Consider the following 57,671-nt stretch of genomic DNA (forward strand, 5'->3'; position numbering starts at 1 on the left):
GTTTATGCTTTGTTTGGACAGGGTTTTATGTAATGTAATGATGAATGACACCGAACATTCTCACCGCTGAAACGTAATCCAAGTTGGACACGGCTCAAAAGGAAATGCCTTTAAAATCTCTAGAGCATATTTGCTGGTTGTATCAAATTCACCTATTAGAGCTTCATATCCATTTGTATTTGCATATGTAATTTGTTTGGAAATCAGTATCTGAAGCAATGACAGTTGCTCCAGTTGATCAACGCCGCACCAGCCTAATTCTAAGTCTTTGTCATTCTCTGCTTCATGTAAAAATGAATAAGCAACAATGGATTGATCAGAAGCATTACATAGAAGAAAACTCCCTTCTAAAATCGCATCAGCAAATAGTTGCTGCCACTGTTTTAATGACAAATCTGCAACTGGATTTGCAAGATGTGTTTCTTCATAATTACGCCTAACAAGTGCTAAAAGTTGCTCCATCTGAAATTGGTTATTCACTATGTCCTTTAATGTTCTTAATTCGTATTCGCTTTTATGTACAGGGAAAGGAGGGAAATTCTGATGTACATACAATTTAGGCATATATGTTTTACGAATGATTTTCAAATCAAATTGTTCATACAGCTCCATTAGCTTTCTAGACGTTTCCCACAACGATGTTTGTAAAGGAAGTTCTAACACTTCATTTTGTAAAACATATTGCATTAATTGTTGCTCCACATTTTGCGAAACGAAAGGCATACTGAATAATCGAAAATAGTAGCAATACGGATGCATTTTACTTTTAAAAGAAACAAATAGGCCAACTAGGCTCTCCACATCATATGCCACATAAGCAAATTCATATTTTTGTTGCTCTATAATATGGAAAATTGACTGCTCTTCATAGCTATATTTCATCAATTCTTCTATTTCCTTTAAGTGATTCCCTATGTATTTTTTTATGAAAATACCCATATCTCTACCCACTTCCATATTTATTTAAAAGCTATGTTAACTATTAATGTGGATCAATATGAAAAAGTTTAGGCCGTCACTGTATACTGACTTCGTTTTTGAACAGAATGTCTTCTGTTTCCTTGGTTTCTGCAAACCACCTTAAAACCTGATTGTGATGATTTATTATTTGTTGGGCAGATAATTCTGATGTATTCCAAGTGCTATGAGCGTCAGTTACTAAAGTAATTGCAAAACCTAAACTAAATGCTTTCCTACATGTTGTATCTACACATACTTCGCTTTGAATGCCTGTAAGCACAAGATGTTCGATATTTTGATGCTTTAGTTCCGCATATAAATTGGTATTATGAAATGAATCTGGTGTTGTCTTCTGAATAATAATATCTGTTGGAGCAGGAGTGACTTCAGGACGAATCTCCCATGCCTCAGATCCTCTCTCTAATATACTTCCAATAGGTGCATTATGCTGTATATAAAAGATTGGAATTTTATTAATTCTTGCATTGTCTATCAGTTGCTTTAAATTCAAGATAATTTTCTCCCATTTAAATACAGGGTTTTCTTCTAAAAACATACCGTTTTGAACATCAATAATTATTAGAGCAGTATTTTTCATTTAGGGCCTCCAATTTTATTTCGAGTGTGGTAAAGAAGAGTAGTAGCTTCATATATCGTTAATATTCAACTTCTTTCATAGCTACCATTCCCCTTGGATATTAGTACCTTTTTAACTCCCACCATCACAATCTAATCACAGTCGCTCCGGAACAAAGATCAACAGAGCAATTTAACCAAACCATTTTTCAACTACTGCTTGCCACAACCGTAGCAACGTTTATCCTTATCCTCTTTCCCATACATACGTAATTCCTTTTGAATGCCACAGATACGACAAGTTTCAAAATAGATTTGCGGCAGCTCGCCTGCTTCTGCTAACGGTACCCACTCTTTTTCATACAGGCTTTTTGTCATCCCGTAATCAATTAAAATGAGCTCCCCATCAGACGTTAAACCGAAATTACTGCTATCTTTTAAATCAAAGCTATCAAATTTTCGATCAAGCTCAAGTAATATTGCCCGTAATCGATTTGAAATTCGAACATCTTCAGATATGTTTAATTCATATGTTTGATCGTTTTTCAGCTCTAAATTTTCGTAATAGCGTTGAATACAAACCTCCTCATTGACATAAACCATTTCTGCAAATAAATCTGCTGCATTATGCTCTTTCATATATTGATATAATTCAATCTCATACAGTGATTGCTTGTAACCAATTGGATGTAAATGCTTTTTAATCACATACTCATTCACGCGGTAAACCTTTCTTGTAGATCCAATGCCAATACAGTTTTCTTCCGTACAATATGGCTGCCAATTTGCAATGATCTTAGTTACCATTTTATCAGGCCTCTCTTTCCTTAATAATTCGGGCATTTTTCTCTTAAACATTTAAGAACAGAAAATCTTTTCGAAAATTCAGATTTAATATATTATCTATATTGGCTGTAACATCGTTAGAACTGTTCAGAACGTTGTTATTAAAATTGTTTTAATAAATAGAAATTAGCCAATGCATATAAAAGTGACAAAAAATCGTTTAATATTTTATCCTTGTTTCAAAACTTTATATACCATTGTGATAGATGTTCCGCACATACCGCATTGTTTAAATCCAATTTTTTTATAAATATGTACAGCGTCACTATTATCTGGATCCACACTCAAAGAGATTGACTTATACTCTTCTTCAATTGCGATCTGAATAATTTGATTCATAAGTAAAGTTCCTAGTCCCATTCCTCTAGCATCCTTGGAAATTGCTATTCCTAATTCTGGGGTGTTATTATCAACATATCCATATCCTTTGTTATATTCGTCAAACAATCGGTACCAAACCGCTCCTACTTTTTGGTTATCTTTATTTATAGCGATTAATGCTTTATCACCTTCTCTTCCCCAACCTTCATAATATTTTTTAATGTGAGGAAGGTTTAACAATTTCTCTTTCGTTGCTTTATTGTGAGGAATATGTATTGACTCATAAAGCATCTCCAATAAAAACTCAAAATCATTTTCTTCAAAATCTCTTATATTTATCACTCTGTATTCACCTCAATTACTTATTTATTCTTAAAATTAATCATTGCTCTTTTAAACTTAACTTCACAATGACAGAATTTGGTTTTTATTTTTTGTGGAATATTTTTATAATCGCTACTTATATATTAACCTAATTTTTAGATAATTAGATATAAATATGTAAAAAACCAAATAATAGTTTTTGAAAAACTAAAAATAGTGCCCATGCCGCCATTCCAAGAGAAATTGCCATTGCCACATGTAGTGATTGTTTTAAAGCTAAGTAAATGATCACTAGCATCACTGCAGTTGCCGGTAGTCCTAATAGCACACCGATTACAAATTTATTTATATTTTGCGACGGCTCACCTTGAACGGTGAGCCATAAGATACTTAATATACTAATTAGCGGAAGTGCTGCTAGAATGCCCCCATATGTAGGAAAACGTCTTGCGATTTCAGTAACAGCACCAATAATAATTCCAGAGATCATTATTTTAATAAATACATACATTACTTCACCGCCTCACTTAATAAACGGAATGCATCTACTATTTTCTCTTGCTCTTCTTTAGATAATTTATCAAGTACGATTTGCAACTTTTTTTCGTCTAATTCAGAGTTGTTCTTTAAAACAGTCAGTCCCATTTCAGTAAGATGCAAATATACTTTACGCTGATCCTCTTCTGATCGCTCTTTTTGTAGCAAACCTTTGCTTACTAATTTCTTCACATGTTCGGATGCCGTATTATGTGAAATGATTAACTGCTCAGCAATATCACGTATCGTCACCTCTTGCCTTTTTTGTACAGTTTGTAAAATACGGACACTTTGATGCGAAATTGCCTCTTGATGTGTAGGATGTAAATTAAAATAAATATCAGTGAAATATTGGTTTATGTTTTCAATCATATTGATTCTCCCTTTTATGTCGTTTCAACAGATTATATCGTATATGACGATATAAAACAAAAAGCAGTTGCGAAACTCGCAACTGCTTCGATTCAATAATAAAAAATAAGAAATGATAAAAGAGCCTTGATTCCCACTCTTTTCTAGTAATAATAACTATCAATTTTATTCTTGATGTCTAAAGTCAAATTTTTCATTCGGTACATCAAGTGTATGTCCGTTTATTATGACAGTATCATTGTCACTCCAACTGATATTTACTGTATCTTCACCATCATTCCAATAAATATTTTTGGTTCTATTATTTTGTTCATTAAATACTAATTCACCGCGAACGGTATATGAAGTTGTTGCTCCGCCGTTCGTAACGTACGCTTTTATTGTGTATTTACCATCAGGAGATGTTTCTTCTGTAAAAAATTCACCTGTTGGCAGCCTTTCCATATCATAGAACGCCCAATATACTACATAACTAATGATTCCAATGACTAACAAACCACTAATACTAAAAAACAGTATTAGCTTTTTAATGCTTTTCTTTCATAGTTAACATCGACATGTCTCTCCAAGTAATATAGCTCCCTTTATTAAGTTGTTTACCCCTTATTCAATACTACTTTCCTATTAACCTTTAATTCAAAGCACCTTTTCCAAGAAAAAATCACGAATCCTGAAGATACAATTAATACCCCACTAAGAATGATAAAACAATAAATGATTAAACCTGAGGATACCATTTGGGTAAAGATAGCAAGTAAAACGATCCTAAATAATAACCCGATTGAGCGAAATAAACTATCGACTCTCCCAATTATTTCATTAGGAATTTGATCCATCAAGAAAGAGTTTCTAGCAACTCGTGTGCCACTATTTCCTGCTGCGATTAAAAACATAAGCGATAAGTACACGGGTAGATTCACGAGTACAATCAATGAAATAGCAATGGTGTACATAATTACTCCGAAAATAATTGTCTTTTCATTTCCTATTTTTTTGGCAAGAACGGGTACGAACATCCCTGCAATAATTGCACCGAAAGCATAAATCATATTTTCAATTCCATAGGCACTTGCTGAGGCCTTTAATACATCCATTAAATAAACAGGGAACAAATAATTTGTGATCATAACTCCAATAAAAGGCATAATAGAAAAAAATAGAAACACGAACATAGCTGGCCGTTTTAACATATACCTTAATCCTTCACTTACTTTTGATGTATCCATTTCTTCAGCTATGTCTATTGGTTTCCCCATATAAGGGAGTTTCAAATAAAAGTAAATGGCTGCAGCATATGATATGACATCAAGTAACAAAATATAGTGTAGATCCCACTTTACTAATAAAATACTAGCTAAAGCTCCTGCAATCATGCTTGAAAGTTGCCCCTGGACTTCCATCGTTCCATTTAAGGCTTTGTATTGATCCTTGTTAAAAAGTTCTTGATTTAAAGCAAACATAGTAGGATAAAATATGGTGTAATATAAGCTCCCTATCATGTAAATAATCGTGTAATGCCATACCTCATAAGATAAACCAATAAATCCTATTAATGAAAAAAATATTAATAATAGAAAACACAAAAATTCACTGATTAATAGTATTTTTTTTCGATTCATTTTATCGACTAGGTTGCCAATAAATGGTGTAATCAGGAAGTTGGTAATTGTCATGCATATCGTTACATAACCAAATACTGCATTACCATTATTACTTGATACCAACATCCATGGTATAGCAATCATCGTTATTCCTGATCCGATCGATGAAGCAATATTAGCAAAAATAATTAAACGGAAACGAGAATCATTATATAAATTTTTCATTATAGTGTACCCCTTATATTTAGGGAGTTAAGCCTAAAATCTCCCCAGTGATTTAGTACTTTCACTATAATTGAAAATCCCCATTTCGAATTCCATCATTAGTTCGAATTTCAGCTCAGTCAAATTACTGAAAATACAGAAATTTATAATCACTTTCTAAATATTAGTTGCATAGAATATATCTTGAAATCTTTAATTTACTTTACTACAGTTCTTAATATAGAGACACTATCATAAAAAAAGTCCTTATGTTTTTCTATGCCTCTTCTACTACACCATGCAATTGAACCAACTGCATCAAAAAATGAATAGAAAGGCAGTATTCTTTCTAAATCGATTATTGGACGGACCTTCTCATACCCAGCTATATAAGCATCTCGGGTTCCAGGATATCTTCCCCAAATATCACGATTTATTTTGGTGAAATCTATCTCCGTAGAACCTGCTCTTGCACTTTCAAAGTCAATGATACCAGCAACGCCCTTTTCATTTATTAATATATTTCCTGGTCGAAAATCCAAATGTACTAAACTAGGACCATCTGGTTGTGGTAAAGCTGTGAATAGTTTGCTGAAGTGATTTTCACTTTTTTCAATGAGCTCATTTGTTATGAGATCTTCACATTGATCTAAGTATTGATAGAATAGATTTTTTATATATAATCTCCAGTCATTTTTCGCAAGAATTTGAAAGCCATTTTGTTCTTCATACCCATAGCTATGAAAGCTCACTTCATGATGCATTGCATGATTTAGACCAATTTGATATGCAAGTCGGGCGTCAACTTCATTTGTACAAGGACTGCCTTTAATCTCAGTGAGCAGTAATGCCCCATTATTAGTCTCATCACCTGTCCAATAATCTAAAGCACGAGGAACAGGCAAACCAGATTCGAGCTTTTTTAGAATTGTATATTCCCGGAACAGTTTATCTTTTATAAAAGGGATTTTAATGTACACATTCTCATTGTTTGTCAAACCAATCTTATATACTTCTGAACTAAAAGACTTTGGGACATTTTCTATAGTAATGATATTCAAATTGAATTGCTCCAATACATTTTGCAATTGTATGCTCTGCATATATTAACACCCCTTTTATATTAGTACTTAGTCCTAAGTCGAAATATTTCTCATAGCAAACACATTCATGAATACAATTATTTGCTGCAAATTGTTCATCTTTGACATTCTCAACTAATACATGATGCCTTTTGTTGGAGCTATTATTCTATTGGTGAAATGGTTTAGCAGGCAAGAGAAAGATCGAAACATTAAGTCATTATGACAAAATTGATCTGTTAAAACCTAACGAAGATTAACAACCAATCCGGCTATCGCTACTATTCAGATAAAGAGCTTATTTATCTATCCGAAATCAATTTATGTAAGCAAAGGAATATGTCTCTTACTAGTATTAAAGTTATCGTTCTAAATCATCGTTTTGACAAATATCATCGATTTTCTGGTGCCCATTATTTCCTTCAGTGGGGTTTTGAAACTCAAACGTTTTTAGAAGCTAATCTCAAAAATACTACATCTCTTCCGGTGCTTGAATCCCTAATAATCGCAAACCTTCTTTAAGTACGATGGCAACACTAGAGCATAATGTTAGTTTCGCCTGCATTGTAGCATCTTCCTCTAATATTCTCGTGTGAGCGTAGTACTTATTAAACGCTCTTGAAAGTTCGATTAAATGCTTAGCAATTTGAGAAGGGTCCGCTAGTTCAAATGCTTTTGTCACTACTTCTGGGAACTCTTTTAGCGTAATAATGACAGGCCATGCTTCTTCTGATAACCCTTCAAACTTACACTCTTGATCGTTGTATTGCCCTTTTCTTAACAGCGAGCAAATCCGCGCATACGTATATTGCACATACGGACCGGTTTCCCCTTCAAAATTCAACATTTCTTCAAGAGAAAAATCAATATCATTCAACCGATGATTTTTTAAATCGTGGAAGATAACAGCACCTGTGCCAACAATCTTCGCGATTTCTTCTTTATGCTGCAATTTCGGATTTTTGTCTTCAATATTCTTCTCAGCTAATTCAATTGCTTCATCTAAAACTTCTGCTAAAAGTACGACTTTCCCTTTACGTGTCGACATTTTCTTACCGTCTTTTAACATCATGCCAAATGGAATATGCTGTAATTCCCTTGCCCACTCATAGCCTATTTTCTCTAGTACATTAAATAGCTGTTTAAAGTGTAATGATTGTTCGTTGCCTACGACGTAAAATGATTTTTCCGATTTATATGTTTCATGTCTATAGAGTGCTGCTGCTAAATCTCGCGTTGCATATAGTGTTGTGCCATCTGTTTTCTTAATTAAACACGGAGGCATGTTTTCTAGATTGACTACCATCGCCCCATCCGATTCTTCAAGAAGTTCCTTTTCAGCTAGCAAATCTACTATGCGATTCATTTTATCGTTATAAAAAGCTTCTCCAGCATATGAATCAAATCGAATACCTAGCAATGCATATACTTGCTCAAACTCTTTTAGCGACGCTTCTCTAAACCAGTGCCATAATCGCATTGCCTCATCGTCACCCTGCTCTAACCGTTTGAATGCTGCACGCGCTTGATCATTTAACGTATCATCGCGCTCTGCTTCATCATGAAATTTCACATATATTTTCAGTAATTCCCGCACTGGAGATTGTTCAATAAGTTCTTTTTTTCCCCACAGATGATAAGCCACAATCAGCTTTCCAAACTGCGTTCCCCAATCACCTATATGATTGATACGTACCACTTCATAGCCATTTTTCTCTGAAATATTTGCAAGAGCATTGCCGATGACGGTCGAGCGTAAATGTCCCATTGAAAATGGCTTCGCAATATTAGGTGATGAAAAATCAATCGTGATCGTCTGATTTTCTCCCTGTTCTTGTTGTCCATAAGCGGATCGAAAAGTCACTATGTTAGATAAAACCGTTTTCGAAATTTCCGATTGCTTCAGAAAAATATTCACATACCCACCAACTGCTTCTACCTTCTCAATGATGGAGTTTACCATTTTCTCACTTACTTCTTTTGCGATATTAGTTGGTGATTGGCGGAAAATCTTTGCAAGTGCAAAACACGGAAAGGCATAGTCACCTAAATGTGTATGCTTTGGCTTTTCAATAAATCGTTCGATATCTGCCTTTGCTAATTGTCCGTCTACTGCGTCAAATAATGTTTCTACTATCATTTTTTTATCTGCCATATTATTTTCCTCCTCCAATACAAAAAGCCCCCGTCTCTAAAATAGAGACGAGAGCATAATTTCCCGTGGTACCACTCTAGTTGCCACAATATGTGACCACTTTCCATTGTTAACGAGGTGACTCCCCGATCTTTTCTACTACTAATTCAAAAAGCTTCTCCAAAGTGCGGTTCATTTACGTACCATGTATTAGGCTTCCACTATCCCTAACTCGCTTGCCATTTCTGCGTAAACTACTCTCTTTTTCACCGAATTCTTTTATTAAATTGATATCATATTACATTTAAATTGAAAATAAGTCAATATTAGATGATTCCTTCTAAATACCAATACTACTTTATCAAATTTTGGTCCCTTCACGAATCCATTAAGATTCCTCTTTTAAAATGGAATACATTTTTAAATCATGATGTTTTCCTTTTACAAATAAGCCCTGGAAGACCTTCAACTAATGTACTACCAATGTAGAATCTTTTGCTCTTTTTCAAATAACAGAGCCCAATCTTTCTGATATTCTACTACTTCGGCCTTTCTTATAATTTCGCCTCTTTTTATAGGCATCTATTTATTCTGTTTATTAGAAGCTTAACATAGCGTTGTATTTGAACTAGTCATTAATTCAGGACTCTTATTTTTTCCACTCTCGCCACTTTCTCGCTTTAAGATGGCATCGTATTTTTTATATTTCCTTCAATTTCTTGTATCGCTTTATCTGCTTCCACTAGGCGTACTCCATTTAATAAATTTTCAACTCCTGCTGCATTTAAATGTCTATAAATACTTCATTTTCAAAAAGAGTTAAATAGAATTACATAATTGTATAATATTGGTTTTCAAGGTGAGATTCGACTCGTTTATATTACAAATATTCTGTTTTAAATTGGTTTTACGCATAAAAATAAAGACCATTTCATACTCAACAATCCAATTAGCAATCCTTATCGCTATATCATTTCAGAATATTTTGTATATAATGGAGAGACACCCACTTTTAGGTGTAAATAAAAAGTATAAAGGAAGTGAAGGTTTATGATTACTTTACGCATTCACAAAGAAAATTCAGACTATGTGGTGAAGCATGTCAGCAAACAAAAAGCCGATCAATATTCTGTCCACAGTGCTGAATCGCTTTATGAAAGTTTGTTTCATTTAGGTCGCAAAATGCATATTAGTAACATCCATTTCAACATTCCTCACGATTTAAAAAGTAAATTGATCTCTTTTTTATCCATTGAATTCCCTGCCGAGATTTACGATTATCATATTAAGATTATTGACTAAACCTACACCTCTTTGAATAAACCCTCAAGAAGCGACAGTCAGTAACCATCTAGGTGCGATTTCAAATCGTTCCTGATGGTTCGTTTATACATAATGTTTCATTCCACAAAAATACCGACTTAGGAAACTCCATCCTAAGTCGGTATTTATTCTTTATTCACTATCACTAGCTTTAAATTGTAACCCTTTTTCATGAAGTGCCATTTTCAAAACATCGATTGCTTTTGGACCCATTCCATGAAGTGATTTTAATGTTTTTTCATCAATTGTTATTAGCTGCTCTATTGTAGTAATTCCTACGCTGTTAAGTGCACGAACTGCAGGCTTTGCGATACCTTTTGGCCAGGTTTCCATAATTATTCTCCTTTTAGTTTATATTAAATTCGGATCTGCTACATACCAAGTGTGACTATTATTTACATCGTTCATTCATGCGATGCCAAAACGCGCAGACAATCTTCCTCTTACCCAAAAGCACTTTAATTGTCCCAAATGAGGTGGGAATCAAAAAGTATCGCTCCAATCTTTCTTCCTATTTATATTAACAAACAGATGACTGCAACATATAAACATGCGATGATATATTGTGTAATAACAATATAATGACATTTCATCTCTTTACGATAGCGTAGCTCCATGTATAATGGATACATAAACATTATTGTCACGAGTAGGAACGCGACTGTTATATTCACAACCCCTAGTAAATAAAGATTACTTAAAACAATTCCTATGACAAGGAATCTTACGCTAAGCGTAATTACTTTATGACGATTGTTAATAAAGCGCTTTGTTCTTTTTAGAATCGGATTTTTATCCCTAATAAGAAGACCTATAAGATAGGCAAGCATCATACTTCCCATCCCTAAAAAGAACAATATTGGAACAATATCATCAACCGTTCTAATGGCTCGATACATTTGCAAATTTTCAGCCGATTCGCCTCGTACTTCATACCATTGACCTGAATCCATACCCTTCATATAAACTAAATTTGTCTGATCTATATAAAATACTTTCAACCGCAATTCATTAATCTGGTTCTTCGCATAATACTCAATTTTAATATCTCGTATGTCCGTTTGTTCATGATTCCATTTAGCCCGACTGACTGGCCTTGCTTCTTGCATTGCAATTTCCAAACTTTTTGGCCAATCTAAATCGGAACCCCAATCAAAGTCTAATACACCTATATATAACGATGGATTACGTGCTGCAAAATAATGCTCAGAACGTGTTTCTGCTACTAATACATTTTGAATCCAAGGACGTTCATCAACAAGGACGGATACTGTCGCACTTGTATGAATAGCCTTTTCATCATTATCTCCTGTAGGTAATGTTAAAATTAAAAAGAATAGCATCGTGCATAGAGTTATGACCGCAAAAAGTGGGTGCCATTTAGCTCTCGACTTCAACTTCTTCGCCTGGCTCATCCTTTTTGAAAGTTGCTCCTTAGACGCTCTTTTCAGTTCGGGATCTCGCTTTACATCATATACTTCACTTAGTGAATGCTCTAAATCCTTCGTCATCCAACATCACCTCTTTCCCTACGATTTTCTTCAATGCTTGTATCGCTCTTGCTGTATTATTTTTCACCTTAGCTTCAGACCAACCTAGTATTTGTGCCGTTTCCTTAATTGAAAGACCTTCCATTTTACGTAAAATAAGCGCTTCTCTATATTCCAACTTGAGCTGAGAGAGCGCCTTGTAAAGAGAAGCTATTTTCTCACCCTTTTCAACTATTTCGCTAGGAATGGGTGACATATCTGGTGGCTCATACTGTGCTACAAAAGGGATAAAACGAATAATTCTCTTCCTTCGATAATAATCATAGACGATATTTCTAGCGATTTTTCTCAGCCAAGTTTGGATCTGGGCCTGTTCTTGAAACTTTGCATAATGCTTAAAGCCACGATAGAATGTTTCTTGCGTCAAATCCTCCGCAGTTTCTTTATGGCCTACGAGTAAAAATATGTATTTATAAATAGCATCACTATATTGCTCATAGTACTGTTCAAATAGTCGCTGTCTCATGCACGATTCCTCCTTTCAATGCTATAGACGAGTGAACGTGAAAAAAGAATCATTTAAAATAAAAAAGGAAGGTATTTTCTTAGCGGGATTATTTGTGGGATGTACTATTGCCAACCACAGGTTAAATCGAAACATTTTAACTAATAGATCCATAAGACAATTCACAAAAAAATGACTTAGAATATTCTCTAAGCCATTTAATACTTATTCTTCTATATAAAGGTCGTTTTTTAGAAGTCATTTTATATAGTCTTAATCCCCTCAACACAAATCCACTTTTTATTTTTATTCTCATAAAACTTTATAGAATTAAAACCCATTTTCGGAAATAATCGCTCCAATTCTTCGTTAGTTTTATAAGATTTCATATGATAATTGATTTTGTAAATCTCTGCAATAATTAAAAATTTTCCATCTTGTTTTAATACTCTAAAAACCTCTTTTACCCCATTTTCTAAATCTGCCCAGAAGTAATGCGTTTGAAAGGCGGTAATGATATCAAATGTATGATCTGGAAACGGGATGTCAGTAACACTTGCTTGACGGATATTAACTTTTCCCGCTACTATATCTTGTTGATTTGCTCTAATTGAGTCTTTTACAGCCTGTTCAGAATAATCTATACCGTATATTTTTCCGTATGTATTCATTTTGGACAATAATTGTATTGTTTTACCCCCGCCACAACCTATGTCCAAAATTACTGCTTCATGTTTCATTTTTATATTCGCTAAAGCCCATTTATTCATGCCAGTATGTGCGGAATTCATAATTCTCAACATAAGTGAGCCTATAATTCCACTTGGATTTTTAGCTTGTTCTATCAATCTATTTAATAAGTTCAATTCCATAGCCCACTTTCCCTCATCAAGAAGGATTAAAGTTAAAATAAAAACTAGAACAAGAATCCCTACTTCAGCTGTATCGTCTCATCAATCACATTAAATTACATATGAATACCTTAACATATCTTACATAATAAAATATATCAAAAGCAGCAGGATTTCTTTTTTGAAACCCACTGCCATTATCACTGTTTCTCCGTATATGGTCACCTCAAAAATGAACATCCTCTTAACACTCTACAAACAATGCATCGCAGCCTCAGCTTCTTCCCAAGGGACAGAATACCCCTTCCCTTTCGCACAAAAAATGGATGTAGATGTGTATTCGGGATCTGCATTTTTGTCATAGCCGACTTCTTCCATTACTTGTTCGGGATTATGACAAACATCGTAGCCACCAAAGTTTAAAGTTAATGCGCCTTTGCCATTTGTGAAAGCCGCGAAAGTTGTACTGTAGTTCATAAAAGTGGCAACTGGTACGCGTCCTTTAATAATCACCTTATCTCCTACGTTTTCTGGTGGAGTGAACTGCCCATAAGCCTGCTTAACATCAGACATGACCCGACCAATATGGTCCAAATCCACTTTAATTTTAAAATCATAATATGGCTCGAGTAGTATATTATCAGCCTGCTCTAATCCTTGTCGTAACGCCCGGTGAGTTGCTTCTCTAAAATCTCCACCAGAAGTATGCTCGTTATTTGCTCGACCTGTTAGTAGCGCAATTTTCACATCGGTCACTGTTGAACCCGTGAGTAACCCGTGATGATTACGATCAAATATATGATGACGTATTAGGTTTTGATTACCGACAGATAAATGGTCCGCGTGGCATTTGTTTTCAAATGTAATGCCAGAACCCCTCTTTGCCGGTTCGATTTGAAGATGTACTTCTGCATAATGTCTCAGTGGCTCGAAATGACCGTACCCAGTTACGGATAAAGCAATTGTTTCTTTATACAAAATCTTTGGTTCGCCAAATGTAACATGAAATGCAAAACGCTCCTGGACAATCTGCTCCAGCACTTCTAGCTGAATTACTCCCATCACATGTACATGAATTTCCTGCACATGCTCATCCCAAAAGACGTGTAATGACGGGTCTTCCGCGTCCAAAATTTTAAAGCAGCGTAGCATTTCCTTTACATGGATTTTAGCATCGAAAATCACTTTGGATTTTAAAGTTGGAATAAGTTCAAACATTGCTTTTTCTCGAAGTACACCAAGACCATCTCCTATAGCTGCACCACTTAAACCAGTGACTGCGAAAAGTTCTCCAGCTTGAACTTGATTGACGGTTGTGAATTTATTGCCATTATACAAACGAATTTGTGTAATCTTTTCGGTAATGTCTCCGTAGTCCACTTCATCACGTACTTGCAAAGAACCACTCAAACACTTCATAAAAGTGACTCGCTGATCGTTATCGTCATGACGAATTTTATAAACGCGTGCCGCAAAATCACTGTTATCTTCGTAAATTGTTTCAGTAAATTGATCTAGCTTTTCGAAAAATGCAAAGACACCGAGATCTTTTAATGCAGAGCCGCTTGCACATGGGAAGATCTCATTTTTTGAGATACTTTTTTTGAATGACTCTAACCAAATCTCTTTGTTATAACCTGACGCCATATACTGCTCTAAAAGACCTTCATCCCGCTCCGCAATAAATTCAATGAGCTCCTCTTGCATCAATCCATCATGCAAGGCATTTGTTATATCACACACATCTTCTGTTAGATTTGTTCGGATTTCATTCAAAGTAGTTTGGATATTGACGCCTTCACGATCTGTTTTATTTAGAAAGAAAAAAGTAGGAATTTTGTGTTTACGCAATAATTGCCACACCGTTTCCGTATGCCCTTCCACGCCGTCAACTGCACTAATGATCAAAATGGCATAATCCATCACTTGAATAGCTCTTTCCATTTCAGGTGAGAAATCGACATGCCCTGGTGTATCAATAATTGTGTATGTACTGTTGTTGTATGTAATCATACCTTGTTCGGCAAAAACCGTAATGCCACGCTCCCGCTCGATGGCGTGATTGTCTAAAAAGGCATCCTTGTGATCGACCCGTCCCCTTTGGCGGATACTATTCGTATGATAAAGTAGCTGCTCAGAAAATGTCGTCTTGCCAGCGTCTACATGGGCAAGTATTCCAATAGTCTTATACATATATGTTCCTCATTTCGTGTCATCCAGATGACTTAATTATAGCATCAGATTGGGCATTTTGAGCCAACTTAGGTGTGGTAGCTCATTTACAATCAAAAAAAAATACACATTTCACGTGAAATTATTTGCAAGATTTGAGAAAATGAATTGTATGAACGTAGTGAAGTATTTTGAAAGGTGTAGATGTTAAGTTGACTGAGGTAAAATCATTTGATCGTGAGAACATGAAAGAAATTCGCGTAGAATTAACTCGCTTTATGATGGCATATAAATTTGCGTTAGATGAGATTGGGACAAAGGTTCGGATTTTAAAGGAAGAGTTTCGACTAATTCATGAATATAACCCAATTGAACATGTCAATACACGAATGAAATCACCAGAGAGCATTTTGAAGAAAGTAAGTAAAAAGAATATCCCCTTAACAATGGATGCAATACGAGAAGATATAAAAGATATTGCGGGTATTCGCATAACCTGCTCCTTTGTTTCTGATATTTACCTAATTAGTGAAATGATCCAATCGCAATCAGATATTGAAGTAATCGAGGTAAAAGATTATATTCAGTATCCCAAGCCAAACGGTTATCAAAGTCTACATGTTATTTTGAAAATCCCCGTCTATATGACGGATCGTAAAGAGCATGTATATGTAGAAATGCAAATCCGTACGATTGCAATGGACTTCTGGGCAAGCTTGGAACATAAAATCTATTATAAATACAACAAACAAGTTCCCGAACACCTAACAAATGAATTAAGAGAGGCCGCTTTTACAGCAGCAGAACTAGATCGTAAAATGGAAAGTCTTAATAATGAAATCAATATTTTAAAAGAAATCGCTCATGAAGAACAAGAGGATTTAGCATTAGAAGATACTGACTCAACGAAGCTGGTGCTAGATATGATGAAAAAAATTGCTGTAGATAAGATGAAGTAGTTTATTATAGGTGGAATATTAATTGGATTTACGAGGGTATTAAAGCATAAATTTTCCTGGTTTAGTACTAGAATCAGGCACAATTTAACTTAGTTTATAAGTAAGGACTCTCACTACTTAACTGTGGTTTTTCTAATGATCTGTTAAATTTTAATGTTGATTTTTACGAAAAATAAAATAGGCTCGGTTCTATTTTAGGTAGAATCAAGCCTATTTTTTTACATTATTTAGCAATCCAAATTCAAATCTTTCCCCCACGTACATACAGCAACAAACCATCTATGAAATTAGTTATTATTACGCATTCCGTCTAAAATAGCCCGTTTAAGTTCAGATGGAAAAGCTATATGTTTAACCTTTTAATAGATCTATGCACTTTTCTCTTCAAAATAAAAAATGTACACTACTAAATTTAAAAAACAAAAAAAACGAATGGAGTTTGGGGTTATGCGATCTGGCATCTCTAATGGTTTATCACTATATACATTCAAAGCATATCCTGCCTATTCATTATTTATTTCTAAAAACCCATTTAAGGAAATCTCCGTTCCACTTATCTGCCACTCTCCATAGTATTGCTTTTTTCAACTAATTTATAAAATTGAAAATTAGAATGAATTATTAAAAAAATGGTGTTAATTCTATCTTTTTATTAGCAATGGCATTAACGTAATATTCGTTATGATCAACGCCTATCATTGTTGGTTGATATTTCTTGATAGCATCTATCAGCTGATTAATTATCATAATGTCTAAGTAATTGGTCACTTCATCCCAAATAAATAACTCGTTTTTTCCTAATAATGCATTCGCTAAAAATACTTTTTTCTGTTCTCCATAGCTCCAATTTTCACTTGATTTATCTGAAAAACTAGATCGCTGGATACCTAATTGATATAACAGATGCCAAAATTCCTCTTTTTCTTCTTTCGTAGTTAATCGCTTTATAAATGAGGAATAATCTAAATCCTCTTGTTTTTTTTGACTCAGTATCGATAGATGTTCAGGTAGATTTATTCGATATTCACCAATTGTTTCTAGCTGCTCTCTTCCGAGTATAAAATTTAATAGAGTAGATTTACCGACTCCATTTTTCCCTTCAATAAAGAATCTATCAGAAGGATATACATCTATAGTGATTGGCGCAAAGAGTGGCATACCATCTCTCAAAATGGAAAAATCTCGAAAGAACAAAACTTGTCTTCTTGGCTGTTCTACAATCATTTTTAGTTCTGACACATTTTCGATATTATGAATCAAGCTTTCCTTTTTTTCAATCATTTCTTCCGTTCTTTTTTTAATGGCTTTCGCTCGCTTCATTTGTTTCGCAGCTAAGCGCCTTCCTGCAGCATCTTTCGTACTGTTTTCCCTTTTGTTGCCCCAACTTTTCACCCGACTTGAGACATCATTCAGTCTTTTAATTTCAGCCTTTAGCTTGGCATTATTTTCTTCCGAAAACATGTCTGCATTTTCTTTTTCATATTTCCACGTATCGATATTTCCACTAATAAGGTCAATCGATTCCTTATTGATTGCTAAGACATGATCCACAAATTGATTTAAAAAGGCTTCGTCATGGCTGATAACAATAAACCCTCTTTTATTATTTAAATATCGACCAACGATTTTTCGACCATGCAAATCTAAATTATTGGTTGGTTCATCAATTAAAGGAAAGGCATTTTCATTCAAAAATAGCTCAATCAGTAACAACTTTGTCTGCTCACCACCACTCAACACATTAAATTTTTTATCTAATATGTCATGAGGCAAGTCTATATACGTTAACTCACGTTCAATTTGCCAACTATCAATATACGGATTTTGTTTTTGTAACACTTCTAACGCGGTCAAATCTTCATCACTATTCGGATATACGGGAAAATATTTATAATCTAATGTTGAGTCTATCGTTCCTTCATACTCTAGTTTATTTAAAAGAATTTTTAAAAAGGTTGTTTTTCCTCGACCATTCCTGCCAACAAGCCCTAACTTCCAATTTTCATTAATATTTATGTTTACATTATTAAAAATTGGTTGGAGCATCGATAAATATTTAAATGTCAAATTTTTTATTAGAATATTACCAGTCATTTAGATCACCTCTTCCAACTAGTATTTTCTACACAATAGTTCAATTAACTTTGCCATTGGGAAGCGCTATCTTCTTATTAATAGAGAATATGGTATCAATTCAATTCTCATGGATTATCTTATTTTTAGTACTGAACTTAACGAATGTTCGGGAGTGAAAATCATAATAAATTAATCAATTCTAGGATTACATAGCCCCAAAAAATACCCTGCTAAAAATAAATACAAAAAAATTAACCATATGCAGGGAAATATTCAATTTAATTACCTTCATTTTTCTTGATTAAATACTTTTGATATACTGTTCCTGTATTAAAAAATACAAAAAAGAAACAAACGACAAAGATTGTATTACCCAAATCTAATTCACCTTTAAAACGTTTAAAAACCCCAAAAATTAGATACCCCGTCAATATTGATAGAAAAATAGAAAATACTAACTGTGCTTTTATTGATTTAAATTTAAGAATTGTACTCAAACCTCTCTGTAAACTGTTAATAAAAAAAGGTTAACATATGTATAGTTAATATTATACACTTTTACACGAAATTACTTTTTAAATCACTTTATTCCATTTAACGCGAAACATTTTTAACATAATCTTAGTAATGCATTCTACGTGGATTAACAAAATTCATTTAATAATATATACCTTAAATTTTCCATAAACCCTCTTTCCTCATAAATAAAAACTGAACTAATATGAATGCTTAATTCAGCCATAAATCTATGATTAAAAAGTGTGTTGATACATCAAATACATTATCTTAATTTTTGATTTTCCCCAAAAAACTGAGGAAGACATATCTACTTTACTACTTATTTCGTAGGTAAATCTAATGTCGGGTGTGATGTACTTAAGTCGTTGTAATGCCACCACTCTGAGCTGATCGTCTTGAAGTCAGATTGTGTCATAATCTTTGTTAAATAGTCCATGTTTTTTTGTGTTATTTTAGAATTCCCTTTATAGGAGCGACCTGCTTTGACAGAAAAAGAGTCAAATTTTGTTGGCATTTTTAGCTCTTTCCCTTTTGAATCCACTAATGTCACGTCAACACTAACACCTTTACTATGGTTGGAATCTAACGCTGGGTTTGCGACGTAAAGGTGATTTTGTATCTTATTGTACATTTCCCATTGTACAGATAATGGTCTATAAACGTCCCATATCTTAATTTTATACCCTTGTTTATTTGCCAGTCGATTTGCTTTTTTTAATTTTACTGCTGTAGATTTTGTCACTAATGCTTTACTTTCTTCTGGGTAAAGTGCGTAGCCCATGAAGTTTTTCTTTGTGGCATATTTTAAGTCAATGATAAAGCCATCTTTTTCGGATACCTCAACAAGTCCAGCCTCCTTAAAGTTAGCAGGTGCTGCTGTTAAATATTTACCAGAGATCCACCCTGTTTTACCGTTAACACTCACTTTATACCAGCCTTTTGAGTACTTACTTGCCTGAACAAATATCCCTTTTTCAACGGTTGTGATCTTTTTATAGTTCGTGCCGATGCCTTTTCTCATTTTCACAGATGCTGTTGCTTTTAAAGTTTTGTTTAGTGATTTTTTAGCTATTGAAGCTTGAGCCGAAACCGTCTGTGTCAATCCAGCAAATCCAATTGCAAAAAGTAGCCCAATCATTGAGCTAGCAATAAATACTTTTTTCATATTCAATTTCAAGATCAGCTCCTTATGTATCTTCCAACTATGAGACAGTTCATTCTCAATCGATAACCTTTATTTTAATAATACATTGATTGTTGGATCATTCGTATTTCCCTCTATACTCCAATTGATAGAGAGCATTTGCTGAAGAATAGCTAGCTCTCCAGATGAAAGACTTAGATGCGTTAATCCTGTATCGCAAATTTGAAAATCTTCCCCTTCTATTTTATGTAAACGCATTTTCAATAAGTTCTTCAACCCATTAAAAGTTAAAAATTTTACTGAGTAGCCATCCATTAATGCACTTTCCAGGGCGTTTCTATCATTTTGATATAAAGCTACTAAATCATCGAAGTTAAGTGTAGCATCAATCTCTTTCCAGTTTTCCATTTCTTGTTTTTCTAGACCCTCAATTATTTGTTCATTTGAAATTGCGTTATCTCGTAATTTTTCGATCGTAAAAGCATTCATCATATTAATTGCTACTACCGGCATTGACATACACCCTCTACAAAATATTTTAAACAGTGAATCCACATCACTCAAACGACGCACCTTATTTTTCAGAATATAAAAACAATACCATTTTGTTTTCATTTCTACAATATAAAGATAACGTTAGGATTTGCGTAACCTATCAAGGATTTGATAGTAAAAACCTAGCACATGATCCTTTGCTAATTGTACCAATCTATACATTATAGACAGTACAAAAACGTGGATATCTGTATTGGCCCTTCAGTAATATTAATTACACCAAACGACTGTTGCTAGTGCCTTCATTTCAATACTCCTTGTAACTCGCTTTACTGCCGTATAAATCGCCCCATGTAAGTGCTGGATCTTTCCTAGCTTCAATGCATGAACAATGGATAGTAAAGTATTTCGATATAATTCTTCATGCGCTTCAAGCGAAACATTTCTGTCTACAGCTGCTTTTGCTTTGTAAATTGTACCCGTGATACGGTAAAGCTCGTCCATTTGGAAAAACGGTGCGATCGCTTTTATTGCACCTGGTAATTTTGTTACTAGGCCCTCTTTTAAAGAGATTACTACATCTGCTTGATGTTCTGTTTCGCGTTTTCCTGTATCATATGTATTTTTAATATGGCTAGTTTTTGCAAGAGTTTCTTTGGGCGGACATTGCGGTAGGACATTCCCTTTTGAAGCCTGAATGACGATGGCATTAGACGATTGTCTACAGTCACCGTTATGCCTTTTTAACGCGTACTGCTTTATAATTCCAAGCGTTTCCAATGTATTACAAGCACGGCGAACTGTCCGAATATTTACTTCTAGCATTTCAGCGATTTTCGCTTTGGATAAATAACAAACACCAATATATTTGCATGCGTAACGTGCTAGTATATCTAAAATTGCAAGAGCAGACTTTGTGAGCTCATCACAGAATTTTTGACGATGCTCCTTAACTGCTTCATTTAATTCGCTAATCGTCTCAAATGACTGTAACCTCGTATACGTTTCTACTGTGTTTAATAAAGTGAAAGTCATAATCCTGTCCCCTTTACCCTTTTAATAGATATATAGAAGATTTATTTTAAAGGGGAGACAAATCTATCAAAAAACTTTGTTGTGAATAAAATAAACCCACCTAGCAGAAAAGTGATTTCTACAAAGGTGGGAATAATTAACACCTATTTTCATCATCAGATTTTTTGGAATTGGAGCTAAAGTCTACGTGAGAAATTATTATTTTACTTAATTATTTCAATTCATGGACTCATGTAGAGTGCGACTGAACAACAGCTTGAAACGATTGAACTTCCAACAATTTCAATCCACGCACTCATGTAGAGTGCGACCGTTCTGATCTAAGAACAGCTTTAGATGTTCCAATTTCAATCCACGCACTCATGTAGAGTGCGACGAAATGCCTGCGGTCATTATTGTCATTGCTGTTTTATTTCAATCCACGCACTCATGTAGAGTGCGACAAAAACACAGCAAAACAGCAGAAGAAAAAACATTATTTCAATCCACGCACTCATGTAGAGTGCGACTATGTGTGGTACTACAAAGGTAACTTCCAATTGCCTATTTCAATCCACGCACTCATGTAGAGTGCGACAAATGGTTCCGAAGTAAACCTTGTTGGCCACGTTATTTCAATCCACGCACTCATGTAGAGTGCGACCTCTCATACGAACTACGACATCGGCGAACTATTCATTTCAATCCACGCACTCATGTAGAGTGCGACATTGCTGACTTGCCTGAAGAATTCCGTGAAAATGCAATTTCAATCCACGCACTCATGTAGAGTGCGACGTAACTTTCAGCGTAACAATGAACGTTATAAGAAAGATTTCAATCCACGCACTCATGTAGAGTGCGACGAATCAATCATCCCATTGGATGCAACCTATGTGATTTCAATCCACGCACTCATGTAGAGTGCGACTTAGAGGTGCTGCAGGTATCTTAGATGAGGTCGATATTTCAATCCACGCACTCATGTAGAGTGCGACGCGAGAAGGTAAAGGTTGGGGAATTACACCTGCTATTTCAATCCACGCACTCATGTAGAGTGCGACGCCAAATCTAATGGATCACCCTCATCCCCTGCAATTTCAATCCACGCACTCATGTAGAGTGCGACAGCTAGTGCTTTACGTTTAACTTTATCTTCATCATTTCAATCCTCGCACTCATGTAGAGTGCGACTGATTTTAAAAAACAAAAAGGATGTGATCCTTAATTTCAATCCACGCACTCATGTAGAGTGCGACTGATTTTAAAAAACAAAAAGGATGTGATCCTTTATTTCAATCCACGCACTCATGTAGAGTGCGACATGAGGCCCGTCTTTGTTAAATCTGCATTATTTTATTTCAATCCACGCACTCATGTAGAGTGCGACGAATACGAGGCAAGATACACATCCAGTTTGAAAATTTCAATCCACGCACTCATGTAGAGTGCGACTGAAGGGGATAACCCAAGACCATTTTTCGTTTACAATTTCAATCCACGCACTCATGTAGAGTGCGACGCTTTGAAAATTCATTTCCGCTCCAGTTATAAATTTCAATCCACGCACTCATGTAGAGTGCGACAGTCGATGGATGTCATGTACTCCATCGGCACTGCTTATTTCAATCCACGCACTCATGTAGAGTGCGACCAAAATCAAGAGGGCGGTCTAGTTCAGGTACTGGAATTTCAATCCACGCACTCATGTAGAGTGCGACCAAAATCAAGAGGGCGGTCTAGTTCAGGTACTGGAATTTCAATCCACGCACTCATGTAGAGTGCGACCAAAATCAAGAGGGCGGTCTAGTTCAGGTACTGGAATTTCAATCCACGCACTCATGTAGAGTGCGACCAAAATCAAGAGGGCGGTCTAGTTCAGGTACTGGAATTTCAATCCACGCACTCATGTAGAGTGCGACCAAAATCAAGAGGGCGGTCTAGTTCAGGTACTGGAATTTCAATCCACGCACTCATGTAGAGTGCGACGATGTTGAAGGATTAAAGGTGCAGGTACAATCTATCATTTCAATCCACGCACTCATGTAGAGTGCGACGGTATGCGGAGCACGTACAAAAAGATGTTCGGTTATTTCAATCCACGCACTCATGTAGAGTGCGACGCGTTTAACCTAAATAAATCTCAGCGATTAGGTATTTCAATCCACGCACTCATGTAGAGTGCGACGATATTGTAACGGTAAACACGCAGAAGGGTAATATTTCAATCCACGCACTCATGTAGAGTGCGACGGCACGATAAGTACTAAATCGTATACTAAATCCTTAATTTCAATCCACGCACTCATGTAGAGTGCGACTTAAAGCAATTGGAAGCGTGGTTCAGCCGTACATCATTTCAATCCACGCACTCATGTAGAGTGCGACACAACGGTAATTTAATCAAAGATGACCATTCAGATTTCAATCCACGCACTCATGTAGAGTGCGACACCGCATTATCTAACGAAGCGAATCAAAGATATATTTCAATCCACGCACTCATGTAGAGTGCGACCGTTGCTGCGAGTTAATGGAAAGCCTTCAAATACATTTCAATCCACGCACTCATGTAGAGTGCGACGTGCACCTTACCAACGTGAAATTATGGATGCGGTATTTCAATCCACGCACTCATGTAGAGTGCGACACTCCTGGTGTTGGAGAATGGACATAAACATCCATTTCAATCCACGCACTCATGTAGAGTGCGACCTTTCTGAACGACTTATCTATGAGGCTAGACAAATTTCAATCCACGCACTCATGTAGAGTGCGACGGAGGCGCGTGTGAATTCAAAGATTCTTTACAAATTTCAATCCACGCACTCATGTAGAGTGCGACATTTACTATAATAATACTTAGGCTTAGTGACCGTATTTCAATCCACGCACTCATGTAGAGTGCGACATCCACATGGTCTTCTACTGCAATAATATCCAGTAATTTCAATCCACGCACTCATGTAGAGTGCGACCAGCAAAAGGCGTTAATACAAAATTCCTTATTGGGATTTCAATCCACGCACTCATGTAGAGTGCGACAGACGCAAAAATTAAAACGCGTGTATCTCGATTATTTCAATCCACGCACTCATGTAGAGTGCGACTTTCATCCGACGCAAAAACCAGAAGCCTTGTTTATTTCAATCCACGCACTCATGTAGAGTGCGACTTCCGTCTGGATCGCTACAAGCTCCTGAGATTGGATTTCAATCCACGCACTCATGTAGAGTGCGACGTTGTTGAAACCGTTGAAAACTCTACCTCATTTGATATTTCAATCCACGCACTCATGTAGAGTGCGACACGAAAGAGCAAAAAGCAGAATGGGGATTGAGTGATATTTCAATCCACGCACTCATGTAGAGTGCGACTGTTGGTAGCTCTCTGAGTGTTGGAGTTGATGAATTTCAATCCACGCACTCATGTAGAGTGCGACGCGCCAGTTTTTTCACAATACTCTTGTTGCAATTATTTCAATCCACGCACTCATGTAGAGTGCGACTGCAAAAAATGAGTGCTCAATAACAAAAAACTCATTTTATTGCTAAAAAAAATTAATCAGTAAATCTTTAGACATAAAACAAATAGATGTAAAATACATTTCTCGACTATATTTTGGTGCGAACCCCTTTGAAGTTTTATGTTAGCTTCCTATTCGCACTAAAAAATCAATGTATCTTCTACATCAATACTTTCTTTTGCTCCTACATGCTCGACCTTAGATTTATAATTGTTACCAAGCTGATAATAGCGAATGCTATCTTTTTCTTTGTTAATAATTTCATTCAAAGTAAGTTTTAATTGAGTGAATTGAGCTGCATTGACAACACACTCAAACACTGAATTTTGAACGCGAATACCATGATTTTCACATACTTTTGCAACATTCCGTAACCTTTTTTCTCCAGCTTTATTTTTTGTACTAATATCATAAGTAATCAGTACTAACATAGAACATACCTCATTTCCAAAGGAAAGGTGGATATTCATCCGAATCTCCTCTTAAAAATCTTGCAAGTAATAAGGCTTGCGTATAAGGTACTAATCCCCAAGTAATTTTTTCTTTTAAGCGAGGGTGTGTGAGCTGTTCCTGTTTTCGTTCTTGCCACGCTTTCAAGAATTTCTTCCTAGCATCGTCGGTTAATAAAACCGCACCATTTTCTTTTTTCAAAAAGTCTTTTGATTGGATTACTTTTTTATTAATAAGCGAAAGAACAAATCTGTCTGCTACTACTCCTCTTAGTTCTTCCATTAAATCTAGTGCGAGTGAAGCGCGGCCAGGGCGATCACGATGTAAAAAACCAACGTATGCATCTAGACCCACAGATTCTAATGCTGCTGCTACATCATTCGCTAATAATGTATACGAAAAAGATAATAGAGCATTTACGTTATCTGTAGGAGGACGTCGATTACGGGTGATAAAATAAAAATCGTCCTTTTGTTGTAAAATCATCTCATTAAAGAGCTTATAATAACTACTCGCAGCCTGCCCCTCAAATCCTCTAAGTTGGTCTAAATCGTTTGTATTTAATATTTTGCGCATCATTTCAGACAAATACTTAGATGTCTCTTTGAATACTGGCACATCAACACGCATTGGATAATCACGTGTTACACGCTCAAGTATCCATTTTTGATTCGAGACCTTAGCAAAAATAAAGTTACGGGCAACTTTTGCACTTTCCATTTCATTATCTGAAATACGATATTGTGTTTTCCTTAACACCACATTCCCTTTACTTTCTCCAATCACACGGGCTAAAAAGCGACCAGATCGGGACAAGAATGTTAAGGAAATATTTCTTTCTGCACAGGCATGCATTAACGCTGGACTTGCCCCTGCATGACCAAATGTACAAACACCCTCAAGATTGTGTAATGGCAAACGACCAAGTTGATTACTCTCTTGTGTTATAACAATATTTTCACCATTAAGAGATAGATAAATATCAGGTGTCGTAATATATAATGTATTTAATAGTTTTCTCATTATAAATACCTCTCCATATACTGTCTAACTGATTCTTGATGCATAGATTCTGGCATACAAATATTTTTGAGCGAACAACTTTCACAAAACTTTCCTATTTTTACTTTTGGCGTATACCGTTGATTGTAATAATGGTGCATCTGCTTAAATATTGATCGTACCTCAGCACGCATTTCATCAGTGATTTCAACTCGGACCCGGCGTTTAATTTCATCGTAAAACAAATATGCTTCGTTCACTTCACATAGTAACATTTCTTCCAAACACATGGCTTGAGCAACCAGTTGGACAACATCTTCTTGTCCCTTCTTAGGCTTTCCCCGCTTGTATTCTATCGGGATAGGTATGTATAAACCATCTTCCCCCTGTAAGTTCACACCTTCTGGATGTTTTACAAATTCAACGACATCACAAATACCACTAGTATTTAGATACTGAGAGCGCACTGGCAACGCTCTCACAATTAATTTATTACCCCGTTTTTCACGAATAAAAGGTTGATCTGCTTTCGTATGAATAAACTGGCCTTCAATAGTTTTTACATTTTCTTCCCATTGTTGCTCGATATGAATGAGCGCCCATTGACGTTGGCAAAAGCGAAAATGCTGAATGCCAGACAACATTAAATAATCAGCTTCATTATTTTCCGTCGAAAACATTTACCTTTAAACCTTCAAGTTCATTTAATGATAATTCGAAATCGTCTTCAAATGATTGAGCATTCTCTGATTTCGCTTCAATTTGAAGAGATCGATGTACTTTAGCTGATGAATATTGACCAATCTTGGAATTATGCTCCCACCAGTATACTTTATGGACCTCAATTGATCCTTCAGGACGTGCAGAAGAAGCGTCATTTTCAAATAATGTGATTAAAGCTTCTTTTAATTTTTCCGCATCTTCGTTTGTGAATCCAGTTTTTTCTGCTAGTTGTGTATTAATACTTCCTGAGAACTTATATACACCATAGTCTACACGGTGTTTCATACCCATCGTATCAGACCCTTTTTTGTCACCTGATTCTGAGTTCACACTTTTAGTAATCTGAAGACTCGTAATATTAATGGGTTGAAGGCTAATCGCCGGATGAATCGAAACTGGGCCACGTACTCCTACAGAAACACCTTGACCTTTTGACTCTGCTTTAAAAGCAAATACTTGTCCAAATGCACGAACATCGAACCATGATTCACAAGCGATTTTTTCATACATAGCTGGATCTGCATTTTTTCCTTTACTCACTTCTTTCAATTCAACATTTGCATCAGCACGTTCTCTTAAACTTTTATAAGCATCTGTTGTACGCTCGTTTGACTGAACAAAAATTGTTTCACCAGCATCTTGCATGCGATTACGGATTTTGCGTTTAATGCACACATCTGATACTTCTCCATAGCCATCAAAGTTTTGACGAGGACGATTTCCATTTAGCGGATCTCCATTCGGATTTGCATTTTGCACTGAAAAAATAACTGTGAAATCGATTTTGTGATCTAATGTTGTCATATTGTTCTCTCCCCTTCTTCTGCTTTATCTTTTTTTGTATATAAATCCTGGCGTTGACTGTAGAAACCTAGCAAATACTTTCCACTTAATGATTTATTATTGAATTCTTCATAGTTAAATTGCGAACCTATTTCATCAATTAGTTTCGTAAAGAAAGTACCTTTCTCTCTTAACTTCATAATATATGGTTGCAAATTTGCTTGAATAGTAGACCAAGTTCTTTCTGGATTACGTGCAAATGCATTCATATAACGTATTGCATTTGTAGGACGATTTTCTTCTTTCCCTAAAGCATTTCTTTCCAATACATCTGCTACTGCTAGCAAGCGCCCATATAGATAATCTCGTTCTGTATTTGTTTTATCTAAAGCCACGGTATAGTCCTCCCCTTCACATTGTTTTTTCACAATTGAACACGCTACACTTAATGCCTGTTGCCATTCCCAAGTCCCTTCAAATGCAAGTGGATTGGATGCGCGTTGTATAGCATTTTGTACAATATCTAATGGAATTTGACGGCCATCCATGACACATGGTAGTAGCCTCTCCATAACACCTTTTACTACTTTATCGCTTGGTCTAGGTCCGTAAGCCGCATGTGCAATTGTATAAAACGATGGGGATCCATAAAACTCTTTCCATTCATTCTCAACTTTTCGCATATGACGCCAGCTACAACTATCATGCCAAGTAAGTAGTCGCTCAAAATACTCATTAATATCTAAATCCCGATAATTTAAAACAGCTAAGCGACCAGGTGTCGCCGCATCTATTGTTAGAATATAGACTTTTGATTCCTCAGCTAATTTGATGTCAATATTTTTACCAATTCCCGAAAGTAACTGCGTATATTTATTAGCTAATCCACTTCTAGTTCCAGTTTTATTATCTTTTGGTAACTCGAATAAGTTTAATAGTATAGAATTCGATGAGTCAGCTAGATTTTCAGATACTTGAGGCACATCAATGTTTTTCGAACCCCATACAAGAAATACTCGTCCATCAATTGTTCTTCCTTGCTTATCAATCAGCCATTTCAAAGCATTATGCGCTTTTTGCGAAACATCATAGCTAATATTTGCGACCTCATTTGTATTCATAAAACGCCCACGAAATGTAAATCCACTACTGTCATTTCCAGAAATAAGCTTGGCCTTATCTCCTGAATTACGTAATTTGTTAGGATGTCGCTCCACAATTGGTGATACATCCCCAGTTACATAGCAAATATCACTATCCTTTAACTTTGTGTTATAAAAATCAATATACGATTTAAAAATATCTTTATTTTTCCATACATCATCGGTAACTGCTCCAGGGTGATGAACGTTAAAACGTACAAACGCGCTTTCCTGATCACCCGTTAAAACAGAAAATATTTCAGGTTTTGGTTCTTCACTTTTTACACTCCACTTTTTTAGTAGCTTTCCAAGTCCATCTATATGCAAAATTTTAGATGATATTAAATCTTGAATAAGCGTACCCTTTTTTACATATTTATAAATCGTATTTATGTCAGGATGATTATAAGGTGACTCACACCATGCTTGAAGTTGTTTAATGTATTTCTGATAACCTTCTTTTTTATCTTCTTGTCCTGTATATTGGACAAAATCACCTGCAACAAACATTAACTTGTCATGCAACATATGAGGCACATAATTTTTCCCAGCTCGAGAACCGGATTCCTCGGTAAATGGTAAAATAACACTTACTTTATCAAGTACTTTTGCTTCAAATAAATCTCCGTTCATATCAACAGTCACTTCTATATGAGCAGTTTGTGTTGTATGAGAAATCGGTAATAGTGTATACTCAATCATTTTTTTACCGTCTCGGGTTATTTTGGGTTCAATTTCTCCAGCTTTATCAAGATTATTTTCATACGTTTCATATAACGCTCGTAAATAGCTCATTTAGTCACCTCCCCCTTGGAAAATTTCTTCATACAATTCCTCCACGGATTGCATATTTTCATTAAGCTGAAAATTCTTTGTTTCCATTTTGCGAATTGGACGTACAAGTGTGCATTCTTCAGGATGAACAAAGTGAATCACACCATTTTTCATAACAGGTTGCCATAATCTCGTTGCCATTACTCCATGACCTGTCTCATCTGGATAACTTATACCGTGAAACATTGTCCCAAAATGCAGCTCACCAACTTCATCGTAATGACCTATTCCTTCACCAAAAACACAAGGCTCTACATAGGCCTGACACTCGCGGGTACCTAAAAAAATATCTCTTCGTCCACCAGCATTTACACATCGTTTTGCGATATTATGATGCTTAAATTCATTGAAGTCCGCTTCCAGATCTTTGCGTTGCTCATTGAACACGAAATGCGCACGAACTTGATATGCTACATCACGTAAATACGTATAGTTCGCGAGCGTATTACCACCACCAAAATCAATTGGACGAATTCCTTTTGACTCCATACGGATCTGATTCATAACACGAATTTCGTCTATAACCCAAATTATGGAAGGTTTCCAGTAAATAGATTCGACAATACCTTTTAAAGCACCATAGCTAGGAATTTGAGTTGTAAGCTTTTCCCCACCAAGCTTCATGAGCGGATCAGTGAACAAGGCATAGTCACCGTACACAATGAATTCAATCTGATTCCTTATTTTTTTCATAATTTCTCTCCTTAATAACATTAGTCAGAATTAACCGATAAAGATATTGTAATATATCCCATTTAAATAGTCAATTCAATTATGTAATATATGAAAGCTTCATTGTTACCTAGAAAAATGATAGTATAAATTTGTCGCTTATATAGCGTGGATTGAAAAATATACTACATGATTGTTATTAAGGATAGCAGGCGACTAGAAAAATATTTTCAGTCGCCTGCTATTTTTATATCATCAACATCCCTAACTTTGCTTCACCTTCATAATTCATACCATACTGCTCGTCATATGCACCTTCTTTTGCGATATAGATTGATGCATATCCAAAATCAACTTTCTCCAGTTGACTATTGTTAATAAGAGTTCGTAAGTCTTGATCAAATACATTAACTGTGTACTGCTGAGCTTTTCTGATAAATTGAGACAAATCTTGAATAATACGACTACTCTCAATTTCTGCAATCATCTCTTTCCCCTCTCCATATGGCACGAGCACAGCATGTGTCTTGGAGTCGATGACATTAAAGTATTTAGCCGCCGTTTCAAAACTTGAGTGCATCCAAAAAGGCGCATTCCCGTACTCTTCAACAAAGTCTATATTTTCACCAAACAGCATTTCATATATATCCACTCCAACCTTTGTTGGGTAATTTAAGTAAGATTTAAACTCTTCATAGAAATTCTGAAAATAATTACTCATAGCTGCAGCTGACAATATTTCACCTTCAAATAATAAAGGGTCTTTCTCAATGTCTATTAATATATACTTAGATTTCTCGGCACCCGCTGCAATTGTTTGTAGCATTTTCAAATACTCTTCAGCATGATTAATGACATATACATAGCGACTCGCTACTTCACCATGTCGATTACAGCGACCTGCTGCTTGGGCAATAGAATCCAGTCCTGCTAATGACCTAATCACACATTCAAAACTTACGTCAACACCTGCTTCAATAAGTTGCGTGCTCACACATACAATCTTTTCTCCGTTTTTCAAATCTTTTCGTACATCTTCTAAAATCACTTTTCGATGTGCTGCACACATCGATGTACTTAGATGTACAATCTTTACGTTCGCATTTTCCAACTCATGATATAGCTTTTTTACGACTGTCTTTGTATTTAGAATGATGAGGACACTATCTACTTCACTTAGTTTCTCTTTAACGAATTCAGCAATTTCAACTGTTTGCCAGCCATCTGGTTTTAACTTATTAACTATATTTGTTCGCTTAAACGCTTTCGTTATTGTCGGTAAATCATCAATAAGCTCCCCTTGAATTTTAATCTTTTTTTGAACATACTCTAATGCTGGTTGCGTGGCAGTACAAAGAATAGCCGTTGTATTAGCAACATTTGTTAAAAAATTCAGCGCTTCATTAAAAAGAGAAATACACTTAATCGGGACGGACTGCACTTCATCAAAAATAACTATGCTATTAGATAAATTATGTAAACGCCGTGTATTGCGGGATTTCCCCTGATAAAATGTATCTAAAAATTGAACCATAGTTGTAAAAATAATTGGAGCATCCCAATTGTCCTTTGCTATTTTCAAGCGTTTATTACGTTGATAATCTTCATAAGACAATGATTCAGCATCATTTTTTTCTTGTTCAATGACATTACTATGGTGCTCTAATACATAATCATCTGCATGAAGAATACGACGTACTTCATTCGCATTTTGCTCAATAATCGTTGTAAATGGTACTACATATATAATCCGTTCTTTTTTATGTGCTAAAGCATGCTTCAAGGCAAAACGAAGACTAGCAAGTGTTTTACCTCCACCTGTTGGAATTGACAATGTATAAATACCTGTCGACAATAATGCTTTCTCTTCACACATATCAGACATGCGTTGGCGCAAGGACATAATCTCATTTTGCGAATCTTGTTGCTTGAATTTTTGTAAATGTTCCTCTAATCGTTTATCAAAATCCGAAAAAAGTGACCGTACATTATACGGTTTCTCTACCTGTTCATTATCTTCAAATTGACGAGTGTTTGTGCGATCCGCATCAAGCAATGCACTAAAAATATATTTTGTTAATAAAGTCATCGTTACCCGAATTTCACTTTTTCCGAAACTGATATCTATGTATTTTTTCCCTAAATTTTGTATAAATAAATTAAACTCTTGTACTGCCTTCCCAATATATTCATCCATATAAGTGGCAGTATACATTTCTCTAAAAAAGCGTTCTTTTACCTTTTCATACTCCAAATCATCCCGATAATCCTTTCTTTCCCAAAAAGGAGATGTACCATCAGCTGTCACCATATCTTTTAGTTGGCCATGATGAGAATAAATAGCATTTGCTATGCATTCCATTAATAGTGTATATCGTTGATGATATCCTTCCATTAGAAATTTTCCACCTGCAGTAGAGTGATCCACACTTCCTCTTTTTGGAGGTTGCTCCGGATTTGCAACTGCTTCTCTTAGATAGGTTTGGAATGCATCACTGAATTTACCCATATCGTGCAGCATACCAGCAAGCCCCGTAATATGGGCTATTCCAATCTTCTCACCAATTTGCTCTGAGATTAATTGTACTTCTCTTAAATGATCAGAAACAGATTGTTCCTTTAAATCTGATTCACGTATATGAGCTACGAACATTTGCAATTCCCCTTCCCAAAAGGCATATTAATTATTTATAACTATACCATACCAATATTTACTATTTTAATAGACATAATGTTTATTTTACCCAAAGATAAACGGCTGCTCTCTAAGTCCATTTTGCAACGACTTTTAGGAAAGCTGTAGGTTTTGAATACAGTTTATCTATAACTATTTAATTTCCATGTCCGTCTATAATATTTGGCAAATCAGTATCTACTTTATTAAAAGCAATGTAATCATAGACTTTTTCTATAACTGGGTAAAATGCTGGATAGTAAGCATTTGCCTCTAATGATAGCTTTTGGGTAGTTTCTATTCTAAAACGGAATCCGTACCAAAAATAATGAACAAAAGAGAAGCATCGAAAACGATGCTTCTCTTTTGTAATTTTTGAAATAGAGTTCCTAAATAACTTATTTGTTCAACGTTTTGTAATGTTTGAAGATACTTGTATATAGCTCATTTCGCTGACGAACAGATCCCATTCATCAATTGGTCACAACAATTTTCCCGAATTCTGTCTGCAAACGTATCAGATTTTCTCCCTTTCCAAATACCGTCTTTTTATCGTTCGCTCCAAAAATATCGATTGAACTGATACTCGTTTCAACTTCAATTGTCGCATTCGCCGGTTCTTTTTCTGTTTGAATCATGATCTTTCCGACCTCCGTTTTCAAGTCAATCGGACGATCTAAATGAGTCGTTACTAGGGAAATAATCCCTACATCCGAGGTCCCTTCAATTTTCCCTTTGACGTGATCAAGATTGATTTTTCCAACATCTGTTTTTACATCTACAGCTATCGCATCTACATCTTTCACATTAATTTCTCCAGCATCTGTTTCCAATTGGAGATTATCTGTCTTCAGGTCTTCTACAAAGATTTTTCCAATATCACTTTTAACTTGAATGGTTTTATAGTCCTTTTCAGGAACCGAGATGACTAATTTATACGGATAAGAACGGAAATTAATAAACCCACTCGATTTTTCTTTTAATTGGACAGAAAGACTATCTCCTTTAACGTCTGCATTGAACGTATATTTTCGCTTACTCTTTTTATGATTTAAAACCTCGACTGTAGCAACTGAATCTTTCGACGGGCGAATTTCGATCGACGCATTCGTTGTGTCTACTTCAATCTGCGTGAACGAAAGATCTTCAATCGTTTTTTTCGTGTCATTCGTTCCAAAGAAGAAATCTTTAGCATATATAATGCCAACCACACCAACAATTAAAAGACAGACGATTACCAGCAACTTTTTCTGCATTTCTTGTTCCCCCTAATTTCTAATTGAACTCATATTTCTATTCGTTACTTTTAATTATAGAGGAATGTACTTTTCTTCAAATGGACTTGAGAAGCAATGTTGTCTCAGACCTTAGTCTTAGGGGTAGATTTACTAGGTCATAAATATAACGTGAGAAATTCTCTTCGGATACGTATGTCATCAACTCCAAATTCTAGGTAACGAAGAGTTGTTATTAGCTCTAAGCGTCATATATCCTCCATCGTATATAGTCGATGCCCTCCAGCGGTATAGCTTATTAATCGAATCACCACATATTCACCATTATTTATTAAATACTTCAATAAAAAACGTAGTCAGAAAAGACTTGGCAACAATCACCATCTACCTTTCTACAACGCATTTTAAGAGTACTTAAGACACTATTTTTCACGTGTCCATTTTAGAGGCGTTTAACCACTCGCATCTTGTTTTAAAGACTACGCATTTTAAACTGATAGCTTACCTTCAAAAATGGTTACTACTTTTCCTGAAAGTAATACTTTGTCATCTAAAACATTGACTTTCAAAATACCCCCTCTATCCGAAGCCTGGTAAGCAATAAATTCATTTTTGTGTAACTTATTTTTCCAATACGGGCCTAAACAACAATGTGAAGAACCATTTACATAATCTTCATTTATACCTTGAGCTGGAGAAAAAAAGCGTGATACAAAGTCAAATTCATTTGAATGAGATTGACTAGTCACAATAACTCCACGAACTGGTAATTGGGCAATCAAATCTATAGCTGGCTTTATATCTCTAACAATAAATTCTGATTCTACTTCAACTATATAGTCGAGTTTGTTTTTTCCTACGTATTTAAGTTCAACACCTAAAGCATTAATCAATAATTCAGGAGCATCTATCGCTTCCTCAAGAATAGAAGAGAACTCTATTTGAACCCAATCATCTATATACTGTGCTTTGAGAACACCACTTTGTGTATGAAAGGCAATAGGTTGATCCTTTTCTACATATCCTTTTTCCCACAAATAATATGAACTTGCTAGTGTACCGTGACCACAAATGATGATTTCAGTAGAGGGGCTAAACCACCGTAAATAATATTCCTCATTACTTAATCTGATAAAGGCTGTGGTTGGTAAATTTATCTCTTTTGCAACTGTTTGCATCCAACTACTATCTTTGTCTTCATTTAAAAAGCAAACAGCAGCAGGGTTACCTTTAAAGGCTTGATCTGTAAAAGTATTTACATAAGATAGTTCCATTGGTATACCAACTTTCCATTTTTACCCCATTATAACAAACAGTTTATCAGTAAGATGCCAGCCTCTCCCCCAATCATTTTTCTGTTCGCCTTAACAAGTTACATCATCTATATGGGCGGTGCTAAATTATTATTTACAAACGCACAAAAGCCTTCACTGAACTATAAAAATTCAGTGAAGGTTTTTTTACATATTCAATTGCTTTTTCTTAAATAGAGTTACTAGCATTCCACCTACGCCAACAATCCCGAATAGTAAAGAGATAAAGCTATAGCCTAAAGCTTCGAATCCTCCAATGACAATGAAACTAACAAATGTAAAGATGACGCTTACTAATGAAATAAGATAAAATACATTGAAGATTTTAGAGCTTTTCAAGTATTCAGAAAGTATGAGTATAAAAGCTAGCACACTGCTTGCTAATATCAAGATCAACTAGACCACCTCTTTACTTTTTTTCATTATTCGCAAATCAAAATAGTATATACTTGCTTTAAATAGCGCCAAATTAGAGTACTTTTCATTGACAATACAGCCACATAAATTTAGTAACCTGAATCTAGGAGGCTGTCTGGAGAGCTTACACCTTTATGCTCTCTATATGTTCATTTCGTAAATGGATTTTTCGGATTTTTCCTGATGCCGTTTTTGGTAATTTGTCTGTGAATGTAACACTCTTAATCGATTTAAAATGAGCTAGTTTGGAACGAGAGAATTCAATGATTTCTTGTTCTGTTACTTGCTCATTTTCTCGTAATACGATATAAGCATGTGGTGATTCTCCCCATTTCTCATGAGGAATGGCAATGACTGCTGCTTCCAAAATAGCGGGATGATCATACAGCACGCCTTCTACCTCAATAGAAGAAATATTCTCACCTCCGCTAATAATAATATCCTTTTTACGGTCCGTAATTTCGAAATAGCCCTTATCTTCTATTGTCCCTACATCACCTGTATGGAGCCAACCATTTTGGATTGCTTCCAATGTCGCTCGCTCATTTTTCCAATAACCTTTCATGACTCCATGGCTACGGACGATGATTTCACCAGTAGATCTGCCATCATGTGCTACTTCTGCACCAAACTCATCAACTACTTTTACTTCAGCCCCAATCATCTGATAGCCTGCTTTGGCTTTTAGACGAGATTTTTCGTCCTCGGATAAATCTTTAAACTGTGGCAGAATTCTAGAAATGAGACTCAGTGGTGAAGATTCCGTCATTCCGTATACTTGGATAAATTCCCAACCAAGTTCTTGTTCTATTTTTTTGACAAAAGCATGCGGAGGTGCAGAACCTGCAAGTACGATACGTACCTTTTGCTCAATGACAGGCTTATGCTCATCATAATATTGTAAAAGCGAATTCAGTACAGTTGGCGCCATATGAATGACTGAGACACCTTGCTCTTTAATTTCGCGGAAAATCGCTTCAGGTGTCGCCTTTTTTAAGCAAATATGCGTCGCGCCATTCGCTGTATAATAAAACGGCGCTCCCCAGCCATTCACATGGAACATCGGTAAAACATGCAAGTATACATCTTCATCCGTGACGCGCAAATGATGCATCGAGCTTAATGCATGTATATAATTATTACGATGTGTCAGTATAACCCCTTTTGGATCCCCTGTAGTTCCACTTGTATAAAGCAGACTGCAGACATCATTTTCATCCAATTCAGCACGTTTAAATGTTTCAGGAGAAAAATATGCTAACCACTCATCATAACCAATTTCATCCGTTGCATCTTCCTTATAATGCACAATAATATGCTCGACTGTCTGTAAGGATTCCTTTATTGGTAAGATTAAATCGTATAAATCTTGATCAACAAAAAGCACTTTAGATTCACTATGATTTAGGATAAATAAATAATCTTCTGGCTTTAATCGGATATTGAGAGGCACCATTATTGCACTTAATTGGAATAGGCCATAAAAACCTTCCAACATTTCAACTGTATTAGAAGCTAGATAAGCAATCCGATCTCCTTTTTCAACGCCCAATGACTTCAATCCTCTAGAAAGCTGGTTTACTCGCCCCTCTAACTGGCGATATGAAAAGGATCTTCCTTCACAAAAAACAGCAGCTTTATCCCCGTATAGTGCAACTGCTCGATCAAGGAAATGCGTTAAAACTAATGGTACATTCATCCCCAAACACCCTTTCTATTAAATGGAATTATTACCATTTTACATTTAATAGATAATTCTGTCATCTTATATTTATTAAAAATGACCAAAATGTTTAGCGCTTTAAAACAACAAAGGGGGTTATGTTATAACCGTTTGAATAAAAGTTTATTTCTGGAACAATTACCAATATGAAAGCTTCTATTAAAACAAAACAATACTAGAAAGAGAGGTTAATGAACATCTTATATGTTCGGCTGGTGAAAGAAAGCTTACTAGCCAAAGACAATCAACATTCGGAGGTTTAATTACGTGGATCATTTTAAAGAAAAGAAAAACGATGAAGTTCATAGGACTAATCAATCACAAAATAAATCGGTGAATATAAAGAATAAAATCCTCGCTTAAAATGGACCATTTATCTAGAATCATCGGACTTCCTGGCGAAACTGTTGAAATAAAAGATGGTAAAGTATTCATTAGTAGACAAAAGCTAGATACCTTTTACGGCCTACCTCAAGTACAAGGTGCGAATACAGAAGAAGAATTAAAAAAGCTATACCACTCTGAAGATACTTCAGAAGACCTTCAAAATGCGAAAGAAAAACTGCACTACTCACTAAAATCATTTACATTAAAAGAAAATGAGGTTTTTGTTCTACCTGATAACAGAGAATACGCAGACAAAATCATCTTAAAGTTAAATGACATTCATGCGATTGTTTTAGGTTATGAAGATGCTAAAGTACAATTCACATTAACGAAAAAAGAAAAAAAACTACAAAGCATTCAAGACCGATTTGAATCAGAAACATTTAAAGGGTTTACAACCACTAAGTATTGCGAAGATGTACCTTTGGGCTATGATTGATAATCTCACAAGACTAGAATATGCTTTTTATACTGACAGAGAAGAAGATCAAATATTAACTTTGGAAGAACATTTAAGTAATCACAAAAACTCGCCACAGAAAATGATGAGAACTGAACGTAAATTATTACAAGCACATTCTTTTAATAATATTGAAAAAGGTACATGACAATTGCATGAAGAAGATTATAGTGGTTTCATATCCTTCCCTTCCTATGATAATCCAAATGTAGACATAGGTTTTCGAATGATTTGCAATGAAGACGGTATTTGGCAAGTAGCTTTTTTTACCTACACAGTAATAATCACAAAAACAACCTGTCTCAGATACTGATATTTTCAGTTATGTGACAGGTTGTTTTTATCACGATAAGAATCTAGTACTTACTATTTTCCCTTTCGATTTTTGTCGAAAAACGCCTTAATTTCTTCCTGATTAGACACAACCAAAAATCTATCATGACAAGACTCATATTTACGGAAGAAATTCGGCTTCTCAATCTCTTCAAAATGTTTATTCCATTGAATCAATTTCATAAATCGTATTTTTTTAGAGTATAGACTACTACAATAGTACGAAATTTATTTTTAAAAATTAAGCTACGTTTGGTTGTTCACGTAAAACTTTGTTGATACGATGGACTGCTAATTTGCTCGCGTTGTAAATCAGTGTAATCAATTGGAAATGACACTTTTCTTTTTTCCCAGATCGATGGCGGACATTGTTCAGTTGAAAATAGCCTTTTAAATAAGCGTTGGTCCGTTCAACTGCACTGCGCTCTTTGTAAAGTTTTATCCACTTTTCTGAACCACGTGCTGGGTTTGTATATTTCCGCAAATCGGTCTCACATTTAATTTTAAAGACCTTTTGACAGAGCGATTCATGTTGCAATGGGCAAGTTATACATTCTTTTGGCTGTGTGTATTTGAGCGTTTCATACTGCTTATCATAACTATCGTAACGATAACTATGTTCGCGTACACATGTCGGTGCGAAATGTCCATCGAAGCCGACATATTCGACATATTCACCTTCATTGCGAACATTGTATGGAATGACTGCCTGCAACTTGAGGGCCTGTAGCTGTTCATAAATTGGCGCATAGTCATATCCTGCATCAAAAATGCCGCTGGAAAAATGGTGAGGAAAAAGCGTTTGTACCTTTTTAAGTAATGGAATGGCCGCTTTACTATCATTTAAATTCGCTGAAGTCATTAAGCCACAAATAATATATTGGCTTTTGGTAGAAACAGCGAGATGTGCTTTGAAACCATACCAGGCAAGGTTTTCACCTTCGCTATTCCTTTTTATACCCCACATAGGCGTAATAGGTGCTTCTTGCCAGAGTGTTGCTGTGGTTTCATTTAATTGTGCTTTGATTTCTTTTTGGTAGAGAGTTAAATTGGCTTCTTGTAGTAGTTTTTCTTGAAGCCATTGTTCCTGTTCTTCTTTTGATTTACGTCCGCGCTTTTTAGGCGCTAACTTCTCTTTTTTCGGTGAAGGTTTCTGTGCGTCACGTGCTTCAAAATGCGTCGCATCAATGGCGATGTTTTTATCGTCTAGGAAACCTTCTACCATCGCGAGTTGAATGAGTTGATCTTGCATTTTACCCAGTATATCGGACTGACTAATCACATGAATCATGCGTGAATACGCAGCTTCAGACGGCACAATATCTGAATGCAGAAAACCACAAGCAAGGCGAAGGAAAGGATCCATTTTTAAACGATTAACCAAATCTTTAATGGTCGGTATACGCCCCACAATACGTGCAATGAGTGACTGGATCATCGCACCGTAATTTAACTCACGAGGAGCCCCTTTCATCGCCTTCTTTGAGAACAAGTGAAAGAGTGGTTGTATATCAAATGTCGAAAAAATGGCATCAAATCGATGGATTGGTTCCATTTCATATAATTCATGGATGTCAAAAAGGCTAATCTGCTTTACAATAGTCATAAGGCATTCGCTCCAATCGGTCTAGGTTGTTTAGTCGCTACCATTATACCGAATTTGGGGAGGTGCCTGTTTTTTATTGTCTGAAAGACGTTGATATGACTGAGCTCAGAATTATGAAATTAACTCATATATCTATACCTCGTTTTTTTATTAACCCGCGTTAGTTTAAGTGTAACATTTCACACTGGATCGCCGAAATCTACTTGATGTTTTGGACATAAAAATAGACCATCGAAATGGGGTCTTGTTTAACTAAAGCCCCCGTTAGTTTAAGTACAAACCTTCACAATCTCCCTTTAGTTCCATAAAACAAATATGTGCCAAAGCAACTCCCTTATTGCATCTGTTAGGTTAAGAACTACGCTTTTTTATTTTTAATCTCTTCCAACAGAGAGATAACCCTTTCATTCTGTTTAATTATTGTTTGATTTTGATTTCTCATTTTTGTGAAGTTAAATAAAAATATTAATAAGATTGCTAATATAAGGAAACTCATAATTCACCTCTACACTCTACTTTTCTCTAAATTATACCAGTTCTTGCAACTAACCTGCCCCGTTAGTTGAATTAGAACAGCGACGCTTATTAAACAATCGCGCCCGATTGCTTCAAACTTTTATTTATGAGATATATCATAAAAAACGGTGGTATAGTAATCAAAACCTGCCCAGAAATCTCCTTGTAAATTACCTAACAACCTTTGCAAATCACTTCTCGAAAAATATTTTCCGTTTCTTATAAATCTAATACTTTCTTCCAAATCAAGGAAATTATTTATGCTGTCAACCATGTATACTCTTTCTTCTCTGGAATAATCTCCTTCAGAAACAAGGTCTAACAGGGTATTTCTTGCCTGTTGTACATCGAAAAGCATTCTATCCAGTTTATCTTTATCAATTGTTTTGGAGTCCGTGCCGATCAGCCATTCTTGTTCAAAAATCGGAAGAATAAATTGAGTTCGATTTACCGTAGGATTGTAATTATCACTTTCTAAATCCTTTTTTAGATCCTTCTCATAGGCAGCTTTAAACTCGCCAATCTCTTCTTCGTAGGTTTTGCCATTATGGGTTTCCGAACCAGGATGATATGTAAAGCTTTGATGGATGCTAAAAAGCGATAATGGATAATACCAAGATATGAAAGCTATAACAAGTACAATAAATACTCCTGAGCCTATCCCCCAGACCTTCCTTTTACGTTTTGTATTCATATAAATCCCCTTTATCTTCAGACTAATCTGCTTGTTTATTCAGATGGTTATATAACAATATGGCCCGATTGTTGAACACAAGTTAAACAATACTCTTCAACTAACCTGCCCCATTAGTTGAATAAGAAAAGAGCTGTCTGAACAGTTCAATGATCTTCAAGTAAAGCCTCCGTTAGTGAAATAAAAACCTGAAATACTAACCTAGATTAGTTAGAGAATAGAAAGCGATAATACCCATTACCGCAAATATTTGAATGATAATCCCGACCACGCTACAAATTAAACCAGAAGTAGCTAAGCCACCGCCACCTTGATTTGTTTTTAAAATTTCTTTTGTCGCTTTTCTTGAAAATACAACTCCTATAACACCAAGAATCAACCCGATGTATGGTATTAGAATTGAAAGAACACCAAGAGTTAAGGAAATTACCGAATTACTGTTTGTTGGAGTTTTTTCAACCATTTTCATTTCCACCTCGATTCATAATACTAAAAATAGTAGTCTGTATTTGTACTAACAACAAAAAAACAAGATTGTATAGACATTCTAATTCAACAATTCTGCCCCTTTAGTTGAATAAGAAAAAAGAGCTGTTCTGGACAGCTCTAACGATCTTGTACTAAGAACCCATTTCTTTAAGTACATTTCTTCACATTCATATAAAGTAAAATACACCTGTTGAGTTTGTTACTATTTTTTCTTATTTGATAGTATATAAACACATACAAGTATAACTGCAATGATTGAAGTGATTATAGAATATCTAAAAATATGAAAGAAAAACTCTGGATAAGGTGTTACAACAAATGAAGTCATCCCCTCTACATCAGTTGTGCTTTCTTCTATTTGCATAAAAGCGACTAATATGAAGAAAGTAACAACAAATGAATATATCCCTGTTTTCACTAAGATTTTCTCCATTTAAAAACCCCCTAAAATGTAACGCACTTGGTCCAATAGAGGAAGTTAAACAAAATACGTTTGAGTTATTGTTTTTTTCGATTTTACTATACTTTACCACATTTATACTAATATAACTTATTCAACTAAACTCCCTCTATAAACATTGAAGTATCAACGGTTTTCATCACTTCGTGATGTATTGAAAATATTTTTCCATCTCTTTTGTAAACAGATGATTGAATTTATAGTTTTTATTACCAAATTGAGCGTACGCTTCGCTAAAACTAATGAAAATCATTAGCTTTGTTAGTCCACTATTTGATGCACAATGGATCTCTGCGATGCTTATGACGACGTACCCTCCCATGTCTCTTAGCGTCAGTGCGCTTACATTCCTTCGTTCGGTCTATTCATAAGGCAGAGGCCTGCTAAGCTGCCCCGGGGACTCTTGGTCTAAGTTTAGTTATGTTGCCGGCTTCTCCGTGTCATCCTTCTTGTTATAGTTCGATGAAAAGAATTTGTTTACGCTGCCTCTGCGAGACAGTAGAGGTCTTTCATCATATGTTTCTCGTTAAAACGGACTTTCTTTTTACAAATACCATGTAATACCTTCAGTAATTTACCACACAGTACCACCATTGATTGCTTTCCACGTAAAGGATTTTGTTGACGTGTTGTGTAATATTCATGAAGCTGCTTAAACGCTTTATTGTGACGAATGAGTGGTACTATTACTTTAAACAGAATATATCTAAGTCTCTTTCTTCCTCGTTTGGAGATATGTTTTTGCCCTTTATGTTGACCAGATGAGTTTTCACGTAATGTTAATCCCGCTAGTTTGATGAGTTGGCGTGGATTTTCATAAAGTGAAAAGCATCCTACTTCTGAAAGTAAATCAACAATCGTGGCATCTCCTAAACCTGGAACTGATGCAAGTAAATCATATTCCATCGTTGTTTTAGCCATTTCGGCTAATTGATTATTTACAGATTCAATTTCGCTTTCTAATAAGCGATACTGACGTAGGAACGTGGCGATTTCACGTCGGGCCATCTCTGTTCCTTCTGTCAGTCCAATAGAGTTTATCGCAGCTTCAATAAGTAGCTTTGCTTTAGGTAACTGTGGAACTCTCATCCCCTCTACCTGTCGGTAGAGAAAAACAAGCTGTTCAGCATTTTTCAGTTCAATATCCTGTGGCAACGGAGTCATTTCAAGGGTGGCAAGTGCCATCTTACCAAAAGACGGAAAGACTTGAGTAAACTCTGGAAAGTAACGATCCAGCCAACGAATGATTCGATTTTTAATACTTGCTAAGTCCTCCGTTAATTTGGAACGAAGGGTAGAACCAATGCGCAATTCAGCATTTATGTCTTTTAATAAACGTGGATAACTAAAACGTCCGTCTTTCACTAAACGAGCAATGACTAGCGCATCTTTTTTATCGTGCTTGGTCGGTAAATTATCATCCAGTTCTTTCGAACGTTTGACGTGCATTGGATTGACCATGACGAGTGGGATTCCATATTGGTCTAAGAAATACGCTAAATTCATCCAATAGTGACCCGTAGGTTCAATTCCAACAATTACTTCTGTCTTCTGAGTTTCTTTCATCGTTAGTCGAATCTTTTCATACAAACTTTCAAAGCCTTCTTTTGATTGATGTATAGCAAAAGCTTTTTCTATCACGCGTCCTCGTTCATCGACAAAGCATGCGTAATGAACGCGCTTGGCGATGTCTATACCAACGACGAGTGTATTATCAGTCACTTGATTAATTTTAGAATTCATTTTAGAATGCATTTAGGAGTCCTCCTTGTAGATGTTGGGTCAATGGTCGTTGACACTCAGCATCATACTAGAGGACTCTTTTTCTTTCAAGACCCTGAACATCTTTCAAACAGGAATGCTGCCCCGTTAGTTCAATAAAGAAAAAAGAGCTCAAACCACCAAACTAACTTGCCCCGTTAGTGGAAATAATTAAAAGCTGCCTAAAAACTGCTCTATCTTCAAACGTACCTGTAAGTTCAGTAAGGGTGTTAGTGATTCTAGGAAGCATTTTATTTACAACAAGTATATTTAAGTAATTTGGAACAAATATTATACCTGTTGCAAACCCAAAGGAGGTGGATAAAATGAACGCACAACGAGCAGAAGAAATTGCTTCTTCACCAATTATGGCTAGTGTAACCTATAATGAGGAAAGTATCTACATTGAGCACGTGGATAAACAAAATGGAACAGCTACAATCCATCCCCTTGATGAACCAAATAAAAAACAAAGTGTTTCTGTAACCAGCTTAAAAGAACAGTAATTCCCTCGATTCAATAATAAACCTCCACTTTCGGGTGGTGGTTTATTGTTCGATTAAGTTCAATTCCCATCTTATTAATCAATCTATCCCCTTGTTGAACTATCCTGCCCCGTTAGTTGAATAGCAACAATTATTGAGAAAACAGCCTTATTTATATAATTAATTTAAAGTTCTTGATGATTCTTTACTTTTATAATTGGATCTTTCCTTACTAATATAAAGAAATGTAAATATTAATACTAAAATTAATGAAATAAAACCAAAAGTAATTACTACTTTCTCAAATCCTATTACATCAAGTAATAACCCTATCGTTACCATTGATATCTGTATTAGTGTTCTATCTATCATAGACTTAAATGCAAAAAAACGACCATGATACTCATTAGGAATAGTTTCTTGACATAAAGTGTTAAAAATAGGATTAAATACTCCATACGAAAAACCAAATAACCCAAACGCAAAAATTGTAAATAAAAACATACTAGAAAGAGAGAGTGAAAATTGAACGATAACAATTAAAAATGTTGAAACTAATAAACAAAAAATACGATTTTTGTTTTTAATTCTTTTACTAATAAATGTACTAGATAAAATAAGAGAAATACCTTCAACAGCATATAATATACCTTTTATAGAAGGATTGTTTTGGATAGAACTAATTTCAACTATAAATAAATTAAAACCCGCAATAAAAATTGTAGGAATTACAGATAAAAATAAAATCATTTTAACATCGAATCTTTGAGATATCACTGGAAATACTTCTTTGAATTCTATTTTTTTCTTTTTCCTTCTTATAAAACCATCATCTTTAATTTTTAAAGAAAATGTGATAATGAAAACAAATAAGAAAGCTACAAAGGATATGGTATAGAGAAAAGATAATGATGCTACACTTATTATTAATCCACCAATAGTAGCTCCAAAAATTCTTGATAGAGTTACAATATTTAAATTTAAAGAATTTGCTACAATCAAATCTTTTTCATCGGTGATTTCAACTATTATAGCTTGTAGAGCAGGCTCAAAAAATGAAGCTGAACAACTTACACCAACACTATATGCTAACATCCACCACACAGAGTCTGTAGCTAAGGCAACAAACATAAAGCCAACAGACATCATTCTTAATATACCTACTATTAACAATATTTTCCTTTTTGCTATACCGTCTATTAATCTACCAGCATAAGGACCAATTAATACACTAAATACACTGCCAGCAACTAAAAGTATAGATTGTAATAGATGTGAATCTACATTTTTTTGTAAAAATTGAAGGTTTCCTATTAGCCCAATCCATAATGCTAGTTGAAATATTAATTGACTAGTAAACACTATAACTAAATTTTTGTTTTTGAACATTGTTTTTTTAAATTTCATTGTTCAGATTCAATTCCTTTATAAATCTTAAATCACGCCCAAGATTTAAAGATTCTTCTGATTTATATCCTATCCCCGAAACATCAAGTACAATTTCACTATCAAAACTAATTTTTAATTTTTCTTCGACATTTTAATCATTTAAATGACCTGAAAAAAAGGCTCATAATCCTAAAGAGTTGGCTACTAGAAAACAGGTTTGACTTAAATGCCCCATATCCATCATAAGGACTCTATAAGTTCTAGGACTTTGATATTTCCACATGGACCTTTCCACACAAGCAGTATAAAAGAATAATACAGAAGCACCTTTAACATAATATTGTCCTGCAGCCATATCAACAACAGTATCAATCATGTCTTGTTTATTGATAACTTCAAGTTCATGATTTTCTACAGAGTAATGATATAAACCATTTGCTATACCTTTTACATTTAATACAACTGGGTAAACTTCAATTGGGTGTCTACATCCTCCTGAACTATGCCAACTTCGTATTTACAACTTTGTACACCAAAAGCTAGATATAATAGGGTAAAAAATCATTTAAAGAAACAGATTCATCATTAAATGAACGTATTGTCTGACGTTCTAGTAAGGTTTCTAAAAATCCTTTTTCATTATTAAAAGATGGATTGGGTAATTTAACTTTTTCTGAGCTATCAATACTTTTATATATGTTAGGTGGAGACTCTTTTTTTCTTTTAATACTTAGCCTTTTATATTGCTCATTTTTATTCATATAGTGATCTTTATGTAGAAGACGGAAATTATAATGAAAATATTTACTAGAAGAACCCCATGTGTCCCAAAGTTCTAATTGACCTTCTTGTTTATGTTCTACCGTATCAATTTGAATTAAAATTTTGGATTCTATTAATTGAAATAAAGCACTTTTTAAAAATTCTTCAGAAAAGTTATCTTTTTGATTCAATAAAGTAAGAATTTCATTTTCTTCTTTCCAATTTGAAAATAGATCAATAATAGGATAGATTGATGAATCTATGCTCCATTGTTCGTGATTTATATAATCATCACAAACGAAATATCCATTTTTCCAAAAAACACTAAATTACCATTAACTTTTAATAACATTTTCATTCTCCTATTTAATTAGTTATTTATATAATAAAGCAATGGCTGGCATTAGATATAATGCCAGCCATCAAAACTTTGTTTAGTTGTTTTTAAGAGATATTTCACCATATTCTTCGTCCATACATTGATCGTATTCACTTTCAAATGGTTTGAAAATAGTCATATATAACAACTGCACATGTTTAATATATCCATTATTTCACTTTAATACCTTTTTGTAAAGTTTTATATCAGAATAGTCTGAAATACAAGGCGAACTACTTAGTTAGGTATAATAACTAGGATCATTCCTTTTCATTTGATAATATGATAGTTAGATAGAATTAGACAATAATACTGAAGTTCTTATGTCATCAATTTCCCGTTTTTTGTTAGTAATGAAAGAAGAAAATAAATAGAATATCTTCTTTTAGGAAGAGTGCTTTGCAATTTATCCACCCCCTTCTAACAAACATATTCTACAGTAAAAAGAAATTAAAGCTTCATGACATACTACAACCATTATCATTATCAATGAATTAAAAAAAGATGACTCCTGTTCAATACAGAAATCATCCTCTTCAGACTGCCTAGCTTTTTTTAAATGTCCATTACAAATAGTACATTTCACTTTAGGGTTGTGGTCATTTTTACTTGTTATAAGGCTCTATTAAAGCCTATTGTTCATAATTAATCAAAAAAGCGCCCATTAGTTGGGGTAAAGGCAACTTATTTCCTTATTATTATCCGAAAGAATATCGTTTTGAACCCAATCTTCAATTAACTTGTTGAAAAAATCAGGTTTAGCTAAAGAAATTCCATGTCCTACTTTAGGAAGAATAATACCTTTGCAATTTGAATTACTTTTTACTATATCAACCAATGATTTTTTCATTATGCTTCTTTCTTTTTCACCAACTGTGACTAATATTTTACTACTGGAATTCTTAAAATTATTCGGTATTTTAAACGCCATGTTTTCTTCCATTATTCTAACAAAGGAAGCTTTATTTAAATGGCAACACTCTTGATAGTATGTTTCAAAATAATTTTCATCTATGTACATAGATTTTGCTTGTATTTTTGAAAATGTTTTATTTTTAACAAGTGGGTAAGTTAAAGTTAGGGATTTAGTAAGCATTTTCGAAAAGGGGATCGGTCTAACTAATGCACTATTAATAATAGCGTAATCTATTAAATAAGGTCTCATGCTAAGTATAGAAATTAATACTTGTGCACCTAATGAGAAACCAATTGCAATTACCGGTTTACCTTTACTTTTTTCTTCAATTAATTGGATGATTTTTTCTGCACAAAGGTTAATTGTAAATAATTTTTCATTACTACTTTTTCCATGTTCGGGCATATCAGGAACTAAACAATGATAGTTAGAGAAATACTCTACTTGTTTATCCCACATCCATCCACTAACCCCTCCTCCATGTATAAAAACCATAAGAGGCAAGTTAATATCTCCGTATTCTTTATACTGTAGTACCAATTGTTTCACCACCATTCTAAATAAGCATTCTTTTTGTTTATTTATGGTAATAACTTTGACTAACTACTTCGTTTGAATGAGTATTTCTTTCTTTTCATAGCAGATAATTTGATATTATAAGTGGCATTGATTGAGAAAAGCTACTATTAATAATCATTAAAGTGTTTCTAAACATATATACGAAAACACCCCTGTTAAATATAAGCCTATTAAAACATACAATTAAGCTATGGTTTGTAAGAGGCATTATATTGAGGGTATTAAAAGATATGGACTCGACTGTCATTTTTCACTTCAAAAATATGAAATATTTACACAATAAATTCCCTACTGCAATTGAATATATTTGTAATTTATGATGTGTTTGTTCAATAACTGTTCGACGCCTTATTTAAAAATTGGGCAGTTAGAACACAAAAGGAACCTAATGAATTTGAATAGTGGAAAATTTAATTCAAATTATAGGTTCCTTCCATCATTTAATGTTGACTAGTAAATCTGGATTCCTATGTGAATCGAAAAGCGATTAATAGCGTGATAATGCAGAGAACCATTAATGAAAAATAAGCAACTTGAATGTAGAAATTCAGCGAAATCACAACGAAAAAGGTCGTCAAAAATACGATTGAACCCTGATTAAAAAATCATTCTTATGCATGCAACACGCCCATGGAATCCATCAGCCGTTGTCATTTGTTGAATGGCTTTATAAAATAGCATTCTCCAAATATGATTTCTTTAAATTTCGACAGATATGTTCAAATTATGTCACAATATACGAAATTTCTACTTTATGTGACATCTATCACTATCTACTATATCAAGCTCTGTTGTACATTAACGTTAATAGATGGTTTGTTCCACCTTTATGCTTGCGTTCATGCCATTACATTACAACTAAAGGGGAAAATTTTACAATGACTAAGAAGATTGCTTGGGTTACTGATACAGCAGCACTGCTAAACGAGACATTTATTGAGAAGTATAATGTGCATGTTTTGCCATTAAATATAGTGTTTGTTGAAGGCGCTTTCAGAGAAACCGTTGATATGACACATGATGAATTTTATGACAAACTTCGCTCTGCTAAAGTACATCCAAAAACATCGCAGCCGGCTCTCGGCGAAATGGTCGCGCTTTACGAAAAATTAAAAGCAGAGGGCTATGACTGCGCAGTGGCAGTTCATACTTCTAGTGATCTATCAGGAACATACCAAAGCTCACAAACTGCTGCTCAAATGGCCAATTTCAAAGTTTACTCAATCGATTCAAAAATCGGCTCATATCCGATGGGTAAAATGATCAAAGAAGGAATTGCGATGGTAGCAGCAGGTCAAGACGTAGAGAAAGTTGTTGCTCATATTGAAAGGATGAAGGACAACGCTGAGTTATCCTTCATTCCTTCCAGTTTAGATCAGCTGCATAAAAGTGGCAGAGTATCTGGTACGAAAGCATTCTTAAGTAATTTACTAAACATTAAAGTAATCATTTCATTCGATAACGGGAAAGTAGTTATGAAGGAAAAGGTCCGTGCAGATAAAAGAGCGAAAAAATATGTAACTGACCTACTTCGCAACGATATGAAAAAAGCTGATATAAACGAAGTAGCTGTTATCAATTGTAATAATGATGCAGACGCTCAAATTTGGAAAGATGAACTATTACAAGAATTCCCCAAGCTTAAAGTATTAGTACTACCACTTAGCGCATGTGTTGGTGTGCATGCTGGCGAAGGTACAACTGGACTTAGCTGGGTGAAATGCTAAGAATTAATAATAGGCCACTGTTTAGCATTTCATCTTAGATGCTAACAGTGGCCTATTTTTCACTCTTTTTACATACCGCTTGATTGGCTTCTCTTACATTTCATTCGATCATATTCCTGCCAGTTATTTGCACGACAGATTCCTTCTACTTGTTTCTCGAAAATCCAAGTATAAAGAAATCCCGCATTTTTTTCGTCCTCGATTAGTTGAGAACCCAAACAAATATTCTAGAACAAAAAGGACATTAAATTAAAACCACCCGATTGAATTCTCGGACCCGGTACATAAGTAAGTGACGTAATTATATACTATAAAAGAGCAATAGAAATGCTAGCCCAAACAGCTGGCGTACTCAATTTGGTGGCAATTGAACTGGACGTTGCAGATATTATTCGTAAAATCTCAAAATTAAGCTCAAACGAAAAATAACGTGTCATTACTCATTTCAAGACATCGTAAAATTGGACGAATCCTATTTCCTTTATTCGGAGAAACAAACTAAAATGAAATAACGGTACAAAACTGGATTCATCCGTGAAGGAATTGCATAATTCTCTTGGAAAGTATAATATAGTAGTGTGAAAATTTTGTTAAAAAAGAAGGATTTATGGTATTTTCTCTAGAATCATAGAAGCAAGATAAGTAAAAAATTGCTTAGAGGTTATTTAAATAATGGGCAGATTTCTTGAAGAAGGATTATTCTCAATAAATTCAGGAAGTTAAGGGTATCTAGGAGGCAGAAATATGGAATCACTAAAGCCAATAAAAAGAAGCAAAATTCGAATCTATTTTGGGAAGAAATACTACCGTTTTAAAAGATACACAGATTGGTACTTGGGTAGTACAAAATATGCAACAAAAAAAGATAACAATCTCTTTCAACATGTGATTTTTACCCATCGCACATTTCTCCTTCGTGAACTGAAGGATGTAGATATGTGGTTGCAACATAATAAAATAAAAAACCTCAAAATTGCGACCAACAAACTTAATGGAGTAACCATCCGACCTGGAGAAACATTCTCCTATTGGCGTTTACTTGGCGATATAACGAAAAGAAAAGGATACGTAGATGGCATGATTCTACATTATGGAAAGGTCCAAACGGGGGTAGGCGGTGGGTTGTGTCAATTATCTAATTTAATATATTGGATGACAATACACACACCATTAACCATTACACAAAGACACCGTCACAGTTACGATGTTTTTCCCGATTCAAATCGTACACAGCCTTTCGGAAGCGGAGCAACGTGTGCTTATAACTACCTCGATTTACAAATTAAAAACGATACAAATAGTATCTATCAATTAGTTGTATATTTAACTGACACACATCTAGTTGGAGAATGGCGGGCAGACGTTCCTACCATTCGAACTTATGCAGTATATGAAAAAGAGCATGCTATCACACTTGAATTTTGGGGAGGATATGTCAGACACAATAAAATTCACCGCAAAGTATTCAACATTGAGCAAAAACAAATTGATGATGAATTTATTACAGAGAACCATGCCATTATGATGTACGAACCATTGCTGGCAGAACCGTCCAACCCTAAAGAAAAATGATCTGAGGGAACTTTCATTACAGCATTTTATTTCAAAGATCTATAAATATGATATAGTCTATTGATGATATTATATTTACTATTGGGTGCGTTTGTTGAACATTTGCTACCCACTAGATTGAAAAAAAAAGTATGAGAATATCCTGTCTTATGCTTCTTATTTCGTTCAAATACAAAATTGAAGAGAAAAAGTTTTTTCAATAAAGTACAGTAGATGTAAGTAAAGTGTTTTTAAAATTAGAAACTTAGGAGAATAGAATATGACTCAAAATGGAATTGTCTTAGTTGTAAGTGTATCGATCATAAAAAATAATGAAGTTTTGATGATTAAGGAAAATAAACCATCTGTTATTAATAAGTGGAATTTTCCATCTGGACGAATTGAACAAGGGGAAGATATTCTGATTGCTGCTTGTAGAGAAGTAAAAGAAGAAACAGGATTAGATGTAAAACTTTCTAAAACAACTGGTATATACAATTTCATAAGTAGTACAAATCATCAAGTTATTCTATTTCATTTTGTAGGTGATATTATAGCTGGCTCATTGAAGTTAGAAGAGCCTGAAATTATAGACAGCAAGTGGATTCCTATACCTGAACTTTTGAAATTGGATAACGGGAAACTTCGTAACGCTGGCACTATAAAACAAATAGCAGAGGCATTGTTAAGTCAAAAATTCCATCCTTTAACTTTCTTTAAAGAACAATTAATTACATGAGTGATTTTTTCTTTTTATATAAATCTTGGCAATCTTTGAGTTGCTCAGTTTTAAGTTATAGTTAAACTAAACTGCTCTTTAAATTTTCCTTGTGCTCAATTGATAACTGAATTAATTTAAAATCACCTTTCTTAATTAATTCAGTTACATGGTTGAACTCCTTCCATGCCAAATCATACATCTCTTGATTAATAGTTCCGTCAGTCAGGGCTTCTTCGATTTCATCTATATCCTTATGTATTATTTCCCCTGAAGGTAATAACACAATATCTAAAAATAAATCATCTACCCAAGGAATACCTTTTTCAATGCCACATTCTAAACATACATCGATGTACCATTGCACAATGTTACCTTCACTATCAAACATCGTTGTAACGGTATGATTTTTGTTCTGTGGAAACTGTTGAAGCCACATATACCCATCGTCAACAATACAAATTCTTTGTTCATTATAGGTTATCCATAAAGGATCACTTACTTTTTCTACACTTAACAAAGAAAGATACCCTTTAAATTCCTTAGAATCAATATAGGACTGTGCATATTTTCTTTGCAACACTCTTCCCCAATCTGAACGATCTCCATATCTTCTTTTTATCATGATGATCTCCTTTTTAATTGTACTTTTTTAATTCATCATTTACTCCTTTACAAATTACTTGGTTGACTAGCTACTTCCTGAACATTAATGATCCAAGAAATTATGGTAGTACTATCCCTAACATGATGTTGTTCTATTTCTTTTAATAAGCGCCAAACACCAGTCTCAATGGTTTCCTTTTCAAACTGCTTTTTAATCATTAGTGGATTTTGAAAATCGACACCTGGGCATTCAGTTAATCCATCAGTTGTTAGAAATAAATGATTGATGCCTTGTCTCAGTTCCCTTTTACCCGTGCTATAACACGGAACAGGTAATTCGAACGTATTGACTTGCCCTACCCATTCATAAAAACTCCGTTGATTTAACTGAATTTGCCCCATCTTCAGCAGCTCTTCATTAAACAAATGTACTATACAATCACCTACCGAGAACCACCAAAGAAATTTGTCCTTTCGGATAACGATTAAGCATGCTGTCTCTCCTTGTACGTTGCAACAATCTACTAAAAAATTCGGATTTTGAAATATTTCTAAAATGAGTTCATCCATCTTTTGCAAAGCAACGCTAACAGAAAAGTTTAATGTATTTTGAATACGGGACTTTTCATATTCAAACTGTTTTAGAACTAACTCTGCACTCTCAGCTGAATTATGAGCATCTAAAATCATCACAATTTCCCAATCCTGAAGAACATTTGACCAAATTAAACAACCATCTTCGTTTTTATATTGACCTGCAGAGGAATTGCCACCAAATCTTCCAATTACTATATCATTAATTTTCTCGATATTTGGCATGTCTACATAATTTTTTTGACTCCCCACCCAGCTTAATTCCGAAGTACCATTATTCTTCACGTGAGGTCTCTATTAAATACTCTCTAATACGATCACAAACTTCATTTATTTCATCTCCTATACCTTTGGGAGCCCCTGCCCATTCGTTTAATCCCATAGGACTCCAAAATTCCTTTGGTGTGTCCGGATAACGAGGAACGACATGCATGCAGATGCGATACAGAATTGCCAGAAACCATCGAATAGATGTGTTCAGCTCCTTCTACTTCTGTTAAAGCCCTACTAACTCTAGCCATTATTAAACCAAATGCTTTAGCTTCATCTGTAGTCATATCTCCAATTTCAGGAGCATGTCTCTTTAAGTCAATCATCAGATGACCTAGATAAGTTGGATTTGAACCTTTGTCTATATGCCCTACATAAACTAAATCATCTTCATAAATCCTAGTTCCAGCAGTGAGAATCTTACCTCTATGTTTACTACAAATAAAACAGTCTTGACTCATGAAATACCCCCTAAGTATAAATAACAAAATAAACCATACATCCCTTATTATACAATTGTAATCTATTTACGAATTTATGTATATATGATAGTTTCTCAGTTTAGAATCTGATCCAAGCTAATCTCTCGGCATTAAAAACTAAATCAATTATTGTCTGGCAAACCCTAATTACTTCTTCAAGGGTTAGATAGTAGTTAGAGCTAATAAAGCTCTGAGTTATATAGTTTACCAGGCGTGTTTATTAACCATTACTATTAAAGTGGTAGGTTGATATCCGCTACGGGATGCTCGCTTTCCGCGGGCAAACACCGAGCCGCTTCCTTCGCTACAATCAATAAAAAAATGTAGTAACATTCGTTAGTATTGAACATAAAAAACCATTTTAACGCAAACTAACAACCTAATATTCCCCTAATCAACACACCTGTATAATTTACACAACTAAAAAAGCACCGAATTATGGAGATATATTGCATAAATCCATAATCCAGTACCTGTTCCTATATTTTTTTTGTACTTTTTTCTACTTTTTCCCAAATCTTTAGTGAAGGAAACGGGTCAAAAGCCCATTCATTTTTTCCGTTGTATTTATACATACCGTAATGTAAATGAGGAGGAAATTTACCAGAAGTCCCTTTTTTTCCATATCCAGAACTTCCTACATAACCAATTACGGTTCCTGGCTCAATGACATCACCCACTTTTACCCCTTTTTCAAAACTTGATAAATGGGCGTAATAGTGATACGTATTATTATTGTCTCGTATGCCCATTCTCCAGCCACCAAAATCGTTCCACCCCATAATCTCAACAAGACCATATGTAGCAGATTTTACTGGAACACCATAAGAGGCAAATAAATCTGTACCTTCATGAATCCTGCGTCCTCCCCAGCCTCTTGAGTCTCCCCAAGTACTTCGATAACTATAATCATGTTTAATGGAAAGTACGAAAGCTCGCTCATCTAAATTCAGCGTTCCAAATTTTTTATAAATTTTCGCGTTCGCAATGATTTGATCTATAGTTTTATCGGCCTGATAATATTCTTTTAGCGCACGTTTAAAATCTTTTTCATCAGGGCCAAATTCACTCAAGTATTCAGCCATCGTAAACATTACGTCATCATCATTTTGCAAATCTGCTTTACCATCGTGGTTTCCATCAGAACCATTTCCTCCAAAAAAAGCAATGGATGTTAAGTTTGTATCATCCTTAATAGGATTAAGTGCACCTGTCCAATAATCATCTGAAAATTGTATAGCTACCACACTTTCCCTTTTAGGTATGTCGCTACGAACTTGTTGAATGTTTCGTTCATATTGGTCAACTGCAGCTAAATAGTACCAAGGCAATGCGTTATTTGAGTAGTTCACATAATATTCCATGCGCTTTTCTAAAATTTGCTCTCGCGATGGTTCTTCAGCAGCTGAAACAACGGCGGAAAAAAGAAAGAACAATGTGCTTAAGTAAAGCATGAATCGAAGCCATTGACTCAAGCTAAAATACCTCCTTTTTTTATTCTCAAATTAGTTTCCCCACTTAAAATGGTTTCATGAATCTAAAATAATTCACTGCTGAAAATTTTTCTGTATACAATAATCTAAACTGCAATCGACAGTGTTTTGATCAACTAAAAATGATTTCTTTCTTAATTAAAAAACGACTGTCAATTATACAGCCGCTTTATATTTAAAAAATTTTTTAATTTTTTTGACAAGCATTTATAAACGCATTCATTATTTTTGCTGAAACTTGATCGTTCCTTAATAGCATACACTCTGGATGCCATTGTAATCCCATGACAAATTGATGATTTTCACTTTCAAAAGCCTCAATGATTCCATCACTAGCTATAGCTGAAATTTCAAATCCATACGGTATTTTTCTAATCGCTTGATGATGAAAACTATTCACTTTAAACTTTTCCATTTGTGCAATCGACTTTAACAATGAGCTCTCCATTACTTGCACAAAGTGCGTGGCGTGCCAACGTGGTGCTTGCTGAACATGTTGTAAAAGCTTGGTTTCAGTTTGTGAGTAGATGTCCTGAAACATGTCTCCACCAACAGCTATATTCAAAATTTGTGCACCTCGACAAATACCTAAAATAGGTTTATTTTGAGCTAGCATTTTTTTAATAATAGCTATTTCAAATAAGTCTCTCTCAGGCGTTATAGATCCAAGCTTTTGCCTAGGCTCTTCTCCAAATAGAGTTGGATCAATGTCTCCTCCACCTGTTAAAAGTAATCCATCAATCAGTTCTACAATTGAATCAATTTCAGTTCCCTCTAAATTAGGAAGGACAATCGGTAAACCACCAAATTTCGTAATAGCAGCAATATTGTCTGTTGAGAGAGAAAGAACTTGCTCTTTTAAGTTTGTAGAGATACCGATAACTGGTTTCATATGAATCCCCATTTCACATATATTTGATTAACCATACATCATTCCTATAACTTATTAATAATTTGTTTCGACTACTACAATAATCCCCTTCATTACTTCACAATCTTTGTTCTGTATTTTATG

Annotated in this window: 50 protein-coding genes, 1 pseudogene, 1 CRISPR repeat array and 1 other annotated feature; of the genes and pseudogenes, 7 read left to right on the forward strand and 44 right to left on the reverse strand. The window is 34.8% G+C overall.

Annotation, left to right across the window (positions count from 1 at the left end):
• Positions 1–60 precede the first annotated feature (60 nt).
• From JFL43_RS16520 to argS, 10 genes are all read right to left on the reverse strand, one after another.
• Positions 61–939 carry a GNAT family acetyltransferase gene (locus JFL43_RS16520; protein WP_200749900.1) on the reverse strand — a complete coding sequence of 293 codons (879 nt, stop codon included), beginning with the start codon at positions 937–939 and terminating at the stop codon, positions 61–63.
• A 76-nt stretch (positions 940–1,015) separates the two neighbouring features.
• Complete coding sequence (locus tag JFL43_RS16525; protein WP_200749901.1) at positions 1,016–1,558, reverse strand: cysteine hydrolase family protein; 543 nt, start codon at positions 1,556–1,558, stop codon at positions 1,016–1,018.
• Between the two features lie 191 nt (positions 1,559–1,749).
• Positions 1,750–2,343 carry a protein kinase gene (locus JFL43_RS16530; RefSeq protein ID WP_100797562.1) on the reverse strand — a complete coding sequence of 198 codons (594 nt, stop codon included), beginning with the start codon at positions 2,341–2,343 and terminating at the stop codon, positions 1,750–1,752.
• Between the two features lie 207 nt (positions 2,344–2,550).
• On the reverse strand, positions 2,551–3,045 hold the full coding sequence (locus tag JFL43_RS16535) for a GNAT family N-acetyltransferase (RefSeq protein ID WP_200749902.1): 495 nt from the start codon (positions 3,043–3,045) through the stop codon (positions 2,551–2,553).
• 145 nt (positions 3,046–3,190) lie between these two features.
• A complete protein-coding gene (locus JFL43_RS16540; RefSeq protein ID WP_200749903.1) occupies positions 3,191–3,538 on the reverse strand; it encodes a DUF3147 family protein in 348 nt (115 codons plus the stop codon).
• A complete protein-coding gene (locus JFL43_RS16545) occupies positions 3,538–3,936 on the reverse strand; it encodes a MarR family winged helix-turn-helix transcriptional regulator (RefSeq protein ID WP_200749904.1) in 399 nt (132 codons plus the stop codon). Before JFL43_RS16545 ends, JFL43_RS16540 begins: the two co-directional genes overlap by 1 nt.
• A 165-nt stretch (positions 3,937–4,101) precedes the next feature.
• The gene (locus JFL43_RS16550; protein ID WP_100797566.1) at positions 4,102–4,467 is read right to left on the reverse strand and encodes a DUF5412 domain-containing protein; all 366 of its coding nucleotides are present in this window, start codon (positions 4,465–4,467) and stop codon (positions 4,102–4,104) included.
• A 65-nt stretch (positions 4,468–4,532) separates the two neighbouring features.
• A complete protein-coding gene (locus JFL43_RS16555; protein ID WP_200749905.1) occupies positions 4,533–5,762 on the reverse strand; it encodes an MFS transporter in 1,230 nt (409 codons plus the stop codon).
• A gap of 197 nt (positions 5,763–5,959) precedes the next feature.
• Positions 5,960–6,802 carry a phosphotransferase family protein gene (locus JFL43_RS16560; RefSeq protein ID WP_325166703.1) on the reverse strand — a complete coding sequence of 281 codons (843 nt, stop codon included), beginning with the start codon at positions 6,800–6,802 and terminating at the stop codon, positions 5,960–5,962.
• Positions 6,803–7,295: 493 nt separating this feature from the next.
• On the reverse strand, positions 7,296–8,978 hold the full coding sequence (argS, locus tag JFL43_RS16565) for an arginine--tRNA ligase (protein ID WP_200749907.1): 1,683 nt from the start codon (positions 8,976–8,978) through the stop codon (positions 7,296–7,298).
• 40 nt (positions 8,979–9,018) lie between these two features.
• Positions 9,019–9,236 (reverse strand) — a binding site (T-box leader).
• 771 nt (positions 9,237–10,007) lie between these two features.
• Here argS and JFL43_RS16570 point away from each other — a divergent pair.
• The gene (locus JFL43_RS16570) at positions 10,008–10,259 is read left to right on the forward strand and encodes a hypothetical protein (protein WP_100797578.1); all 252 of its coding nucleotides are present in this window, start codon (positions 10,008–10,010) and stop codon (positions 10,257–10,259) included.
• Positions 10,260–10,412: 153 nt separating this feature from the next.
• Here the strand turns inward: JFL43_RS16570 and JFL43_RS16575 are convergent, their stop codons facing one another.
• From JFL43_RS16575 to JFL43_RS16595, 5 genes are all read right to left on the reverse strand, one after another.
• Entirely contained in the window at positions 10,413–10,613 is a 201-nt protein-coding gene (locus JFL43_RS16575) for a helix-hairpin-helix domain-containing protein (protein ID WP_200749908.1), read from the reverse strand.
• Positions 10,614–10,795: 182 nt separating this feature from the next.
• Positions 10,796–11,791 carry a hypothetical protein gene (locus JFL43_RS16580; protein ID WP_200749909.1) on the reverse strand — a complete coding sequence of 332 codons (996 nt, stop codon included), beginning with the start codon at positions 11,789–11,791 and terminating at the stop codon, positions 10,796–10,798.
• Positions 11,760–12,296, reverse strand: a complete 537-nt coding sequence (locus JFL43_RS16585) for an RNA polymerase sigma factor (RefSeq protein WP_200749910.1) — start codon at positions 12,294–12,296, stop codon at positions 11,760–11,762. The genes JFL43_RS16580 and JFL43_RS16585 overlap by 32 nt, the downstream gene beginning before the upstream one ends.
• 242 nt (positions 12,297–12,538) lie before the next feature.
• Positions 12,539–13,141 (reverse strand): class I SAM-dependent methyltransferase, encoded by a 603-nt coding sequence (locus JFL43_RS16590; RefSeq protein WP_200749952.1) that lies wholly within the window; start codon positions 13,139–13,141, stop codon positions 12,539–12,541.
• A gap of 237 nt (positions 13,142–13,378) precedes the next feature.
• Positions 13,379–15,319: a GTP-binding protein gene (locus JFL43_RS16595; protein WP_200749911.1), complete on the reverse strand. Its 1,941-nt coding sequence runs from the start codon at positions 15,317–15,319 to the stop codon at positions 13,379–13,381.
• Between the two features lie 224 nt (positions 15,320–15,543).
• Between JFL43_RS16595 and JFL43_RS16600 the strand changes: the two genes are divergently transcribed.
• Positions 15,544–16,257, forward strand: coding sequence for a GTP pyrophosphokinase (locus JFL43_RS16600; RefSeq protein ID WP_200749953.1), 714 nt, complete (start codon positions 15,544–15,546; stop codon positions 16,255–16,257).
• 621 nt (positions 16,258–16,878) lie between these two features.
• Here JFL43_RS16600 and JFL43_RS16605 read toward each other — a convergent pair.
• The 15 genes from JFL43_RS16605 to JFL43_RS16675 form a co-directional block, all read right to left on the reverse strand.
• On the reverse strand, positions 16,879–18,351 hold the full coding sequence (locus tag JFL43_RS16605; RefSeq protein WP_200749912.1) for an ATP-binding cassette domain-containing protein: 1,473 nt from the start codon (positions 18,349–18,351) through the stop codon (positions 16,879–16,881).
• 820 nt (positions 18,352–19,171) lie between these two features.
• A complete protein-coding gene (locus JFL43_RS16610) occupies positions 19,172–20,029 on the reverse strand; it encodes a M15 family metallopeptidase (protein WP_200749913.1) in 858 nt (285 codons plus the stop codon).
• 57 nt (positions 20,030–20,086) lie between these two features.
• The gene (locus tag JFL43_RS16615; RefSeq protein WP_200749914.1) at positions 20,087–20,509 is read right to left on the reverse strand and encodes a hypothetical protein; all 423 of its coding nucleotides are present in this window, start codon (positions 20,507–20,509) and stop codon (positions 20,087–20,089) included.
• Between the two features lie 252 nt (positions 20,510–20,761).
• Entirely contained in the window at positions 20,762–21,526 is a 765-nt protein-coding gene (locus JFL43_RS16620) for a helix-turn-helix domain-containing protein (protein ID WP_200749915.1), read from the reverse strand.
• 213 nt (positions 21,527–21,739) lie between these two features.
• A CRISPR array of direct repeats spans positions 21,740–25,013; the repeat unit is 32 nt; unit sequence ATTTCAATCCACGCACTCATGTAGAGTGCGAC.
• A gap of 158 nt (positions 25,014–25,171) precedes the next feature.
• A complete protein-coding gene (gene cas2 / locus JFL43_RS16625; protein WP_200749916.1) occupies positions 25,172–25,462 on the reverse strand; it encodes a CRISPR-associated endonuclease Cas2 in 291 nt (96 codons plus the stop codon).
• Positions 25,463–25,472: 10 nt separating this feature from the next.
• Entirely contained in the window at positions 25,473–26,504 is a 1,032-nt protein-coding gene (gene cas1c / locus JFL43_RS16630) for a type I-C CRISPR-associated endonuclease Cas1c (RefSeq protein ID WP_200749917.1), read from the reverse strand.
• Positions 26,504–27,163, reverse strand: coding sequence for a CRISPR-associated protein Cas4 (cas4, locus tag JFL43_RS16635; protein WP_234447850.1), 660 nt, complete (start codon positions 27,161–27,163; stop codon positions 26,504–26,506). The genes cas1c and cas4 overlap by 1 nt, the downstream gene beginning before the upstream one ends.
• Positions 27,144–28,010 (reverse strand): type I-C CRISPR-associated protein Cas7/Csd2, encoded by an 867-nt coding sequence (gene cas7c, locus JFL43_RS16640; protein ID WP_200749918.1) that lies wholly within the window; start codon positions 28,008–28,010, stop codon positions 27,144–27,146. The genes cas4 and cas7c overlap by 20 nt, the downstream gene beginning before the upstream one ends.
• Positions 28,007–29,926 (reverse strand): type I-C CRISPR-associated protein Cas8c/Csd1, encoded by a 1,920-nt coding sequence (cas8c, locus tag JFL43_RS16645; RefSeq protein WP_200749919.1) that lies wholly within the window; start codon positions 29,924–29,926, stop codon positions 28,007–28,009. The genes cas7c and cas8c overlap by 4 nt, the downstream gene beginning before the upstream one ends.
• The gene (cas5c, locus tag JFL43_RS16650) at positions 29,927–30,649 is read right to left on the reverse strand and encodes a type I-C CRISPR-associated protein Cas5c (RefSeq protein WP_200749955.1); all 723 of its coding nucleotides are present in this window, start codon (positions 30,647–30,649) and stop codon (positions 29,927–29,929) included.
• 235 nt (positions 30,650–30,884) lie between these two features.
• Complete coding sequence (gene cas3, locus JFL43_RS16655) at positions 30,885–33,290, reverse strand: CRISPR-associated helicase Cas3' (protein ID WP_200749920.1); 2,406 nt, start codon at positions 33,288–33,290, stop codon at positions 30,885–30,887.
• 494 nt (positions 33,291–33,784) lie between these two features.
• On the reverse strand, positions 33,785–34,567 hold the full coding sequence (locus JFL43_RS16660; RefSeq protein WP_200749921.1) for a DUF4097 family beta strand repeat-containing protein: 783 nt from the start codon (positions 34,565–34,567) through the stop codon (positions 33,785–33,787).
• A gap of 467 nt (positions 34,568–35,034) precedes the next feature.
• Positions 35,035–35,820, reverse strand: a complete 786-nt coding sequence (locus JFL43_RS16665; protein ID WP_200749922.1) for a PhzF family phenazine biosynthesis protein — start codon at positions 35,818–35,820, stop codon at positions 35,035–35,037.
• Positions 35,821–36,006: 186 nt separating this feature from the next.
• Positions 36,007–36,255 carry a hypothetical protein gene (locus tag JFL43_RS16670; RefSeq protein ID WP_100797589.1) on the reverse strand — a complete coding sequence of 83 codons (249 nt, stop codon included), beginning with the start codon at positions 36,253–36,255 and terminating at the stop codon, positions 36,007–36,009.
• A gap of 145 nt (positions 36,256–36,400) precedes the next feature.
• Positions 36,401–37,975 (reverse strand): long-chain-fatty-acid--CoA ligase, encoded by a 1,575-nt coding sequence (locus JFL43_RS16675; protein ID WP_200749923.1) that lies wholly within the window; start codon positions 37,973–37,975, stop codon positions 36,401–36,403.
• 388 nt (positions 37,976–38,363) lie between these two features.
• Between JFL43_RS16675 and JFL43_RS16680 the strand changes: the two genes are divergently transcribed.
• Positions 38,364–38,825, forward strand: a complete 462-nt coding sequence (locus tag JFL43_RS16680; RefSeq protein ID WP_200749924.1) for a S26 family signal peptidase — start codon at positions 38,364–38,366, stop codon at positions 38,823–38,825.
• A 595-nt stretch (positions 38,826–39,420) separates the two neighbouring features.
• On the opposite strand, the gene JFL43_RS16685 is transcribed toward JFL43_RS16680, so the two are convergent.
• The 5 genes from JFL43_RS16685 to JFL43_RS16705 all read right to left on the reverse strand — a co-directional run bounded on the left by JFL43_RS16685 (position 39,421) and on the right by JFL43_RS16705 (position 44,699).
• Positions 39,421–40,785, reverse strand: a complete 1,365-nt coding sequence (locus tag JFL43_RS16685) for a transposase (protein ID WP_200749925.1) — start codon at positions 40,783–40,785, stop codon at positions 39,421–39,423.
• A gap of 616 nt (positions 40,786–41,401) precedes the next feature.
• Positions 41,402–41,995 (reverse strand): hypothetical protein, encoded by a 594-nt coding sequence (locus JFL43_RS16690; RefSeq protein WP_200749926.1) that lies wholly within the window; start codon positions 41,993–41,995, stop codon positions 41,402–41,404.
• A 196-nt stretch (positions 41,996–42,191) separates the two neighbouring features.
• A complete protein-coding gene (locus tag JFL43_RS16695; protein WP_200749927.1) occupies positions 42,192–42,458 on the reverse strand; it encodes a DUF4190 domain-containing protein in 267 nt (88 codons plus the stop codon).
• A gap of 228 nt (positions 42,459–42,686) precedes the next feature.
• Positions 42,687–42,917, reverse strand: coding sequence for a hypothetical protein (locus JFL43_RS16700; RefSeq protein ID WP_200749928.1), 231 nt, complete (start codon positions 42,915–42,917; stop codon positions 42,687–42,689).
• Between the two features lie 504 nt (positions 42,918–43,421).
• Positions 43,422–44,699: an IS110 family RNA-guided transposase gene (locus JFL43_RS16705; RefSeq protein WP_200749929.1), complete on the reverse strand. Its 1,278-nt coding sequence runs from the start codon at positions 44,697–44,699 to the stop codon at positions 43,422–43,424.
• A gap of 332 nt (positions 44,700–45,031) precedes the next feature.
• Here JFL43_RS16705 and JFL43_RS16710 point away from each other — a divergent pair, with 332 nt between their 5' ends.
• A complete protein-coding gene (locus JFL43_RS16710) occupies positions 45,032–45,211 on the forward strand; it encodes a small acid-soluble spore protein H (RefSeq protein WP_200749930.1) in 180 nt (59 codons plus the stop codon).
• A 159-nt stretch (positions 45,212–45,370) separates the two neighbouring features.
• Here JFL43_RS16710 and JFL43_RS16715 read toward each other — a convergent pair whose 3' ends face one another.
• The 4 genes from JFL43_RS16715 to JFL43_RS16725 form a co-directional block, all read right to left on the reverse strand.
• Entirely contained in the window at positions 45,371–46,597 is a 1,227-nt protein-coding gene (locus JFL43_RS16715; protein WP_200749931.1) for an MFS transporter, read from the reverse strand.
• A 163-nt stretch (positions 46,598–46,760) separates the two neighbouring features.
• The gene (locus JFL43_RS22735) at positions 46,761–47,096 is read right to left on the reverse strand and encodes a SagB/ThcOx family dehydrogenase (protein WP_325166704.1); all 336 of its coding nucleotides are present in this window, start codon (positions 47,094–47,096) and stop codon (positions 46,761–46,763) included.
• A 22-nt stretch (positions 47,097–47,118) separates the two neighbouring features.
• Entirely contained in the window at positions 47,119–47,532 is a 414-nt protein-coding gene (locus tag JFL43_RS22740; protein ID WP_234447852.1) for a hypothetical protein, read from the reverse strand.
• Between the two features lie 852 nt (positions 47,533–48,384).
• Complete coding sequence (locus tag JFL43_RS16725; RefSeq protein ID WP_200749932.1) at positions 48,385–49,176, reverse strand: alpha/beta fold hydrolase; 792 nt, start codon at positions 49,174–49,176, stop codon at positions 48,385–48,387.
• Positions 49,177–50,093: 917 nt separating this feature from the next.
• Here JFL43_RS16725 and JFL43_RS16730 point away from each other — a divergent pair.
• The 3 genes from JFL43_RS16730 (at position 50,094) to JFL43_RS16740 (ending at position 53,232) form a co-directional block, all read left to right on the forward strand.
• Positions 50,094–50,942: a DegV family protein gene (locus JFL43_RS16730; protein WP_100797601.1), complete on the forward strand. Its 849-nt coding sequence runs from the start codon at positions 50,094–50,096 to the stop codon at positions 50,940–50,942.
• Positions 50,943–51,686: 744 nt separating this feature from the next.
• Positions 51,687–52,514, forward strand: coding sequence for a VanW family protein (locus JFL43_RS16735; RefSeq protein ID WP_200749933.1), 828 nt, complete (start codon positions 51,687–51,689; stop codon positions 52,512–52,514).
• Positions 52,515–52,773: 259 nt separating this feature from the next.
• Positions 52,774–53,232 (forward strand): NUDIX hydrolase, encoded by a 459-nt coding sequence (locus tag JFL43_RS16740; RefSeq protein ID WP_200749934.1) that lies wholly within the window; start codon positions 52,774–52,776, stop codon positions 53,230–53,232.
• 61 nt (positions 53,233–53,293) lie between these two features.
• Here JFL43_RS16740 and JFL43_RS16745 read toward each other — a convergent pair whose 3' ends face one another.
• The 5 genes and pseudogenes from JFL43_RS16745 to JFL43_RS16765 form a co-directional block, all read right to left on the reverse strand.
• Positions 53,294–53,836: a DUF402 domain-containing protein gene (locus tag JFL43_RS16745; RefSeq protein ID WP_200749935.1), complete on the reverse strand. Its 543-nt coding sequence runs from the start codon at positions 53,834–53,836 to the stop codon at positions 53,294–53,296.
• 47 nt (positions 53,837–53,883) lie between these two features.
• Positions 53,884–54,696 (reverse strand): protein phosphatase 2C domain-containing protein, encoded by an 813-nt coding sequence (locus tag JFL43_RS16750; protein ID WP_407701992.1) that lies wholly within the window; start codon positions 54,694–54,696, stop codon positions 53,884–53,886.
• Positions 54,686–55,142 (reverse strand): annotated as a pseudogene (locus JFL43_RS16755) (HIT family protein). Before JFL43_RS16755 ends, JFL43_RS16750 begins: the two are co-directional and overlap by 11 nt.
• A 500-nt stretch (positions 55,143–55,642) precedes the next feature.
• Positions 55,643–56,638 (reverse strand): M23 family metallopeptidase, encoded by a 996-nt coding sequence (locus JFL43_RS16760; protein ID WP_407701993.1) that lies wholly within the window; start codon positions 56,636–56,638, stop codon positions 55,643–55,645.
• Between the two features lie 205 nt (positions 56,639–56,843).
• The gene (locus JFL43_RS16765; RefSeq protein WP_200749936.1) at positions 56,844–57,548 is read right to left on the reverse strand and encodes a gamma-glutamyl-gamma-aminobutyrate hydrolase family protein; all 705 of its coding nucleotides are present in this window, start codon (positions 57,546–57,548) and stop codon (positions 56,844–56,846) included.
• Positions 57,549–57,671 lie beyond the last annotated feature (123 nt).

Origin of the sequence: Viridibacillus soli (assembly GCF_016612995.1) — a bacterium.
In the GTDB taxonomy this organism is placed as follows: Bacteria; Bacillota; Bacilli; order Bacillales_A; family Planococcaceae; genus Viridibacillus; species Viridibacillus soli.

Excerpts from the sequence above, each read along its gene's own strand:
- cas8c (WP_200749919.1), bottom strand. The coding sequence starts at position 29,926 with ATGAGCTATTTACGAGCGTTATATGAAACGTATGAAAATAATCTTGAT.
- JFL43_RS16580 (WP_200749909.1), bottom strand. The coding sequence starts at position 11,791 with ATGACGAAGGATTTAGAGCATTCACTAAGTGAAGTATATGATGTAAAG.
- cas2 (WP_200749916.1), bottom strand. The coding sequence starts at position 25,462 with ATGTTAGTACTGATTACTTATGATATTAGTACAAAAAATAAAGCTGGA.
- JFL43_RS16695 (WP_200749927.1), bottom strand. The coding sequence starts at position 42,458 with ATGGTTGAAAAAACTCCAACAAACAGTAATTCGGTAATTTCCTTAACT.
- JFL43_RS16545 (WP_200749904.1), bottom strand. The coding sequence starts at position 3,936 with ATGATTGAAAACATAAACCAATATTTCACTGATATTTATTTTAATTTA.
- JFL43_RS16730 (WP_100797601.1), top strand. The coding sequence starts at position 50,094 with ATGACTAAGAAGATTGCTTGGGTTACTGATACAGCAGCACTGCTAAAC.
- JFL43_RS16525 (WP_200749901.1), bottom strand. The coding sequence starts at position 1,558 with ATGAAAAATACTGCTCTAATAATTATTGATGTTCAAAACGGTATGTTT.
- JFL43_RS16685 (WP_200749925.1), bottom strand. The coding sequence starts at position 40,785 with ATGACTATTGTAAAGCAGATTAGCCTTTTTGACATCCATGAATTATAT.
- argS (WP_200749907.1), bottom strand. The coding sequence starts at position 8,978 with ATGGCAGATAAAAAAATGATAGTAGAAACATTATTTGACGCAGTAGAC.
- JFL43_RS16665 (WP_200749922.1), bottom strand. The coding sequence starts at position 35,820 with ATGGAACTATCTTATGTAAATACTTTTACAGATCAAGCCTTTAAAGGT.
- cas3 (WP_200749920.1), bottom strand. The coding sequence starts at position 33,290 with ATGTTCGTAGCTCATATACGTGAATCAGATTTAAAGGAACAATCTGTT.
- JFL43_RS16620 (WP_200749915.1), bottom strand. The coding sequence starts at position 21,526 with ATGACTTTCACTTTATTAAACACAGTAGAAACGTATACGAGGTTACAG.
- JFL43_RS16715 (WP_200749931.1), bottom strand. The coding sequence starts at position 46,597 with ATGAAATTTAAAAAAACAATGTTCAAAAACAAAAATTTAGTTATAGTG.
- JFL43_RS16555 (WP_200749905.1), bottom strand. The coding sequence starts at position 5,762 with ATGAAAAATTTATATAATGATTCTCGTTTCCGTTTAATTATTTTTGCT.
- JFL43_RS16520 (WP_200749900.1), bottom strand. The coding sequence starts at position 939 with ATGGGTATTTTCATAAAAAAATACATAGGGAATCACTTAAAGGAAATA.
- JFL43_RS16710 (WP_200749930.1), top strand. The coding sequence starts at position 45,032 with ATGAACGCACAACGAGCAGAAGAAATTGCTTCTTCACCAATTATGGCT.
- JFL43_RS16570 (WP_100797578.1), top strand. The coding sequence starts at position 10,008 with ATGATTACTTTACGCATTCACAAAGAAAATTCAGACTATGTGGTGAAG.
- cas1c (WP_200749917.1), bottom strand. The coding sequence starts at position 26,504 with ATGAGAAAACTATTAAATACATTATATATTACGACACCTGATATTTAT.
- cas4 (WP_234447850.1), bottom strand. The coding sequence starts at position 27,163 with ATGTTTTCGACGGAAAATAATGAAGCTGATTATTTAATGTTGTCTGGC.
- JFL43_RS16615 (WP_200749914.1), bottom strand. The coding sequence starts at position 20,509 with ATGCCGGTAGTAGCAATTAATATGATGAATGCTTTTACGATCGAAAAA.
- JFL43_RS16605 (WP_200749912.1), bottom strand. The coding sequence starts at position 18,351 with ATGACTGGTAATATTCTAATAAAAAATTTGACATTTAAATATTTATCG.
- JFL43_RS16740 (WP_200749934.1), top strand. The coding sequence starts at position 52,774 with ATGACTCAAAATGGAATTGTCTTAGTTGTAAGTGTATCGATCATAAAA.
- JFL43_RS16675 (WP_200749923.1), bottom strand. The coding sequence starts at position 37,975 with ATGAATGTACCATTAGTTTTAACGCATTTCCTTGATCGAGCAGTTGCA.
- JFL43_RS16660 (WP_200749921.1), bottom strand. The coding sequence starts at position 34,567 with ATGCAGAAAAAGTTGCTGGTAATCGTCTGTCTTTTAATTGTTGGTGTG.
- JFL43_RS16585 (WP_200749910.1), bottom strand. The coding sequence starts at position 12,296 with ATGAGACAGCGACTATTTGAACAGTACTATGAGCAATATAGTGATGCT.
- JFL43_RS16700 (WP_200749928.1), bottom strand. The coding sequence starts at position 42,917 with ATGGAGAAAATCTTAGTGAAAACAGGGATATATTCATTTGTTGTTACT.
- JFL43_RS16735 (WP_200749933.1), top strand. The coding sequence starts at position 51,687 with ATGGAATCACTAAAGCCAATAAAAAGAAGCAAAATTCGAATCTATTTT.
- JFL43_RS16680 (WP_200749924.1), top strand. The coding sequence starts at position 38,364 with ATGGACCATTTATCTAGAATCATCGGACTTCCTGGCGAAACTGTTGAA.
- JFL43_RS16530 (WP_100797562.1), bottom strand. The coding sequence starts at position 2,343 with ATGGTAACTAAGATCATTGCAAATTGGCAGCCATATTGTACGGAAGAA.
- JFL43_RS16575 (WP_200749908.1), bottom strand. The coding sequence starts at position 10,613 with ATGGAAACCTGGCCAAAAGGTATCGCAAAGCCTGCAGTTCGTGCACTT.
- JFL43_RS16705 (WP_200749929.1), bottom strand. The coding sequence starts at position 44,699 with ATGCATTCTAAAATGAATTCTAAAATTAATCAAGTGACTGATAATACA.
- JFL43_RS16600 (WP_200749953.1), top strand. The coding sequence starts at position 15,544 with ATGAAAGAAATTCGCGTAGAATTAACTCGCTTTATGATGGCATATAAA.
- cas7c (WP_200749918.1), bottom strand. The coding sequence starts at position 28,010 with ATGACAACATTAGATCACAAAATCGATTTCACAGTTATTTTTTCAGTG.
- JFL43_RS16745 (WP_200749935.1), bottom strand. The coding sequence starts at position 53,836 with ATGATAAAAAGAAGATATGGAGATCGTTCAGATTGGGGAAGAGTGTTG.
- JFL43_RS16595 (WP_200749911.1), bottom strand. The coding sequence starts at position 15,319 with ATGTATAAGACTATTGGAATACTTGCCCATGTAGACGCTGGCAAGACG.
- JFL43_RS16540 (WP_200749903.1), bottom strand. The coding sequence starts at position 3,538 with ATGTATGTATTTATTAAAATAATGATCTCTGGAATTATTATTGGTGCT.
- JFL43_RS16765 (WP_200749936.1), bottom strand. The coding sequence starts at position 57,548 with ATGAAACCAGTTATCGGTATCTCTACAAACTTAAAAGAGCAAGTTCTT.
- JFL43_RS16690 (WP_200749926.1), bottom strand. The coding sequence starts at position 41,995 with ATGAATACAAAACGTAAAAGGAAGGTCTGGGGGATAGGCTCAGGAGTA.